This window comes from Diplocloster modestus (assembly GCF_019042245.1).
GTDB lineage: Bacteria > Bacillota > Clostridia > Lachnospirales > Lachnospiraceae > Diplocloster > Diplocloster modestus.
The window spans coordinates 1-57,671 of record NZ_JAHQCX010000002.1; the positions used below are offsets into that span (position 1 = coordinate 1).

Here is a 57,671-nt window from a genome sequence, read left to right on the forward strand (position 1 = left end):
CTATGGCTTCCCGTCTCAAACAAAGTGGGATATTTATTCTATTATCCCATATGTTTATCCTTAACTAACTGACATTGGCCGTGAATAGTAACATAAATAGAAGAATGGCACAGGAACGGATTGCAGAAGAAATGCCCAAAAGTAACGTTCTCCTAATCACTTAAAGCACGTTACTTTTGGGCCGTCTCCCAGCAGTCCGCCCTTGCGCCGTTCCTCTCCTGCCCTCGAATATCCTAATCAATAGGAATAAGCCCAAAGATTTTTAATCTGAGATTTAATATCCGCATATTTCCACGTTTTTTGGCTCCGGCTCGGACTGTTTGGATCATTCACTGTGATTTCGCCGTTCTTGAAACCGGTTAACACGATAAAGTGTCCGGAGGTTGTAAAATCACCGGGGCGCATGCTGCAAATCACTGCCTGCCCTTTTCCAAGCACATTTCGCAAAACATCCTCATCCAGCGGAATCTCACGAGCCCGAATCCCAAGCTTCTGTGCTCCTGTTGTCATCAGCTCCCAGGTGGTGCCGTATTGGGGATCGATATATCCCTGGGACTGGCTGAATTCCGCTACTTTTTGAGGGTTCATATCCGTTTGTCCCGTCAGGCCCACGACCACCATGGACAGACAGGTGGGCCCGCACCCGTCCATTCCGATCATTCCGTCGTCTCCATATGCATGATATCCCCAGCGCTCATCCCACTGTAAAAATAAGGGAATCTTACCCTGCTCATAATCCTTCGATATGTCTATGCGGCTGCTGTCCAAAATCTGGTCCTTTTTTTCCGGATAATCCAGAACAAAATCGATCGTTTCCGGATATTTTAGTACAAGCTCCAGCATCTCCTGCGGATACAGACCTGGGTCCAGAAGAATGTCTTTTATCTTTGGCTCTTCATCCAGCAAATCTTCCAGCTGCCCAACCAGTTCCGGATCCACCGTCACCCTGGGCTGCGTGACATTCTCGGAATTCGTCTGGACCGCCACCGGCTCAAACGCTTCTGCCTGCACATGACTGCTTTCCTGCGTCTCCTGGGCCTCCAGCTGATTCGTCCACTTGTGAATTACGGTTATAATCAAGAACATCGCAACACAGGCCAGTCCTAATTTTCTCAATATCAGAATACGTCTGCGGCGGCGTCTCCTCTTTTTTTTCTCAATCAGCATTTTCTTTCTCCTGATTGCTTCTCTGTTATCTCCCATCCCTGTACCTCTCTGATTCATTCGACAATCTTTTCCATGTCGGTTGCGCCCGAGACAAAAAACGTGCAATTATTTTTATTATATCCCTTTTCCGACATTTTTTCCGAAAGATTTTCTTAACTTTTCTTTTCTAACGGTATTTTAGCATGGCAATGTATCAGGTTTGTATCAAATTGACTGAAAATTAATATTTTTGGCATAAAATAAGCCTGCATTCCTAGCAGGCAGTTTCTGTTCGCTTTTTTGAGAATGTTGGAGGAAGCATTTACATATACAATTTTATAATATCATTTATCTTTTCTTCTGTCATTTCATGCACCGGCCGTATCGGTTCCGGATTTGAGCTGTAAGGAGCGATCGCTTTTTCAAACCATGTTACGTCATACCATTTCCCACATTTATACCCTGTATGGTGGTAAGTCCCAAGCGGCTTGAAGCCCAGGCTCAAATGCAGCCGCTCACTTTTCACATTCGGTACGGTGACCCCTCCATATACTGTCCTTATCCCCTGCAATCTTAATATCTCCATTAGAATCAAATACAGCTTCTTTCCCAAGCCCTTTGAAGTATAAGCACTGTCAATATAAACCGACAATTCCGCGTTCCACTGATAAGCTTCCCGCTCCATCTGCCTATGCGCATAGGCATACCCGATTATTTTCCCGCCTTCTTCACATACCAGGTAAGGATAATCACGGGTTATACCTGCTATACGGACTGCAAATTCACTGGCCGCAGGAAGAACACACTCAAAAGTAATCGGTGTATCTATATACTGCGCATAGATCTTCAGCAGCGCCTGGTTGTCCGATACCGTCGCTAACCGGATTTTCATCTTTTGTCTCCCCCTTCCCGGATCCTATTCATATTTTCACTGAAGCTGCCGCCGTTTATCCATCTGACCAAAAAATCCACTGCTTTGTCTGGTTGTAAATCTGGATATACCCAGGCGGATCCTGTTATTACTCATATTCCGTATATTTCAGATTCTTCCCCCTAGCCAGTTCAGCCGGATATTTTTTCCTGTTCTTTTCGATCTTGCGGACCAGGGCCTGTTCCAGATCAATCCCGTTTTTTTGCGCGAAGCGAAGCAGAAAAAAGAAGACATCCGCGGTCTCATCCTCGATGCGTTCCCGCATCTTCGGCGACCCGAACATATCCTGCATCTGTTCCTCAGTTTGAAATCGGAACAGCTCCAACAGCTCATTTGCCTCTGTCGATAATCCGATCGCCAGTTCCTTAGGATTGTGAAATTGATCCCAGTCACGCTCCTCACAGAAATTTTTCACCAGTTCTTTCAGTCGTTCTATTTCTTTCATTTTCGCCGCCTCCTATTGTTTCTATAGAATAAAAAAGAAGGGCTCCAAAAACCGAATATCAGCTTTTGGAACTCCCTTTCTTACAGCAGATTCACTCCGCGTGATTTCGCATATTCCCAGATATCATCCGGCCAGATCGAGGACTGTACTTCTCCGATATGTGCCTTGCGCAGGTAAAACATGCAGATTCTGGACTGTCCGATCCCCCCGCCTACCGTATAAGGCAGTTCGTGGTTCAGCAATGCTTTCTGGAATGGGAGCCCGGCCCGGTCCATGCAGTCTGCCTCTTCAAGCTGGGAGAGCAAGGTTTCCTCATCCACACGGATTCCCATGGAAGACAATTCCAGCGCGATATCCAGTACCGGGTAATACACAATAATATCCCCGTTTAACTTCCAGTCATCATAGTCGGGCGCTCTTCCGTCGTGCTTCTCCCCAGACTTCAGCTGTCCGCCGATCTGCATGATGAATACTGCACCGAACTCCTTCGCTACATTATATTCTCTCTCTTTTCCCGTGCAGTCAGGATACCGGTCCTCCAACTCCTGGGAGGTAACGAACGTGATCTCCTCCGGCAGGAAACATTCCACATAGCTGTAACGGTTGGCAATATATTTTTCCGTGACGCGCAGCGCTTCGTACACCGACTTTACCACATTCTGAAGTGTTTCCGTCGTGCGGTCGCTTTTATCAATAATCTTTTCCCAATCCCACTGGTCCACGAAAATCGAATGAATATTGTCTGTCTCCTCGTCCCGGCGGATGGCATTCATATCCGTATAAAGTCCCTCACCCATCTGGAAACCGTAGCGTTTCAGCGCCAGCCGTTTCCACTTGGCCAGAGAATGTACAATCTCTGCCTCAGCGTCCCCCCGCTCCTTGATCCCAAACTTCACGGGGCGCTCCACTCCGTTTAAATTATCATTCAGTCCGGATTCCGGCAGCACGAACAGCGGTGCAGATACCCGGCGCAGATTCAGCTGTGTCGCCAGCTCCCGCTGAAAGAAATCCTTCACCCTCTTAATCGCGATCTCTGTCGCCTTAATATCTAAAAGCGGCTGGTACCCCTCCGGTATTACTATCTTACTCATCCTCAAAAATCCTCTCTATTTATAGTTCGCAGTTATTTACGGTTCTGGGGAACGGGATTACGTCCCGGATATTACCCATACCGGTGATATACATCACACATCTCTCGAATCCCAATCCAAAGCCGGCATGTCTGGCTGATCCATATTTGCGCAGATCCAGGTAGAAATCATAATCCTCTTTATTCAGGCCCAATTCCTCCATTCTGCCCACCAGCTTGTCGTAGTCATCCTCTCTCTGGCTTCCGCCGATGATCTCCCCGATCCCCGGTACCAGGCAGTCCATAGCGGCCACTGTCTTCTGGTCGTCATTCAGTTTCATATAGAAAGCCTTAATCTCCTTCGGATAATCCGTGACGAATACCGGACGGCCGAACTCTTTCTCCGTCAGGAAGCGCTCATGCTCGGTCTGCAGGTCGCAGCCCCAGGATACCTTATATTCGAACTCTTCATTATGCTTTTCCAATATTTCCACAGCCTGTGTATAGGTCACATGGGCGAAATCCGAGGATGCCACATGCTGAAGGCGTTCCAACAGCCCTTTGTCCACGAACTGGTTGAAAAAAGCCATCTCCTCCGGCGCATGTTCCAGCACATAATTGATCACATACTTCAGCATACTTTCCGCCAGAATCATATCATCCTGGAGATCGGCAAAAGCCATCTCCGGCTCGATCATCCAGAACTCCGCCGCATGTCTCGTCGTATTGGAGTTCTCCGCCCGGAACGTAGGCCCGAAAGTATAAATGTTCTTAAAAGCCATCGCATAGGTCTCCCCGTTCAGCTGTCCGCTGACCGTCAGATTCGTGGGCTTTCCAAAGAAGTCATCTTTAAAATCAATGCTCCCGTCTTCCGCATGAGGCACATGATCCAGATCCAGTGTGGTGACCTGGAACATCTCTCCTGCTCCCTCACAGTCACTGCCGGTAATCAGGGGCGTATGCACATAGACAAAATCCCGTTCCTGGAAAAATTTATGAATCGCATAAGCAATCAAAGACCTGACCCGAAATACCGCCTGGAATGTATTCGTCCGGGGTCGCAAATGCGAGATAGTCCTCAGATATTCAAAAGAATGGCGCTTCTTCTGAAGCGGATAATCCGGAGCGGAATTACCCTCCACACAGACAACGCTTGCCTGTATCTCAAACGGCTGCTTCGCCTGGGGCGTGGCCGTAAGAATTCCCTTTACAATGACAGCAGCCCCCACATTAAGCCTGGAGATCTCCCCAAAATTGTCAAGCGCATCCCCATACACGATCTGCAGCGGTTCAAAAAAGGTACCGTCATTTATCACCAGGAACCCAAAAGTCTTGGAATCTCTTTTGCTTCTGAGCCATCCCCCAACTGTTACTTCTTTCCCAATATATTCAGATTCATTCCTGTATAGTTCTTTAATATTCACTAATTCCATTACGAAACTCCTTTTCCCTATATTTTCCACCATAAATTGAATTATATAATAGACCCTGCAATAATTCAAGGTGGAAGTTGTAGAAAAAGGGGAAGAGGGCCGCCGCTTTCACCTTGCCCCATGCACATCATAGTAAAAAGCATATTGTTGAAGAACGCCCGCGAACCCCCGATAGCGGTTCAATGGAAATCCGGAAGGGTAGTGGGTCAGAACAACCTTGCGGATATGGGTATCCACGGGAAAGGCATCGATGTGATGCAGGGCAAACAGGCAGACGCACTCCGCCACTTTGACACCAACCCCGTAACACTTCATAAGTTCGTCTTTGGCTTCCTCATATTTTAGATTCTGTATAGCGTACAGGTCTATGGCCCCTTCTTCTACCATTCCGGCAGTCTTGAGGATGTATTTACTCCGGTATCCCAGGTTACAGCTGTCAAGAGCCTCATCCCGCAGACCTCCGAGAACGGAAGGGGTTGGAAAAGTCCAGTAGGATTCACCGCGGAAATTTTCTTTGCATTCCCCGAATTGGATACACAGGGATTCCACACACTTTTTGATTCTGGGGATATTGTTTTGCTGGGAAATGATAAATGTAATCAGGGTCTCCCAGAGCTCCTGGCGCAGGATGCGGATTCCGCCTCCGAAATCTATAGCCGTGCGCATATAGTCATCTGCTGGATCGACGCTTGCTTTCATCCCTGCATAATCGGTGTCCAGATCAAAATAGCGGCGCCATATACTTTCAAATTCCTGCGCGGTGCAGGAAAAAGTGATGTCACTGCCCTGCTGGCTTATTTCAAGATAACGGCCCCCTGCGATTAACGAGAAGGAGCCGTCTTGTCTTTCGTTTAAACGGAAACACTGTCCGGATTCTGCTGTCTGCCGGATATCGAAATCCGGTATGCTTTTTGTAATCATTTTTTCTTTCATTTCTTTTTTTATTTGGTCTGTCTTTTTATTTCGTCTTATTTTTTATAGCTATGAGCACTTAGCGCCGTATTTTGGCGCTTACGTGCGATGCATGAAAAATAGTCAGCGAGGCTTTTTCGAGCGCTACTATTTTTTATAGCTATTTGCCATACCTAAAATTTCTTAGTTGTCTTTACTTCCTGGAGAGCTGCCAGAATGCTGTCCAGATCCATACCGGAGGCCGCACAGATCGTGGCCTGTACCGCGCCTTCTACCAGCGGGCAGTCGGCCATCCGGATCTTCCTGCCTTCCATGGCTTCTATAACCATCTCCGTGGTCATAACTGCGCTGCCCAGATCCATCAGGATAAGGACACCATCATTCGAATACACGGACTCGACTGCTGCATGTATTTTTTCAAAACTGGTCCCAAAGGACCCATCCCCGAGGCCGCCGGCGCACGCTACTTTGGCGTCCGGCGCCATTACTGCGGTGAATTCGGCGATGCTGTCGGCCAGATGGAGACTGTGGGATACGATTACTACTCCAACCATGTTCTTTCTCCTCTACAAACTTCCTCTAAAACATCGATGCAATGGTTTCCAGCATATAAGCGAAGGAAGTAGCTCCGGGATCCTGATGGCCCACGCTTCGCTCACCCAGATAACTGGCTCTGCCCTTGGTAGCTATCATATCTTTCGTTCCTTCTACGCCATCCCATGCCGCTATTACGCCTGCTTTCAGAACGGCCTGGATCTGCGCGTTTCCCGCTGCTTCCGCCTCCATGGCGTCCATGGCCGGCAGCATCGAATCCAGCATAGTCTTTTCCCCTGCACCGGCTCTGCCGCGCATCTGGACTGCTTCCACTCCCGTCCGCATGGCTTCCAGAAAATCAGACAGATCCATGTCCTCCTTTCCCGTCATCGCCGCGCCGGCTTTCATGAATGCGGAACCGTATAAGGGGCCTGAGGCACCTCCCACTGTGGAGACCAGCGTCATTCCCACTGTCTTTAATATGCTTCCGATATCTTTATCGGCCAGGGCCGGCAGCTTCTTCTCCACTGCTTCGAATCCCCGGGCCATGTTTATCCCGTGATCACTGTCACCGATCGCGGCGTCCAGCCGGGTAAGATACTCTTTCTCTTCTGTCATCTTATATCCGATCTGCAAAAGAACAGCAGTCAGTTTTTTCCCATCAACCATGTATCTTGCCTCCGATCTCCTTCCAGGCAGGCGTATCCGCCTTAGAATCCAAAAGTTCTTTCAGTTGGTCATCCAATTTCAACAGGGAAATAGAAAAGCCCTGCATTTCAATGGATGTCATGTACTCTCCTACATAGGTACGGTACACGCGGATCCCCTTATCCTTCAGGACATCCGCTACATGGTTATGTATAATATACAGTTCCATCAAGGGAGTCGCGCCGGCGCCGTTAATCATCACAGCCACTTCGGAGCCTGTGTAGTCAATGTCGGCCAGGATCTGATCCAGCAGCAGGTCCGCGGTATCATCTGCAGTCCTTATCTCATCCCTGTGGGTCCCGGGCTCTCCATGGATCCCGATACCGACTTCCATCTCATTTTCTGAGAGTGTAAATCCCGGATTACCGGCCGCAGGTACCGTACAGGGCGCGATCGCCGCCCCCATGGTCCTGACATTGTCTATCACTTTTAAAGCTGCTGCTTTTACCTCCGGCAGAGCGGCTCCCTGTTCCGCCAAAGCCCCTGCGATCTTATGTACGAATACAGTTCCGGCTACCCCCCGGCGGCCCACCGTATATAGGCTGTCCTTTACCGCCACGTCATCATTGGTGATCACATGTTCCACCTGGATTCCTTCCATCTGGGCCATCTCCTCGCCCATCTCAAAGTTCATGACATCCCCGGTATAGTTTTTGACGATCAGCAGGACGCCCGCTTCTGTAGCCACTTCCTTTATCGCCTCATAGATCTGGTCCGGTGTCGGCGATGTAAACACTGTTCCCGCCACCGCGGCATCCAGCATGCCCTCTCCCACATAACCTCCGTGTGCCGGCTCGTGCCCGCTGCCGCCGCCGCTGACCAATGCGACTTTTCCCTCTTTTTTTGCCGCGCGGACCACCACATTACCGCAGTCCAGTTTTTTCAGATACTGTGGATAAGCTTTCACCATCCCCTGAATCATCTGCTCTTCCACAAGATCTACGTCATTGATAAATTTCTTCATGATTTTGATCCCTCCATAATACATTCTTGCGCCGGATTATCTCAAATGGGCATAGCCTGCTGCATCAGTACCTGTTCCGCCTCCTCGCACCACAACATATCATTTGCTTTTACGATTTCATCCAACCGCCGGAACATAGGGTCTGACTTTCCTAACACTCCAAAATCTGTAAGGGCGGTCAGGGGCAGGCGGATCTGGGTATAGATCAGTTTCTTCCCGCCGGGTATCGAAGGCAGATTCAGGGTGGTATCCGCCACAGCATCAAGGCCTCCGATATGGGTAATCATCACTTCCGGGTGCAGCTGTCCAGCACTCATCATTTCCACGCAGTGCTTCATGGAGTGGAGGGTTCCGCCCGTAACCCCTATGGTATGGGTCCCCGCATAGTGGACATTATACAGATTGATCTTCGCTTTCAGATTCTGGTCCGTAGGACCCGCGAAGAACATGTGGCATCCGTCATTGGCCAGAATCTGATCCGCCAGTTCCGCTACCGAAGCTGCCGGGGTCATGTTAAAGACGTCCTGATATCCTTCCGGCGATAATCGTACCAGCTCTGCATAAATATCCGATTGTGCGGAATTCAAAAATTCCAGCAGGACTCCCTGCTTAGCTGCCTTTTCTTTCGTAAATATGCTCTTAGCCCGGGCGATCCTCTCTTCATTGACATCCGTCACGACTACAAGACGCGGATGGTTTTCACAGTGCAGTGCATAATCGATACAGCCAAGCCCCATAGGGCCGCAGCCCCCCAGAATCGCCATAGTCCCGCCCGGACTGGTCCCCATCCGATGCTCCCTGGTCTCCGGATCCACATGATAACAGCCGTCGAAACCGGCTCCGATGCAGCTCATGGGTTCCGCCATGCATCCCCTGAAGTAGGAAGAACCTTCGTATTTTATAATACAGTCCCGCTCCATCACAATATTCGGTATCACGATATGAGTGGCATCGCCTCCCACATAGGGGAACGAAAATCCCGGCGCGGCCAGGGAGCCTTTCACATTAAGTGAAGTCTGCATAACAAACCGCTGGCCAATCTGGTATTTATCCTTCCATTTTTCTCCGATACCGGTAATAACGCCGCAGAATTCGTGGCCGATCAGAATCGGATTCCGGTCGATATCATCCGGTACCCGTTTGTTTTCCTTTCCCATAACCGCCACTTTATAAGTGGACATACAGATACTGTCCGTATAGATCGTGGCCGTCATCTCATCCTCCCCCATCGGGGGCAATTCAAATTCCTCCAGCCTCAAATCTTTCACTCCATAGATTCTGACACCTTTGGTCCGCATGCGATTTCCTCCTTTCGATTCCTCCCGCTCAGTCCATTTCCTACGGTTCAAACGGCATTTTCGCATGCCGTCTTACATAGACCTCATCAATAACCGAATGATTCCTGTGCGCGAGAATAAACACAATAATCTCCGCGATCTCCTCCGGCTTACAGTAAGCGTCACCATTCAAATCGGGCCGGGTGATCCGGATCATACCGGTATCCACACCTGTAGGAGCAATCGTATGGACCCGGATTCCCGTCTCATACAGTTCCATCGTCAGAATCTCCATCAGCGCCCGCTGCGCGTGTTTGGAAGCAGAGTAACAGGCCTGACCCACATAAGGATACATACCAGAGGAGGAACAGATCGTAATGATGTCGCCTGCCCCGGAATCCTTCAGCATTGGTACTGCCGCCTGGGCCATGGCCAGCGGCGCGTAAGCGTTGATCTCAAAATGTTTCATCAGTTCTGCCTTTGTCACATCCAGAATAGGCTTCCTGGAAGCGATTCCCGCGTTATTAATCAAGATATCCAGCCGTCCGAACCGCCCGGCACAATATGCGGTAATATCCGCGGGAGCACCTTCCTGCAGCAGATCTGCCGCAAAATAGGCACAATTCCCTCCCAGCTCATCCGCCATACCGGCCAAAACCTCTTCTTCCAACCCGGTAATTAAAAGCCTGGCCCCTTCCTCGATCAGCATCCTGGCAACAGGAATACCGATACCGCCGGTTGCACCGGTCAATAAGATGACTTTGTTCTCCAGTTGTTTCATACGTCTCCTCCTTTCATGGAGTCCTGCCGTTGTCTTCTGCATCCTCCGATGAATTCCACTATCAATATATCACATGGAAGCCCTTCCGGAGCAGAGAAATCTCCTGAAAGACCAGACACTATTTTGGGAATTTTCCCACTGGGATTTTACGAACGCTATGGTCCTTCCTTGCCAAATCCCCCGCCATCCTATATCATAGAAGAAAGGAATCTGAAAACACAGGAGGGCCGCATGCTTCCCGACAATATTGATCTGATTACCAGGGTTTTGACGGAATATTATGAACTGGGGTTTACTCAGTCTGAAATTAGTTATAAGGAACATTTATCCAAGTCCTCAGTCAGCCGGATTATTCAGAAGGCGAAGGAGGATCATTATGTTACTTTTCAGTTACATCTGCCTTGTGAATCCCTTTATGAACTGGAAGAGGAATTTAAGGAGTGTTTTTCTCTTCCCAGTGTCCATATTATCCCCAGCGCGGTGGATGACCTGAATCTGCGGTTTCAGAATACAACGAAGGCATTGTGCAGCTATCTGAATGAGCTGATCGTTGATGACGATATCATCGGCGTTTCCTGGGGCAGCACCATGGAGCAGCTGTCAAGGAATCTCATTCCCTGTAAGCCGCCCAGGCATAATCTGCAGGTAGTGCAGCTGTGCGGCTCACTGGCGAAGAATTTCCGGTCCTCCAAATCTTATACGATCGTCGAAAACTTTGCCAATAATTATCTGTGTACCTCTTATATGCTGCCGGCGCCTGCCATCGTGGATACGGTTTCTATCGCCCAGGCTCTTTGCTCCGATTCACAGATACGGGAAGTGCTGGACGCCTCCGTGAAGGCCAGGATCGCCGTGTTCGGGATCGGTGCTCTCTCCACACGTTCTGTGATCCTGGAGAGCGGGACACTTTCTCCGGCACAGTATGAATATCTCTCCCGCCACAGTGCAGTATGTGATGTCCTGTTCCATTTCCTTGATATAGAAGGAAATATCGTGAGCCGGGAACTGGATCAGCGTACCATCGGAATCCGTCTGGATGACTTGCGCAGGAAAGAACACCGTATCGCGATCGCGGTGGGGGAATGGAAGGCGAAAGCCATCATATCCGCTCTGCATGCAGGAATCATCACTATATTATTTGTCGATGAGCCTACTGCCAGGAAAACACTGGAAGAATATCACCGGTGCTTTTCTTAACGGCGTATATTGCGGCTCTTATATTTCTATGGTAAATCCGTTTTTACCTCTTTTTTTCGTGCTATAAAGGGCTTTGTCAGCCTTTTTATACAGAGTTTCAAAATCATTTCCGGTATCAGGTGACACAGTGGCTCCGATACTGGCCGATATCTCACATTCTCCCGCATCTGTCATAATATTCTGATGCAGGGTATCTGTCAGATCCCTTAGCTTCTTCTCCAGGATCTCCTTGTTGGGTATCTTCAGGAATACAACAAACTCGTCCCCGCCGATCCTTCCCATTACATCGCCGTCTCTGAACTGCTCTCTGAGCGTTTGGGAGAACTCTACCAGGACCTTGTCGCCAGCCGCGTGGCCAAAACGGTCATTGACGCTCTTGAAATTATCAATATCCAGGATGATAAAAGCGAATAAGGATTCCGGTTCTTTTTGCAGTATGGACCGCACATGCTGCTGCGTGGCGGCCTTATTAAACAGCCCTGTCAGAGAGTCTTTTTGCATCTCATCTAACATAAATATCTCTCTGCGCTTCTCATCATCAATATTTTGTCTGTAAATCAGCATCCGCACCGAGTTGTCCTCCTCCCAGCAAAAGATATGGGCGTTGATTCGGATCCAGTAATAGGTATACCCGTCATTTGTTAACATAAAATCGTTCCGGAGGTTCTCAATGCCTTCCTCATATGCCTTCTGTATTTTATCAGGAGAATATGTATCCAGATAGCTCTGCCGGAACTCTTCTTTGATCTGCTTTTGGGCAACCATTTGTAATGCCTCGTCAAAAGGAGTACCCTTTGGTGCGCCAAGGCTTTCAAAGTATTGTTCCGTTGCTTCACTGGCCGGCCGGTTATGGGTCACGTCAATCTCATATATATTTTCATAAAACTGTTCCGCTGCCGTCTGGAAAATGGTCTTATGTTCCTTTTCTTTTTCCACCGTCAACTGAATAATTTTCCTATTATATTTCCGGATTATATTTGTAATGGTAAAAAGTACAAACCCGATCACTATGAGGACTACAAAGACAGAGCTGGCGAACTGACGGTTCAGCTGCTGGTTCAACGCCGAAGTATTGTGGTCAATCACCAGGAACCAGTTCAGGCTTTCAATATACTGGGTGACCAGATAGCCCCCGCCTCCCGGCGCGGTATACCAGAAATCCTGTACATCTTCCCGGTTCGAGAGTATTTGATCCTTAAGCTGCGCAAAGTCACATTGTTCAAACAAATTTTCCGCCTGGTATCCGGTTTTGTCATCCGCGATCTCGATGATTCCGTCCGGATCCACCAGATAAGCCCGCACATCAAATTTTTCCCCATATTTGCGCAGCAGCTCCTGCAGGGAATCTACCCGGAATCCCACTCCCACGACGCCCATCAATCCGTCATCCGGGTCCTCGATCTTACAGTTGATAAATACGGTAACTTCATTATCCGCCGCCTCATCATTGTCGATGTTCAGGGAATACTCCTCGTCCGAATCCATAAAATTATAGTACCATACATTTTCATCCGTGTCCGGATTCAGTATACGGTCCAGACCGTTAAAGTGATAATAACGGTTGGTTCGGGCCGATACCAGGAATACAGAGTCGTAGTCGTATTTTTCCCGATAGGTCTCCAGATAATTACGCATAGTCTGGATAAACGCCTCGTCCTCCAGATGCGCTCCCTCCTCGGCCAAAAATTCCTTGAGCAGGCTGTCGTTGGCCATTGTCAGAGAAATATTCACAGGCTTTGTAAATATTGTATCGATTTGGTGTGTGATACCCTCCGCGGTCAAGGTAGAAACCTTCTCCACATCTTTTTCAAACGCTCCCCGGTTGGAATGATAGCTGATAAAGGCCGTGATCACAAATCCCACCAATATTATGATACAGACTAAAAGGTTCGTTCTCATTAAAACATTCTTTTTCATATCGGATGCGGTCCTCCCTGCTCTCCCATCAAGCCCTCTTGTGTATCGCTCTCTAGTACAATGCTCTCTTGTGCACTGCTCATCTCTTATACTCTAAATACAAACGCCGGGACTGTCAAGTTGTCTGTGGTGTAAAAAATTACCTTTTTATTTCATAGGAGCACTTTCTATGGAATAAAAAAATCAGGAACACAGACTCGCAGGTTCCTGTAAAAGAATAATACAAGATCATCTGACCCTGTATTGATCGTATGGTACCTCAATCTGTGTCACCACCCGATTTTCCAAAAAACGTTATTTATCTAAATGAAATCTGCCCCGGCCGTTATGGGCGAAAGTCTGTTTTTCAACAGACTTTCAGTGGCTTCTGAGCTGCGAATGCATCAGCATTCACAGAGAATAAGCCACGCACCCATAACAACCGGGGCAGATTTTATTTGGATTTGAGCCCATCCCTTTCTAGAACTTCTGATACCTCCGGATCATGGAAACGCATTTCTTAGTCTCCTTAAGGCTGTCTCTCTCCGGATGAATATCCGGAATCCATCCCTCATACTCCACACACAGGTAATGATCGATCGCGCTTTGATTAATGGCATCCATCATCTCCGGTATCGGGAAATGCGGTTCCTCCCCGTGTTCATCCAGGGATAACAATTTAAAATGGATATAGGGTGAATACGGCATACATTCCCGGAACAGATCCATAGACGCAGGCGTAGGAATCCCCGCGCTGGGATCTTCACAGTGAGGCCCCAGCGGCAGATCCGGGGTATCGAATCTCCATGCCTCCAGATCCGGGCACACGGTATAGTATCTGCTGTTAAAATATTTCGCCATCTCCAGGCAAAGTTCCGGAGTCCTCTCACGGGCACATTCGTGTGCAATGGGCATATTATATTTTTCCGCGAACGGCAGCAGCTGTTCAAAATAGTGGATCAATTCCTCTTTGGTCTGCTCATAAGTCTTTTCACTTGTATTCAAAAGCATCGGGATGCAGATGAATTTCGATCCCATTTCCGCCGCGATGATGATATTTTTCTTATATACATCCAGCACATGAGCCTCATTGCTGGCTTTGATAGCGTTGCCCACTTCCGTGCAGAACCAGGTGGCGCCCAGTTCCAGATGTTTGGATTCCGCGAACCTGCGCAGCTCTCTTAATTTTGCCAGATCCGGCTGCGGATGGCAGGGGATATATTCTTCACAGATGTCGATTCCCTCCGCGCCCATATCCGCAACCATGCAGATGATGTCCTCTATAGTGGCGCCCTGTGTAAAGGAAAGCTGCTGCAGGCTCCAGGAACTTATTCCGATTGTGCTTTTCATTGTGCATCCTCCTCACTTACTTCCAGGCAGCCATCCACGAATTCCACACGGAACGGCCACTGGCATTTTAGATCCAGAACCTGAGTGTCTTCCAGCATACTCATGGTAAATGTGCATTTGACCTGATGCTTCCCGCCGCTTATTTCTTTTCCGGGGTCAAAATACACCTGGGCCTCTTCACACAGGTTCCAGAACACCTCACTGATGGTGTACATTTTGGAAGCGGCAAACCACTGTCCCCTCAGGACAAAATAGATATTTTTCTCTTCCACGGCTTCGCCGTCCAGCTCGATTTCCAGTTTTTTGATCCAGCCGATGGGATGGACCGCGTGCAGGAATTGATTCTTAATTCCAATGCGGTAATAGGTTTCTTTTGTCTGCGTATTCGTACATTTTACAATCTTCTCGGACAGCATGCCGTCCTTGAATGTGTATGATGTTCCAGCGGGCATATTTACATCTCCTCTTTTTCGATATTATTTTTTATAGCTATGAGCACTTAGCGGCTGTTCTTTAGCCGCTTACGTGCGATGCATGAAAAATAGTCAGCGAGGTTTTTTCGAGCGCTACTATTTTTTATCGTATTTCTGCTATTATGGGAAGGGACTGGCACCTTTCGGCAGTAAAGCCGGGCTTTCCGGCAACTGCGTAGAGAAAGGGGCCTGTCCCCTCCCATCCGGCGGCGGCTCCTTTAAGCCCACCACATAGCGCCGGCCTGCTCCCGGATCAGGATATTCTGAAGGAAAGATACCGCTTTCTCCACACCCTCCTGAATCGACATCAGCGCATCCTCATGTTCAATGCTGATCACATCATCATATCCGATGGTTTTCAGCGCGGATATAATATCTCTCCACACAGTTTCATCATGCCCATAGCCAACCGTACGGAATACCCAGGACCGGTGCTCGATATCCCCGTAGTGTTTGGTATCCAGGATACCGAATTTGTCCACATTCCTGGGATCGATCCGGCAGTCTTTGGCATGGACATAATAGATCGCGTCCTTCAGCTCATAGATCGCCGATATGGCATCCGTCCCCTGCCAGAACAGGTGGCTTGGATCAAAGTTGGCGCCGACGGCAGGCCCTGCCGCGTCCCGAAGCCGCAGCATGGTTTCCGCGTTATAGACACAGAAGCCCGGATGCATCTCGATCGCCACACGGACACCCGCATCCTCCGCCTGCTTTGCGGCTTTTTCCCAATAGGGGATCAGACAGTCATTCCACTGATAATCCAGAATTTCCCCATAGACAGGCGGCCAGGAGCAGGTCACCCAGTTGGGCTTGCCCGCGCCCGGGTCGCTGCCGGGACACCCGGAGAAGGTCACTAATGTATTTACCCCCAGAAGTTCCGCGGCTTTCAGCGTATCCAGATAATTCTCATGATCATGCCTGGCCACTTCCGGGTCCGGATGCACCGGATTCCCGTGACAGCTGAGAGCGGATATCGACATCCCGTAGGATTCGACCAGCGCTTTTAAATCCTTTGCCTTTTGCGGATTTTCGATTAATTCTTTCACCTTACAGTGAGAATCGTCCGTAAAGCAGCCCGCTCCCAGTTCGATGGCCTGTATACCCAGTGTTTTCAGATATTTCAACGTTTCCTCCAGGGACATTCCTGAAAAAGGAACGGTCAATATTCCAAGTTTCATGTTCTCATCTCCTAACACTTCCAATTATTGCGGAGCCATCGTCTTACGCCGACGGTTCCATTGCCGGTCCGCTGCAGGCAAAGAGTCTCGAAAATACAGCTCTTTTCTACAGACTGATCCAACAATCTTCTTTATTACTTTTTAAACAGGCCTCCACGATTCTCATCACATATGCGGCGTCTTCAAATGTGGCATACTCCTGATCCGGCTCCTCGCAGGTACCGTTTCTTACCGCCTGGTAAAACAGCCTCATGCTGTTATGCAGCGCGTCCGACCAGCCTACCGGATGTCCCCCGGGAAGTGTCGCGTAAAAGTTCGCATCTGCCGTCATTTCCCCGGAGGCCGCATAGGACTTCGTTTCTCCATGCTCCCGGTCTCCGACGATCAGATGATCCGGTTCTTCCTGCTCCCAGCGTACCGAACACTTCGCACAGTCCACACTGATCTTCAGTGCGTTCTTGTATCCGCCGCTCACCTGCGATAACACCAGGTTTCCGTATGTACCGTCCTCAAACTGCACAAGAATCATACCGGCGTCCTCTGTATCCACCGGAACCGGTTCAAAAGCTCCCTGTTCATCCGCTTTCGCGAATGTCCCGATTTCCCCGGCAGACTTTAACCGGACGGGGTAGACGGTCAGAAGCTTTGCGTACACCGCCTTGATTTTCTGATCCAGGATCACCTGGGCGGTATCGAACCAGTGGGAACCGATATCAGCTACTGTCCTGGAAGCGCCGCCCTTGGCGGAGTCCAGCCGCCAGTTATAATCATTCTCATACATCAGCCAGTCCTGTAAATAGGTTCCGTGTACCAGCAGGGGCTTACCCGTCCTGCCTTCCCGGATCCTGGCCCGCATTTCCCGTACAATGGCGTTGCTGCGGTAGTTAAAGTTGACTGCATTGGGGACATGACGCTTTTCCAAAAGCCTGCACAGCTCCTGCGCTTCCTGTAAGGAGGCCGCCAGCGGTTTTTCGGAATAGATACCGATTCCGTGCTCAATCGCGTAGCTGTTCACAGCAAAATGTTCATGATTCGGTGTACAGTTATGTAAAATATCCGGTTTCAGAGTCTCGCACATTTCACGGTAATCAGAAAAAGCATTTGGGATTCCCAGGCTTTCCGCTTTCCGTGACAGGTCTTTCGCATAGGGATCCGCGATACCGATCACTTCAATGCCCGGAATTCTGTGCAGCGCATCGGCATGTTTTTGCCCCATCATGCCTGAGGCCACTATGCCAACCTTTACTCTATTCATTCTTATCCCCTTCTTCAGCGGTATTTTTACTGGCCTCTTCCGCCTCTTTCAAAGACTTCTTCTGAACAAATTTCGCATAAACGCCGTTACTCATACGGTCAATAACCAGAGCCAGCAGAATCAACGCTCCTTTTGCCACTACCTGATAATTGGAATTGATTCCCATCAGGTTCATACCGTTTGTAATCATTCCCACGATGATACAGCCGAACACCGTACCGATAATGTTCATATTACCGCCGCTCATAGCGGTCCCGCCGATAACCACAGCGGCTATAACATCCATTTCCATATCTTTTCCGGCCGCGATCTGTGCGGAAGCGGAACGCGCGGTGGTGACCACGGCGGCTATGGAAGAACAGATTCCGGTTACAATATATACGCCCATACGCACCAGTTTAATGTTGACGCCGCAGGCTCTGGTGGCAGAAGCGTTCCCGCCCATAGCGATTACATGACGGCCGAACGTGGAGTAGTTGGCTATTATATAGGAAATGATAATGACAACAACCATAATGATAACCGGAATCGGCACCGGCCCCAGATACCCCTGTCCGATATTCACGAAAGATGCCGGCAGTGAGGAGATCGGAACCATACCGGTAATGATATAGACCATTCCACGGAACAGCGACTGGGTCGCCAGAGTCACGATAAAGGGCGGTATATCTAACGCAGAGATAATACAGGCATTGGCAATACCAAACGCAGCGCCTGCAGCCAGCGCGATCAGGATCGCCAGCCAGACCGGCCAGTTGGCTTCCATCATCAGTTTCGCCATAATCACGCCGTTCAGTCCCAGAATCGCGCCCACCGACAGGTCGATCTCGCCCAGGCCCAGGACAAAGGTAAAGCCCATGGCCAGAATCGTGCTGGCGCATACCTGGCGCAGCACATTGAACAGGTTATCCGTGGTGAAGAAAATCGGCTGGATCAGGCCGATCACGCATGCCATTAATACCATAATTAAGGCGGCTTTATTCCTTAGTAAAACCTTGTTGATCACAAACTCTAATTTACTTGAATTTTTCATAGTCAGTCCCCTTTTCAATCATTCTGAACGCCAAACGCGTAAGAAATCAGTTCTTCCTGTGTTGCATCCTGATGATCACAGCTGTAGACGATTCGCCCTTCCCGTACCACATGGATCCGGTCACTTAAGGCCAGCAGCTCCGGCATCTCTGAAGATACCAGTAAGATCGCCATGCCCTGCTGCGCCAGTTTCGAGATCAGGCGGTAGATTTCGGCTTTGGAACCCACATCGATTCCTCTGGTCGGCTCATCCAGGATTAAAACCTCCGGCTGCGTCGACAGCCATCTGGCGAAGATTACTTTCTGCTGATTTCCTCCGCTCAACTGTCCGATTAATTCATTCGAGGAGCTATATTTCACTTCAAAATCCGTCGCTGATTTTTCAAAGAAGTCCTGTTCTTTTTTATGGGAATATAAACTTAATTTATTGGCCAGTTCCTTCATGGCCACAATTGTCGTATTCTGCATCACTGACAGCGTATAGATAGACCCTGTACGCAGCCGGTCCTCGGTTACCATGCCGATCTTATTTGCCACCGCATCAGCAGGATTCTTATTTTCGATCTTATTGCCTTTGAAGAGGATTTCACCGGAACCAGGCCTTGTGATGCCGAAGATCGCTTCCATGATTTCCGTGCGTCCCGCGCCCATAAGACCGGAAAATCCCAGCACTTCCCCTTTGTGTACCTCAAAATTAATATGTTCGAATACCCCTTCTTTACAGAGGTCCTTTACTTCCAGAATCACTTCATCTGTCGAATAATTCGCTTTTTCAAATACCCGGTTCTGCTTTCTGCCGACGATCATGGAAATCAGCCGATCCATAGGCAGATCTTCTGAATTTTCCGTAGCGACGAACGTACCATCCCTCAGAATAGTCACTCTCTGGCAAATCTCATAAATCTCCTCAAGCTTGTGTGAAATAAAGATAATGGCCGTCCCCTCTTTGGCAAGCTTACGCACAATACGGTACAGAAGTAAGATCTCCTTGTTCGTCAGCGCCGAGGTCGGCTCGTCCATGATGATGATATCTGAGTGATAAGATACCGCCCTGGCCAGTTCCACCAGCTGCATGTTCGCCACACTCAGTTCATTGATTTTTTTCGTCGGATCGATATGGATATCCAGGCTCTCCAGAAGTTTCCTTGTCTCATCCACCCGCTTCTTTTTATTTAGAAGGCCGCAGCTTTTGAAGAGTTTTTCCCTCCCAAGCCAGATATTTTCAGACACATCCATCTCCGGCACCAGGCTGATCTCCTGGTGGATCATGGAGATTCCGCTTTTCAACGCCTCCGCCGGACTTTTGAAATGTACTTTCTCACCCCGCAGCATTATTTCACCGGCATCCGCTGAATACAATCCAAGCAGAATCTTCATCAGCGTGGATTTACCCGCGCCGTTTTCCCCGATCAGCGCGTGAATCTCGCCTCTTTTCAGTTCGAACTGTACACCGCTTAACGCGCGGACTCCCGCAAATACCTTTACAATCCCATTCATCCTTAAAATTGTTTCGTCCATATAAGTCTCCTTTATGGTAGGCCCTCCGTCAACTGCCGACGACGGCCGTAATAACCGGAAGCCCGGAATCTCGCTATGTCCGGGCTTCCGTTATAATTTTTATTCAACAGGACAGTACGATCGTTGAATCCTGTTATTTCTCGATCGCAAAGGAGCAGGCTGCATAATCGCCGGCCAGGTATGCATCGATGTTGGAAGCGTCCACTCTCATAACCGCATCCAGGGTATATGTATTGCCGCCGTCCCAGGTGTCAGTTGCCAGTTTTACTGCGATATCCATGATCTGATCGTTATCCGTGATGGAAGCACCTACATCCAGATCCTGTTTTCCTGCTTTGATCAGTTCCGGGCCGCTGTCCAGGTCGATTCCGGTCAGAACGACTTTGTCCTTGATGCCGGCGGATACCAGCGCGTTGGAAGCGCCAAGAGCCATAATATCATTGGCCGCGCATACGAAGTTGATTTCCGGATAAGCCTGGATCCAGTCTTCCATGATGCCCATGGCTTTCTGGGTATCCCAGTCTCCATAACCTTCGGCTACGATCTCGATGCGCTCCGGCATTTCTTCTGCAAGTTCTTTCATCAGATCACAGCGGATCAGCTGCAGCGTCTGGGAAGCTTTTCCGTAGATCAATCCGCATTTCAGATTCACATCCGGGTTCTCATCCAGATAATTTCTGATCCAGTCCTGAACTGCCGCTTTATATGTTTCCTCGTCAGATCCGTAGAATACCACGTCTACCAGGTCTGAGCCCATATCACGAATATCAATAATAGAAGCGCCGGTGTCTTTCATGGTCTGTAAACAGGGAAGGCTTCCTTCTGAGTCCACACAGGAGAATACGAATACATCCGGTTTGGTAAGAGCAGCTGTTTCTACATTAGAAATCTGCTGGTCAACGCTGGCCTGTGCGTCGTAATAATTCAATACTACTTCGATGTCATCCCGCTCTGCGTTGATTTCCTCCACTCTTTTCTTACAGGCCTCCAGCATCAGAGACCGGGTGGCATCCAGTGTATCGTCGCACCACGCAATATTAATCGTCTGTTTTCCGGAGGCTTCCCCGGATTCCTCTTTGGCCGGTGTAGCTTCTCCTGCGTCACCGCCGGTTTCTGTTTTTGTGTCACCCGTTGAATCGGTGGTTTTCGGAGTGGAAGAATCGCCGCATCCGACAAGGCTGAGGGCCATAACGCCCACGAGAAGTAGTGCCGTAAGTTTTTTCATTTGATTACCTTCTTTCCCATTTTTTGAAACTTTTTCACTCATTTTCATGAAATAATTTTTAGTTTCTGAAATATTTATACCATTCATTTCATGTAAAGTCAACAGTATTTCCAGCGTTTTTTGTGAAAACAACGCATTTTTGTCATTTTATCCAATTATTTTTTGTCATTTTATGCACTTTTACAATGTAACACATTTTAATTTTTTCATTTTTTTCAAAATGAGTCTATACTTTTCCTAATTCATGTGTTACAATTATTTCATGAAAATATTATGTAAATACATAATTCAAGCGGGGAGAGGTTAAATGGAAAAACAAAAAATGAAAATAACTGTTCGTGAGGTTGCCGCCCGTGCCGGGGTTTCCACAGCAACCGTCTCACGTGCCTTTAATCATAAGGGTATCGTCAATCCAAAAACGTACCAGAGCATCATGGAAGCTGCCACCGCTCTGGATTACAAGCAGGAAGCCGCCGAGGACATCTCTCCTGCCCGGGTGCCGGTTGTCTCCTATACTAATAGGAACATCCGCAAAAAGGCTGTGGAAAAGCGTCTGCTCATCATTAACATTCCTTCCATATCCAATCCATTTTATACGGAAATCATCAATGGAATTCAGTCTTCAGCTTTGAATCACCAATTTGATTTCCTGCTCTACTCCGGGCATATCAAGGAATCCAGCATAGACACATTTTTGGAATTAGTGGATTATGTAAAAGCCCAGGGCGTCATCCTCTTAAACCTGATCTCAGAAGAACTCTTAGCCCGTATTACCGAACAAATCCCGGTGGTGCAGTGCTGTGAGTACACGCAGAACGAATTCGCCTCCTCGGTTGGGATCAACGATTTCACCTCCACCCAGCGCGCGATGGATTATTTCCTGTCCACAGGTAGAAAGAGGATCGGGTTTATCAACGGGCCTCTCAGCTACAAATTCTCCCAGAACAGGCTTCAGGCTTACTATAAAGCCATGGAAACCGCCGGCATTGAAGTTCAGCCACAGTGGGTCATCCAACTGCCAGATCTGAGTCCGGATATGGCGTTCTCCTCGGTCGTAAAGCTTCTGTCCATGCCGGATGCGCCGGACTGCTTCTTCGCGGTGTCCGACGTGCTGGCCGCAGCAGCTATTCGGGCCGCTCATTATTGCAGGCTTAAGGTTCCGGAGGATATTCTGGTCATCGGCTTCGATAACACGGACATCTCTCATCTTACCACACCGTCCATCACTACGGTGAACCAGCCCAAATTCCAGCTGGGCTTCCTGGCCTGCGAACTGCTCTGCGAGAAAATCCGGAATCCGGAATCCGAGGTAAAGCATATGCTGCTCAATACGGAACTGATCCTCAGGGAGTCCACGGCCGTCGGGGCTTTTACGGCCGGGGGATGATGATGTTTCAGGAGGAAAATGTGTTAAATTTTGCCCAATGCGCGCGATTTCATTGGGATAGAAACCATTACAAATGAAGAGGCAATGGTGTAAAAGGCAATAAAGAAAAAGATAATTACGAAAAGAAAAGTAACTTAAAAGACTTACTGCAACAGCAGTCGGGCCTATGCAGCCCGGCTGCTGTTGTGTTCTTTCATGCGCCGCCGTTTTACTGGTTTTTGGGAGGGAGCGTCAAGGGAGTGAGCGTTAAGGTCGCAAAAAGTAGAATTTTGTACTATACTATCAGTATAGAAAATTGAAATGAAGAAGCCGGCTGCGGGTTCGCACAAGTGTCGTAAAAGCGGAAAGCTTTTGGCTTGCAATGGATTGGACAGCTCACTTAGCTATAATAAAATACAAATCATGCGGCAAGATATCGTTTTTCAGAGCCGCAAAGGAGGTACAAAACATGAAACTCTTATCTTTCGGCCTTCCGATATTGGTTCTTCTTGTCGGATGTACCATATTAACCGGATGCATGAGCACTCATAACCCGAAGCCAGAAGCCTCTTCACCAATCGAAACAAAAGTTCCTGAAACAGACTCTCCTGAGACAGATGTTCCAGAATCGGACTCTACAAACAAAAGCCAACTGGAAAATATGGTCCATGACATGTCAATCGAGGAGAAGGTCGGGCAGATGTTTCTGGTCCGCTGCCCGGAAAAAGACCAGCTTGACAGCATTACTGACTATCATTTAGGTGGGTATCTTTTATTTTCCCGCGATTTTAAAGGAAAAAACCGCCAGCAGCTGATGGAAACCGTAGAAAGTTACCAGGATCTTTCCGATATTCATCTTTTCATTGCCGTGGATGAGGAAGGCGGATCAGTGAACCGTCTGAGCAGTAACTCAGCGTTCAGGGAGGAACCGTTCCTATCCCCGCAGGAACTATATAAAAGCGGAGGGTTCGACCAGATTATCCGGGACACCCGCGAGAAGTCCGGTCTGTTAAAATCACTTGGTATCAATGTAAATATGGCGCCTGTATGCGATATCTCCACGAACCCGAAAGATTTCATATATGGCAGAACCTTTGGGAAAGAAGCAGAGGAAACGTCTGAATATGTACAGGATGTCGTGAAAACCATGGCCGAAGAACAGATCGGTTCTGTTTTGAAGCACTTTCCCGGATACGGGGATAACGCAGACACCCACACTGGGATCGCGCATGACAAACGCAGTTATGATACGTTTGCCGACAGTGACTGGAAGCCGTTCGAAGCAGGCATCGGGGCAGGAGCCAACGCTGTTTTGGTTTCCCACAATATCGTGGAAGCGATCGATTCTGAGTATCCGGCTTCCCTGTCTTTGAAAATGCACCAAATCCTGCGTGATGAACTGAATTTTGACGGCGTAATCATGACCGATGATCTGTATATGGACGCAATCAAGGACTATACCGGCGATGATGAGGCGGCTGTGACAGCCGTGTTAGCCGGGAACGACATCCTGTGCTGCACTGATTTTCAGCAGCAGATCCCTGCGGTAGTCCGTGCAGTCGAAGAAGGCGTGATTCCGGAGGCCCAGATAGATGCGTCCGTGCTGCGTATATTGAAATGGAAACAGGCGATTGGTCTTATTCAGGGGTAGTACCTCTGTTCTGCCAAGCCTTGATACTATACACAGCCAACGAGAGGGGACTGGCACCTTTCGGCAGTAAAGCTAAAACTTCGAGCAGCTGCGTAGAGAAAGGGGCCTGTCCCCTCCCATCTGGCATTAGTAACCAATGTTTATATTTTCTGTTTTCTCATGGTATCCACGTAAACAGCAGCGATGATGATAATCCCCTTAACCACCAGTTGTACAAAGGAATCCACTCCCACCAGATTTAAAAGGTTGCTGATCGTTCCCATGATCATACAGCCGACCAGTGTCCCGAACAGGGTTCCGGAACCTCCGGTTACACTGATTCCGCCGACGATGCACGAGGCGATCGCATCCAGTTCCGCTCCCTGCCCGATAATCGGTTGTCCGGAATTCAGACGCGAGCTCAGGATTATACCAGCGAACGCGGACAGCAGTCCGGACAGGATATACACACAGAATATCGTCCGGTCCGTATTTATCCCAGAGTATTCTGCCGCCGTCAGATTATCACCTGTCGCATAAACATGGCGGCCAAATTTCGTTTTGTTTAACAATACCCACATGATCAAAAACGCAATGATCATATATACCGCCGATATGGGGATCTTGCCGATAAAGCCACCCCCGATTTTCTGGAACAGTTCATCCGAAATCAAAACCGGCCGTCCTCCGGTAATGATGTACGAAATACCGCGGATAATATTCATTGTAGCCAATGTAACGATAAACGGCGGCATTTTCATCTTCGTAATGATAAATCCATTCATCGCTCCAAACAGGGTTCCGGCGGAAAGGGACAACAGCACCGCTAAGACAGCCAGGACTTGGAACCAGGCTACCAGCACAGTTGTCAGGCAACCGGCCAATGACATAAAGGACCCTACCGACAGGTCAATTCCTCCGGTTAGAATCACAAAAGTCATACCAAATGCACACAGCGCATTGGTGGTAATCGTCCTCAAAACATTCATCTGATTATCAAAGCTTAAAAATTTGGTAGATAACACGCAAGCTAGTACAAAGAGGCAGACAAACGCCAGCAGGATGCCCGCATTTATCTTCAACGCGCTCATAACATTGATTTTATATCTGTAAAAGCGATTATTTTTATTCTTCATCCTTTTTCACCCCCAATGCGCAGCGCAGTAATTCTTCCTGATCCAGTTCCTTTTGTTCCATGCATGCCACAATTCTCCCCGCTCTCATCACGTAAACCCGATCGCACATATTTATAACCTCCGGCATTTCTGATGATACCATGATGATACTGACTCCATTTTTTACGAGCTGATCCATAAGGGCGTAGATCTCAGCCTTAGCTCCCACATCGATTCCCCGGGTAGGTTCATCCAGAATCAGGATACTCGGAGATATCGCCAGCCATTTGGACAAAACCACTTTTTGCTGGTTGCCACCGGACAAATTGATCACATGCTGCTTCCCGGAATCGGCCTTGATATCCAATGTGTGTATGTATTTTTCTGCAAGTTCCTGTTCCAGTTCCAGATTCACAAACGGAAAATGAATAAATTTTCTCAATATCCCCAAAGTGATGTTAAACGAAACGGAGTGGCGCAAAATCAGCCCCTGTAACTTTCTATCCTCTGGCACCAGTCCAATTCCAGACGCCATGGCATCTTTCGGAGCAGAAATTCTGATCTGTCTCCCGTCAATTTCTATCTTCCCCTCTCCAAACGGTGCGATTCCGAACAGGACCTGCATCAACTCCGTTCTCCCCGCCCCGACAATGCCAGAGAAACCCAGGATTTCCCCTTTTTTCAAATAAAAGCTCACATCTTCAACACGGCGGTCTTTTCTGGTCAAATGTTCGACCTTCAACACGATATCCCCTTGTGGATGCTCCGTTTTTACATAGTAGTCGATCAGCTTATGCCCGACCATTTTCTGGATCAGTCTGTCCTGATCAATGGCCACAGCGTTCATCGTATCCACGTTTTTCCCATCACGCAGGACCGTAATCCGGTCACAGATCTCGGAAATCTCCTCCATCCGGTGAGATATATAGATGACTGCGATCCTCTGCCTCTTCAGATTCCGAATCAATCGGAACAGACTCTCGACTTCCCTTTGTGATAAAGCTGCCGTCGGTTCATCCATGACGATAATATTGGAATGGATTCGCAACGCCTTGGCAATTTCCACCAGCTGTTTCTGTGCCGTTCCCAGCTCGCGTGCTTTTACATAGGTACTGAATCCTGCGTCTACCTGTTTCAACAGCTTGTCTGCCATCTCATGCATTTTTCTGCTGTCCAGAAGTCCGGTTTTTTTGACCGGCTCACATCCCATAAATATATTTTCAGCCACAGTAAGCTGCTCCGCCAGCGCCAACTCCTGATGGATAAAGCTGATCCCCAGGCGGATCGAATCCTGCACGCTATGTATTTTAATTTCCTGGTCTTCAAATACAATTTTTCCGCTATCTACCGTATAAATACCCGCCAGGCACTTCATTAATGTGGATTTCCCCGCGCCGTTTTCTCCCAGCAACGCATGGACTTCTCCGGGATATAACTCGAAATCCACACCTTCCAGTGCCGGTACTCCGCCAAAGGACTTATGAATCCCTGTCATCTTTAAAAATACGCTGCTCATATGTTGTCCCCCTATTGCCCTGTTTCATCGGGAAACGTCCTGCCGTTTTTGATTTCTCTGCGGCAGGACGTTTCACTGGTCTTTTCGAATCGTCACACGAATGTGTATTCTATTCGCCCAGGAACTCTTTTGCGTTTGTCTCATCGATAAAGATGATCGGCACCTTGGTCAGCCAGCCACCGTCTATCTCTTCCCCATTTAATACGCGGTACATATTTTTTGTGGATAGTATGGCCAACTGATCCGGCTGTTGTTTGGCAGTCGCAGTCATTTTCCCCTCACTGATCGCCTGGATCGCGTCGATATTTCCGTCCACACCGTAGACAAGCGTACCCTGAAGCTTACCGGCCGCTTCCAGCGCCTGCACACATGCCATTGCCGCCGGGTCATGATAGGCAAACACACAGTCTATCTTATCGTATTTTTGAATCCAGGTGTCCATCAGCGCCAGCTTGGCTTCCAGGGTTTCGGGATTCGGCTGATTCACTTCCAGCAGATGCAGGTTAGACTGATCCGCGATCGCATCCTGGAAACCCTGCACCCGTTCAACAGCAGCCGTATTGGTCTCAAAATCCATGATTAAATAATTCTTCTCCTCGCCATTGGCGCGTTTGGCAAAATCAAGCCCGCACTGATAACCGCCGTCATAATTATCCGATACCGTCTGGGATACCAGAATGTTCTCTTCCTCTCCCACATCCAGAAGCATATCCGCGGCCGCCACTACTATGCCTTTATCCGCCGCTTCTTTTATGGACTGGATAGGCGCCTGATTATCGCAGGATTCCACCACGATCCCGTCTACATTCTGTGCTATCAGATCGCTTAAACAGGACATCAGTTTTCCCGGATCATAATCCGCGTCCAGTACCACCGCTTCATCTCCATTCTCCTCGACTACGGAACGGAAACCTTCTTCAAAGATCTGGCAGTGCGGATTCGTTCCGGAAATAATCACACAGCCTATGGTGCGTTTTTCTTTGGTATCCGAAGCCACATCCTTTGATTTCTCCCCATCCGATGTTGAATCCCCTGCAGGCTCTTGTTGTGTCGTCGCAGGTGCAGAATCTTTGGAGGCATCCGTTCCGTTCGACCCGGACGTTTCCGACGAACATCCCGCCAATAATGTTCCCGACAAACATACAGCCATAAAAGTAAGCCAAAACTTTTTCATTTAAAATCCCCCTTTGAAACGAACTTGATATGTACCATTTTAAGAATAGTTCCGTCTGTGAAACTCTTAGCCTTAACTATTTCATCACTTCGATATCGCCTTACGTGCCGCTTCTTCCGCTAATCCTTCTTTTCTAATCGCTATTACCCTGACCGGACTCGCTTCGATGCCTTCGATCGGCAGCGGAAGCACAAATACGATATACTGATTACTTTCCACTTTCTCCAGATTTGTCAGGGATTCCACCAGTGGGATATTGGCCCGGAATAATGTACAGTGCCCCGGCTGGTTCTTCGCACCGATATCCTCGATCCCAGCCGCGTCAGTACCGATGCAGATGACCCCTTTTTGGATGATCCAGTTAATTACATCAATGGACAGATACTGATAATCGCACCAATGTTCCGGATCCCGAAACAGTTGATCCCTGCCGGTTTTGAAAAATATGATATCACCTGCTTCAATCTGCTCATCATATTTCATCATCTCGTCCAGGGTTACTTCTGTAAAAGGTTCTTTATCGGAAATATCTATCAAAACCATATTCCCGCACATCTGGTTTACCGGGAACTGCGCCACATCCAATCCATCCTTCAGATGATGATAGGGAACCTCCACATGTGTCCCATTATGTGTGCACATATCAAGACGGCTGATAATATACCACACATCATCATCATGCTGTAATTGCGGCATAAACTCTGTCGCGTCGCTGGATCTTGCCTGGAATTCAAAATTCGCCTCCCTCCCCGGCAGCAGACGCTGTGTCAAATCCACAAAATACTCTTTCCTCATAATTCCCTCCTGTTCGTTTTTCTTTTTAATTTTTAGTTTTTTTTCTGTTTACTTTTTTATACTATCATAATTTTATTTTTTATTCAATATTTTTATTTTAATTTATTATTATTTGTGGATATTTCATTTTTATTTTTCCTTTTCGCCACATTCCCCCCATATATGTCAGCACTCATTCATATTTCCTTCTGGCCTTTTGTGCATTTTATAGAAAGGGCCATGTTCTATTCCCATTTTGGGCACTAAAAAAGAAGCCTGATTAAAGCTTCTTTTCCATAACTTATTCCAAAAACGGAAGCCGGCACATGAACCGCAGCTGTCCCCGCACTTTCTTAAAAACAGGCTTTGCCATCACTGCCGCTTGCATACATAAGTATCTTTAAACTTGTCGCTTCCTCTCCATTTAGCTCTGCCTGAATCTTCCCATCATAGATCACATAGATCCGATCACACATTCCGATCAATTCCCGCAGATCCGACGATATAAACAATATCCCATGTCCCTGCAACGCAAACGCATTCATCATATTATACAACTCGACTTTAGACGCGATATCCAATCCTACTGACGGATCATCCAAAATCAACATCTGTTTCCTAGAAAAATGCAGTTTGGAAAAGGCAATTTTCTGCTTTGAACCCCCGCTTAAGTATTTAACCGGTATATTGGGATCCACATTCTGAATGTGCATCCGGTTGATATATTGATATGTGTTTCTCACAATTTTATCCTTATGCAGAAAACGTGTTCTGGATTGTACTCGTTTCAGATTCATTATCGTAACATTAAAAAAAGTATTTAATTCCTGAAAGAGATTCTCATCCGAAATCCCGCTCATAAATATGACACCTTTTTTTACAGCGTCACTGGGCCGCTTACATACAACCGGCTGCTCTTCCAGATACACCTTCCCGCTTTTAACCGCGTCCGAACCGTTCAGAAGACGGGCCAGACTGGTTTTTCCAGCTCCCTGAAGCCCTGCGAGCCCGACAATTTCTCCGGACCTTACGGAAAGGCTGACGTCCTTTACTGTATTATGTTCATTACTTATCCCTTCTGCCCGAAGCAATATGCGGCCGGGGCAGGAACCTCTGGCCTTCGGATAACGGTTCCGGTAGTCGATCCCTGCCATTTCCTTAATCACTTGCGGAATATTTTCTCCTTCCAGTCCATGGTACTGAGCTCTTAATTTACCGTCTCTTAATATTAAAACTCTCTCCGAAATCTCCCTGACCTCGTCAAGCTTATGGGAGATAAATACGGTTGTAATACCCATTTGTTTGAGTTTTCGAATAATTGAAAATATTTTTTGGACATCAGCGGAGGAAAACGATGCTGTGATCTCATCCATAATAATCATTTGGGATTCAAAAACAATCGCCCTGGCCAACTCTATCATCCGTTTTTGAAGCAGCGTAAGAGTATCTACACGGACAGACAGATCCAAATGAACCTCCAGCATCTGAAAGACGTCCTCGATTTTTTCCTGCTGCACATAACGGTTGACGAAAGGTGTATGTCCGTGACAAAGCTCATTTCCCAAAAATATATTATGCTCAACACTTAAAGACGGAGCCAGCGCTGGCTCCTGCATGATCATACTGATTCCAAGTTTCATCGCGCTGCGGGGTGTTTCTATTTTTTTCTCTTCCCCATGGATAAAAATCCGACCTTCGTCCGGCTGATAAATTCCGGCCAATATTTTCATAAGCGTGGACTTTCCCGAGCCATTTTCACCTAAAATAGAGCAGATCTCCCCATGATAAAAACTAGCATGAATATGGTCGAGAACCAGATTTTTATGGAAAGATTTGCAAATGTTCTCAATACAGATCCATTCTTTTTCCATACCCAACCCCACTCTTTTAATCACCGTACGCGGTTAACAGCTTAATATCCTTTTTAAAAAAATAGTCTTTATATTCTTGAGGAATCCCTTCATTAGTGACCACCGCGGTAAGACCATCCAACGGTGCGATCTGGTGCAGCGCCTGATGGTCGAATTTTGTTTTATCTGCCAAAAGGATTACATTCCTGGATATCTCCATGATCTTTCTGGTGATTTCATGAACATACAGATTATTGGTGGTAATTCCCGCCCGGATATCCACACAGTCCACACTGATAAAGGCCTGGTTAATGAACATATTCTCCAGATCCGCACAGGTCTTGGGCCCTGTCGAGAAGGCTGTTCCATTGGTTTCCTGTACGTCTCCTCCCAGTATCTGTACCGAATTCACTTTATTCATCAAGATAGTCACTGCATCTATATTATTTGTTACTACCGTCATATTCTTATGCCTGCTGATATCTGAGGCGAAGATTTTACAGGTTGTCCCCTGCCCGAGAAACAGACTCGTGGAATCCTGCAGCAAATTGGCGGCCAGGCCGGCTATATTCTTTTTTTCTGCATAGGAGCTTACGTTACTGACAAATTCAACCGGGTTCTGATGCTCCTCTTCGGTTAGAATTGCCCCGCCGTGCACTTTTTTCAAAAAGCCTTCTTTTTCTAATACATCCAGGTCTTTTCTAACCGTTACATCACTCACATTTAACCTTAATGCCAGGCTCGTAATATTTACCTGTTTCTCGTCCAGCAGTATCTGTTTGATCAAATTAATACGTTGACTGGCAAACAAACGCTTCACCTCCTTTATTCAGCCACTTATTCTTACGGACATCGGTGCTTCGGACAAATGCCGCATCTTCGTATATTATACTATCATAAATTTCGCATCGCAAGTACAAGTACATCCTGACATCTTCTATGAACATACTTCACAGCAGCCATTCCGCCAGGGTCTCGCACAAACGAGAGAAGTCAATCGGTTTCGACACGTGTCCATTCATCCCCGCGGCCAGTGCCCGGTTAATATCCTCCGTAAAAGCATCCGCCGTCAGGGCAATAATAGGGATGGCCGCAGCCTGGGGATGTGTGCCGGCGCGGATGATCTGCGCGGCGGCATAACCGTTTAACACCGGCATCTGGATATCCATCAGAATAGCCTGATAGGTCCCTTCTTCCGACGATTCAAACCGTTCTACCACTTCCTGGCCATTCACGGCACCGTCAATCTCAAGTCCATACCCGGTCAGTATCTCTCTGGCGATCTCCATGTTCAGTTCATTATCCTCCGCCAGCAGGATCCTTCGGCCTTTGAGTCCGTAGTCCGTTTTCTCTTCCACTTTCGTTCGTTCCAGCGTATAGCGCCGGCATACATTGGAGAGCACATCAAACAGAGAAGACTGGAACACCGGCTTTAGTATCGTGTCATCGATCAGCCCTGCAGCCTCCTGCGCCCCGCAGCCCACATAGGCGACTGCGATCAGCGCGGGTTTCCCTGGAGCTGCTGCTTCCAGTATCTGTTCAGCCGCTTTCTGCCCCTGAATCTTAGGGTTATCCCAATCAATAAGGCACAGATCGTAACATCCGCCCTTCTCTTGGTTACAAGCGATCTTTTTCAACGCGTCTTCTGTTTTCAGAGCCATATCATACGAAATATCGAGCCTGTCAAGCAGTGTCTCCAGGTACTGGTAATCACCGTTCTCATCAAACAGGACCAAAACATGAAGACATGAAAAATCATAGACCTTCTCTATATTCTGCCGAATTCCAGGAATGCCAAAAGAAAGATTCACCGTAAACAGGGACCCCTGCCCTTCCTCCGATTTTACATCGACAGTTCCATTCATCATGGAGATCAGATTTTTTGTAATGGACAATCCCAGACCGGTACCTCCGAATTTCTGCGCCGTAGAGGCATTCTGTTGTTCAAACGGTTTAAACAGCCATGACTCATACCCTTTCGGCATACCGATCCCGCTATCCTTTATCCGGAACTGAAGATACACCTTTTGGTCATCCGCCGATTGCTGTAGAATGGAAAGCGTCACCTGACCTCCCTCAGGGGTGAACTTCACCGCGTTTGACAGAATATTCATGAGAATCTGGTTTAATCGAAATTGGTCTCCCACCAGCTCTTCCTCCGTCAAATCACTGAGACGCACCCGGAAATTTACCCCTTTTTTGGAAGCCTGCGTATGAAAAATTGAAGTGATTCCCGACAAAAGTTCCCGTATATTAAATACTTCGCTGGCAATTTTCATTTTACCGCTCTCAATAGCCGAGATATCCAGCACATCGTTGACGATATTCAGAAGCTGCCGGGCCGCAAATTCAGATTTGTCCAAGCAATCCTTCGTTTTATCCGGATTCTGCAGATTGGATACAGCAATCGTCAAGTATCCCAGGATGGCGTTGAGCGGTGTCCGAATCTCATGGGACATACGCGACATAAAAGTTCCCCGGGCTTCGCTGCCCTGCTGAGCAGCCGCCAGGGCATCCTTAAGAGCCTGACGTTTCTCCTGTTCTTCCCTCTTTGCCCGGTCAATGTTTTTAATAAAAACCATCAAGCTTGCGCAAGTCTGTTCATCCTGCGGTACCCCCTGAAGCGTGTAGGAAAACCACTGGTATGGTGCATTCGGATTCTGCCTGACCCGGCACTCAAAATAGACCTCTTCCCCATTTTCTGCCAGGCGTCCCATAGTCTCCTTTTGAACCAATTTATCCACGCTTTCCTGCTCCTCCGGATGCAGGCCATATATCTCCAGGCTTCCTTCCTCCAGAATCTTCTCCCGGCATATGACTCTTCCATCGTCCACCTGATAGTACCAGCATCTCTTCCCGTTGGATTCGATCTCGATCACTTTGTCGTTCGCCCTGCAGACATAGGAAATAAACCGTTCCAGCTCCCGCGCTTTTTCCCGCTCCAGTTTAAGATTCTTCTGCCTGTATATATAAAGGATCAAAATGATGGCAAAGCAGGCCGCGGTACCCAGCAGCACAATAAAGAGGACCGGGTGCGCATACAGGAAGCCCATCAACGACATATCGGTGGTAAATTCCGATGTCTGTTCCAATACAATCCGGTTAATCTCATCCGCGCTCATGCTGAGTACGGCTTTATCCATGACAGAAAAGAGCAAGGCGTTATCCTTGCTGACGGAAACCGCAAAACTAAGCCCATACCCCGGCACCAGCTGTTCCTTGAACCGGCTTTGGATATCAGCATTCACAAGCCGCTGGGCTATATAGGTCTGAAAAAAGGCCGCATCCTGCCTGCCGCTCAATACTGCATTCAGACAATCCTGGGTCGTTTCGTAGCGGGCAATCGCGGAATCACCGAACAGCTGCGCCGCATATTCTTCCACCACGTCGGAATTGCGCATTACAGCCACAGACTTCGGATGTCCGGCAAAATTTTTTAATGTAACAATAGAAAGCGGAAGTTCCAGATACGGATCCGTCACACGCAGCCCCCGGCTCTCCGCATCATTAAAGTCGGACGTCCCATCAAACCGGACATCCGCTTCTCCCCGGGCCAGCAGTTCCCTTGCATCTACTGTGGGAGGCGTCTCCACGAATTCATAGGGAAGCCCGGTCCTGCTCATTACTTCTCTTGCGATCTCCGGAAGAATCCCCCTGGCCTCCCCGTCAACAAAATAAGAAACCGGCTCCCTCCCCGAATTGATCGTTACTTTTACTTTCCGGCCGCTCTCCTGCACAGACTTAATATAGCTGCGTTCTTCCGCTGTGAACGAGATCTCATCTCCGCTGTCTACCGTGTAATACCGGTCATTCAGGATCGATTCCAGATCCTGATGTTCTGCTTTGAGTTTCCCGATGGCGTAGTTCACCTGATCCAGCAATTTTTGATTACCCTTCTGGACCATAATATAATACGGTGTGTCATCAAACGTGGCAATGACCCATTCATTCTCGATCTTTCTCAGGTTACTGGTCAACGCGACATCGATCTCATACCCCTGTTGAAGTGCATCTGCGAGCATCCCGCTGTTTTTATAATAGACAGGCACATAGGTGAAATCATTCTCCTGCGCGAATTGACGCAGGTTCTCATTCCTGCTGTTCCCTTCCATCAGGCCGACACGTATCCCATCCAGCTGCGAATAATCGTCCACCATATAACGATTATTCCCCGCTTTCACAGTCAGGATAGCCGCGCTGCTCCCGATCGGCTGGTCGGAAAAATCAAACCGCTCGAGACGTTCCGGGGTCTTCCTGGCAGAAGTCAGCAGATCGATCTCACCAGCCTCCAGCATATCCTGCATTTCATTCCAGCCCTTGTCATAACCAACATATTCATAGGAAAAATCCGTATAGCGGGCCAGATATTGGAGGTAGTCATATCCATAACCGCTGCGTTTCCCCTGGCCGTCAATCATATGGTAACCCTCAAACGCAAAAAAACCAACCCGCACCGGTTCAGACTTTTGCGCTGCTTCCGAATAGGCCGCCCCGGCGGCCTGTTCCTGCTGGCCGGCCCTGGCCGTCATTTTGTCATTCGTATAGCACAGCGCCAGTATGACTAAAGCAGCCAACAGCCACCGCCCCTTATATAAAGACTTTCTCACTGTCGCTTTTCCCCTTCCCCGAACCAAATGAAACTCCTGATTATTTATTCTCAGCATACGCCTTTCCGCTTCTCTTATCAATACTTTTTTCCGGGCTGATTCAGGGTTATTATGGGGGATTTTGAAGTATGGGCGTCACATCTTAAAACTCGCAATACAGGAGCGGCCGGCACAAAGTTCCTCACTTTGTACCGGCCGGCTTCAGTTTTCATGATTAACACAGATTTAGAATCTTTTCCAGTCTTCTCTTACATTCCAGCATGGCCCTTCCGGTATGGTAGATTCCTTTCCAGGCGTTGCCGATGCAGCCCACCAGCACCTCACCGTTTCGGGATACCAGCTGATACCACTCGCCGGCCTGATGGTTGATGAAATAACGGCTGCAGAACCCCCAGGTCTTTAAAAAGGCATCCAGATATTTCTCTTCCTTCAGATGTTCGTAACCATCCAGATATCCGACCAGGGCTTCGCAGTTTTCCCACCATTCCTTCTCAAGCTTGGTCGCCTCTCCCACATAAGGTCCCGCGTAATATACGCCGCCGTATTCATAATCGAAACCATACTTCAAAGAATGCTCTAACAGTAATTTGCCGACGTAATCATATGTGTGATAGGGGTTGCCAAGTACGTCATTTGCCCGGTTTAAGAGCCATACCAGTTCGATATTATGCCCATAGAAGGTGGTGTCCACCGCATCCGCGATCTCGGAATCCGCTTCCCGGTCCTGGGTCCAGGTCCTGGGGATACTGACCGCCGGACGTCTAACCAGCTCGGGCCCGAACTGGTCAAAACCGCAGCCGATGTTTAGATCAACCATCTTCTGTAAGACCAGGTCGATCACCTCCTGCAGTTTTCGTCTGTGAATTTCCAGACCGCTGCATTCATAGAGTGTCGTATAGGCTTCCAGCATATGCATATGGATGTTCAGGGACTTGATGTCACCCGCTCCGGCACCGTAAGGCGCCTTGCTCCAGTCCGGTTCCAGGTTTTCATAATAACCGCCGTTCAGGGTATCGGCCGCATATTTCTGAAGCAGGTCAAATGTTTTGGACGCATAGTCCAATGCCTCTTCCTGTTCTTCTTTCGGAGCACTCAGCTCCCGGAGCGCCAGCGCGTATTCGCTAAGTGTGTAGATGGCAAAGGTCTGTCCATAGATCACTTTGCCTCCGTCGATCTTTGTTCCGTCTAGTTCAGTGGTCCAGTACCAGCCGCCGTAAGTCTGATCCCAGAAGTGTTGAATCAGGAATTTCACCCCCTGGGCAGCGCAGGCAAGGTATTCCTTACTCTGATATTCCCTGGCCAGGATGGAAAATCCCCAGATCATCCTGGTCTGTGTAACCAGCATTTTTTCCCTGTCTCCCAGGGGATTCCCGTCCTGGTCAAAATCCAGCAGATAGCCGCCGTATTGATGATCGATGCCGTTTTTGATCCAGAACGGCAGAATTCCTTGCTCCAGGTTTTCTTTTATACCCTGATACGACGCTTTCAGTGCTTCGCTTCTTTTGGCGTCCACTTCATTTATTTGTGTATCTGTTTCCATATCTTTTCTCTCCTTCATGCCCTGTGTTTTAATTTCCCGACGTTTTTATCGAAGCCCACAGCCAGCAGCAGCACGCAGCATTTTACCACCATCTGATAATACTCGCTGATTCCCATGATCAGCAGGCCGTTAGACAGGATACCCATAATCAGCACACCGCAGACCACTCCCTTTAGCTTACCTTCTCCTCCGCTGACGCTGACTCCGCCCAGGACTACAGAGGTGATAACATCCATCTCATACCCGTCGCCCAGCGCGGCCGGTCCGGTATTGATCCGGGATAACAGGACAATGCCCGCAAAACCGGCAAAGATCCCATTTAATATATAGGTCAGGATCAGAGTCTTATTCACATTAATTCCACACAGCCTGGCTGCCTCCGCGTTTCCGCCGATACTGTAAAGGTAAGTACCGTAAGGCCGTTTGGTTAGCAGGCACCAGCCCAGCAGCAGAACTGCCAGCATACACAGCACCGGTATCGGGATGATCCACAGATACCCCTGTCCCAGCAGGGAGAAGGATTTCGGGAATCCATAAATAGAAATACCGCCTGTGATAATATAGCAGATCCCTCTGCCTCCGGTCATGGTCGCCAGTGTGGTGATTAACGGCGGGATCGACAGCTTGGTAACACATAATCCATTGATCGCGCCGATGAGTACCGCCGCCAGCAGGCCTACTGCTACGGCTGCGTACATATTCATGTCCATTTTCACCATCAGGTAGGCCACCAGGGTCCCGGTCACTCCAATCACGGAACCGACAGACAAGTCGATCCCACCTGTTAAAATAACCAGCATCATTCCCACTGAACATATTCCGATGATGGATACTTGTCTTAGTACATTCATGACATTGCTCATCGAGAGAAATCCAGTTGCAAATATTGAAAAGAAAATTACGGTTATAACCAGAAAAATTACGGTTGCATATTCTTTATAAATAGCTGCTCTTGTCTTCTTCATGCTTTCCTCCAGTGGCGCATTTATTGCGCCCTTCGTTCAGGGATGGGTGAACTTCTCGTTCGCCTCTTTTTCGTTCTTTCCGGCTCATACAGCCACGCCCGACGCTCTTTTCAGAATAATCTCCTGGTCAAATTCATCCGGATTTTCCAGCTTTCCGGTGATCCTGCCTTCAGACATTACGAGGATGCGGTCCGACATTCCCATAAGTTCCGGCATATCAGAAGAGACCATAATAATGGATTTTCCCAGGGTTTTAAGTTCGTTCATAAGCGAATAGATTTCATACTTGGCACCTACATCGATTCCCCGGGTAGGTTCGTCAAACAAAATGATATCCGCCTGCGCCAGCAGCCATCTGGATATAATCACCTTCTGCTGATTGCCCCCGCTTAAGTACGCAACCAACTGACCGGAGGATGGCGTCTTGATTTTCAGCCGTTCAATATTTTCGTCCACCTGCTTACCGATATTTTTTCTTCTCAGGAACAGCCCTTTACAGTACTGGGAAAGTATCGGCAGTATCATATTGTCGCTGACTGACAGATTCATCAGCAGGCCCTGCCCTTTCCGGTCCTCCGTTACCAGCACAATTCCATGACTGATCGCATCCTTCGGGGACCGCACCGTAATCTTCTTTCCGTTTTTCTGTATCTCTCCTCTGCAGGGATCACAACCGAAGATCGCCCGCAGGGTCTCCGTCCTGCCTGCGCCGACCAGGCCCCCCAGCCCAAGGATCTCTCCCGATCGGACGACGAATGAGACATCGCTTATCTTGTCGGTTGTGATGCCGCTGACCTTCAGCAGCTCAGCAGCTTGTGGATCCGGGGTTACACGGGGCGGATACTGGTTGTCAATGCTGCGTCCGACCATCAGCTTAATCAGTTCATCCACATTCGTAGCCTGTACCCGCATAGTCCGGATAAACCGCCCGTCCCGGAATACTGTACAGCGGTCACAGACCTCGAAGATTTCTTCCATTCGGTGGGAGATGTATATGATGGAGACCTGCTGTTCCTTCAGAACCCGGATGGTCCGGAACAGGATCTTTACTTCTTCACTGGTCAGAGGCGCTGTCGGCTCATCCATAATCAGGATCTTCGGAGTATCCAGCAGAGCTCTGGCGATCTCCACCATCTGCCGGTAGGCCATCGTTAAGTTTTCTACCTTTTCCCGGACATCCATCTCGATTCCCAGGGACCGGATCATGTTCTCTGCCCGACGGCACATTTCCTGTTTATCTGTTTTCCCTTTGCTTATGATCTCTTTCCCCAGAAAAATATTTTCATAAACCTTAAGCTTCGGTATCAGGTTCAGTTCCTGATAGATCATATTGATCCCCAGCTTTTTCGACTGCTCGATATCAAAGTGGTCATACTCCTGCCCATCAAACCGGATTTTCCCCGAGTTTGGTCTGTTTACTCCTGTCAGCACTTTCATTAATGTAGATTTGCCTGCGCCGTTCTCGCCGACCAGGGCATGGATTTCACCGCGTTCCAGTTCGAATCCCACATCGTCAAGCGCCAGCACCCCGGGAAATTTCTGGGTAATATGTTCCATTTTCAGCATACAATCCGCCATAGTTTTCTCCCACTTCCTGTAGAATCTTCTTCTCTATTTATTTAAAATACTCATCAATATTGTCAACCGTCACGGCTTTGGCTTCGATGAGAACCTGATCCGGAAACTCTTTTCCGTCAAACAGCTGCTGCATGATCTCCACATCGGTTACACCATGAAGACGGGGAGTGATATCTACGGTTACCCGGTATGCGCCTTCACCGGCATCTTTTTCTTCTTTGATGGTATTTAATGCTTGTTCAACGGCGTTGACTCCTCCAAATGCCATATTGTCCAGATCCATACCTGCGGATTTGGCAGCCTCATAAGCCCCCAGGATGGAATCGTCGTTGGAACCCATGATCAGGTTGATATCCGGGTTGGATTGCATAATGCCTTCCATATTAGCCATTCCTTCTTCCGCCGTAACCCCTCCGAGGGTTCCCGCTTCATTGATAAAGGTAATGCTCCCTTTACTGTATGCTTCCTCTGCGCCTTCCCGCATTCCCTGTTCACGGATCATGACATTCTGGTCATTGATGGTTCCAAAGGTTACACCCTTTAAGTCTCCGGAGAGATTAGCTTCACTCCACTCCCCGATCGCTTTGCCAAGCGCGTATCCCATCTCATATTCTCCGGCGGAAACAAAGGCCTGGATGTTCTCGATGTCAGTGGAGGAGCCGATCACCTTGATGCCGGCATCGGTCGCTTCTTTGATAATGTCCGGCAGTGCGGCCGCGTCCACCGCTGAGATAATAATACCGTCATATTTCTGGTCTATGTATGTCTCAATAGCGGCCAGTTGGGAAGCTACATCCATCTTAGGATCCTGTACCGTACATTCCCATCCCAGTTCCTGGCATTTTTCCTTTATGCCTTCGGAGACTTCCACAAAATAAGGGGATTCCAGCGTCATCGTGGTATAAGCAATCTTTTTACCGCCATTTCCATCGTTCTGGGCTGAGCTGTCTGTCTTACCGCATCCCGCAGCAGCCAAAAGAACCATAACCAAACTTAAAACCAGGCATAAACATTTTTTCATCATATTTGTTCTCCTTTTTCTTTTTCTAAAACGTTTTAGATTATGTATTTAACCTACCACACCTGTTTTACATTGTCAACATTATCGTTATATTTTGTCATATTGCATATAATTCAATTCATATTTTTGTATATTTTGAATTATGAATCTGCATTTTTTAAGATCTATACGCAAAAAAAGAACATGATTTTTTTCATGTTCTTCATCCTTTCCTTTCTAACACGTTTTAGATTATTTTGTAGAATCCCGGGTAATCAACTCCCCCGGCAGCAGTTTTTGTAAGACCTCTTCCGTGTCGCCTTGTACACGTCTTTCCAAAAGTGTTACCGCTTCCTGGCACATTTCCTCAATGGGCTGCTTCACTACAGTCAGAGGGGTGTACAGGATCGAGGCATATTCCAGGTCATCGAAACAGGATACGGCAATCTGTTCCGGGATCGAAATTCCATTATCCCGCAGCTCCTTCATAATTCCCATAGCGGTAAATGCGTTGATGGCGATGATCGCATCGGGATTTTTCTGCAGAATTTTATTTCGGGTAACGAGAACACCATTCTCGATATCAGGATCAATCTCAATAATGCAGTCCTCCGAAAGATTCAGGCCATGGTCGCGGAACGCGCTGCAAAAGCCCGACACCCGGCGTTCCACATGTAGAAGCGACCGGTTTTCCACCACAAAGATTATATTGCGCTCGCCGCTTTGGATGAGATAATCGGTCAGCTCATAGGTCGCCCGCTCCAGATCCGTCATCACCGTATCGGCTTTGATACCCTGGTAGCGGCTGGTAATGAAAACGAACGGAATCTTCAATTCCTGTAGTTCGTACAGGTGGCGCAGATCCCCTTCCCCGTCCCGGGCCGGCACCAGGATAATGCCGTCAACCCCCCGTTTGATCATGGAGTCTACGATCCGCTTTTCGTTGGCTACTTTGTTATTGGAAATTCCCAGGGTCAGATTCATGCCCCGCCGGTCCATCTCCTTTTGCATATTATAGGCCAGTTCGCCGTAGAAGGGATTAAGGATGTCAGAGACGATCAGTCCTATGGCATTGGCTTTCTGATTAATCAGGCTGCGGGCGATCTGGTTGGGACGGTAATTCAGTTTCGAAACGGCATCCAGAACTCTTTTTTTTGTATTCTCATTGACACCCGGCCTGTCGTTCAGGACCAAGGATACGGTGGCAGTGGATGTGTTGGCTAATTTTGCCACATCTTTTATGGTACATCTCATAAAGCGGCAACCTCCATTTTAAAACGTTTTATATATAAAAATATATTAATTGGTTTTTATGGGTTTGTCAATAGATATGATCAGGGTTTCCCGAAAAAACTGAGTGTTGGCTGTCAGAGGAGTGGAGGGATTTTAAGCATTTTGCATAATTGTTTTGTCTGATTTGGTATGATAATATGGATAAGTACAGGAATATCCGTGATGAGATTATATTGGTGCGGCTGTAGTAACAATACTATTATAAATCTTAAAAGGAGGTGAGAAAATGACAGAAGAAACAAGGTTGATTCTTGATAAAATTGGACAGTTGGATCTACGCCTTAACGTGATGGATTGTAAGTTCGATAAGATCGATCAGCGCTTTATAGCGATAGATCATAGATTCGATAAGATCGATCAGCGCCTTGATGAGATGGATTGCAAATTCGATAAAATCGATCAGCGCTTTACAGCAATGGATCATAAAATCGATAAGGTAGATCAGCGCCTTGATGAGATGGATTGCAAATTCGATAAAATCGATCAGCGCTTTACTGAGATGGATTGCAAATTCGATAAAATCGATCAACGCTTTACAGTGGTAGATCATAAGTTCGATAAGATGGATCAGCGCCTTAATGGGATGGATCTGAGATTTGATAAGGTTGATAACCAAATCAATCATATTGGTCAAAAATTAACGGAAGTTCAATTAACTTTAGAGAATGATGTAAACAAAAAAATCAGTATTATCGCAGAAGGGCATCTTGATTTAAGCCGAAAACTGGACGACGCTTTGACGTTTGGCAAAGAAAATGAGATTATGCTCTTAAGGGTCACCACCTTGGAGAATGACATGCGGCGGGTAAAAGCAAAAACAGGATAAGTATTAAATGTTTGACTTTTGAATCCAAATAACTGTTCATCAAACTTAGAATACGCATTCAATAAAGGATCAAAAAGTACAGAACTCATGTTAGCCCTGCACTTTTTGTGTCATGTATTTTCATTATTATCTTTCCAGTTCCACCATTTCAGCTTTTCAGGCTCAGGGTTCTTCTCTGATGCATAATAAACAGCACAGCGGTATACGTAGAGCTGACACCGGTCTATCTTACAGCCCTTCATCAGGCATTCGCGTTCGTACATTTCTTCCGGATCCGCATTTTTAAGCGACGCTACCGTAGTATAACCCAGCATCAACAGATCTTTTTCCGTCTCTTTTCCCACACCGGGGATTTTTCTTAACTCACTCATCCAATGCTTCCCTGCCTTTCTCCGTTCCTATGCCTTCTGTTACCTATGATCTACGTACTCTTTTTTCTAACTTTCACTCGGGTCTGAATCAGTTCTTTTACATCCATCAGAATCTGTTCATCGGTCACATCGATCATCAGCCATCTGCCGCCATTGAACACATCAGCTCTGGCATATAAGTTCTGCACATAAGCGGTACAGGTATTCAGCAGCAGTTCTGTCTCTGACGCTTCCTTTCTTCCGATCGAGACCATGCAGGTAAAGAAACCATCATCCGGGTATAAGGTACACAAGGCCCTGCTGCTCTTTCTATATTTTACATTCCAACCGGGCTTTCCGGAGCAGCGGCTGTATTCGATCTTTGGCGACACCTGGTAGGTGTCTTCCAGATATTTCCTTAAACGGTTCCAACAGTCACTGTGGACGAATGCGTCGATTTGCTCCAAGTCCGGCTGATGATTCATGTCATACAAATTGCTCCATTCCATATACCGACCTCCTATTTATCATGATATTAATTTTATCATATCAAACATGACAACAGTGCGTCATATTCCTTTCTATCCACATTTCATTACTTGGAATTTCACCTAATTACTTTCATACTCATATGCTTCTCTTTCGTACTCAATTACTTTTCTTTCTCAATACCGTGACTGCTACGTAATGCAATATCTGAAACTTTTCCGGTGCAATATCTGCCAGCCGCTGTTGATGTTCCTGTTCAAAGGCAGTTACCTCCTGTTCAGACAATGACGCTCCGATTCCCCGGCAGGCTTTCATTCTTCCATTCCAGGAATCACGCGTAAATGGCACGGCTACATCAAAGATGTCTCTTTGTTCCATTTCAAAATAAGTCTGATAAACATTCGGAATATCAATGTAATGGCGTTTTTCCCCGCATCCGGTCCAGTTCGGATTATATTTTAACACCAACTCTTCGCTTTGTCCCGCAATCGGATCCTCATAAGGGAGCCAGGCCATATAGAGCACTGCAAATCTTCCCTGTTCAGAGCCAGTCCTATCTCCACAGGCTTCCACATTCCTTCGCGCTCATTTTCTCTCTGTGTATACTGGAATGCCAAAGTAAGATTCTACGATCTGATCCAACTGTTCGACAATCCCTGAGAAGGGGGTATTCAAATCCAGCGTCTTTACACTGATTTTATTTCTCCCTATGGTAAAGGCGCAATCCGGAGTTATCGTCTCCTGTGTTTTCGCATAAAGCAGCATACCCGCCACATTTCCGGTGTTGCTGCTATCCTGATTTTTTACATAGGCGAAGATCTGATACAGATTTTCCGAATGAAACTTCCGGCTGTCATACTGACTTCTGTACTGCATCGTATGTGTATAATACTTGGTATCAAGGATCAGTATTTTCTTCTGATGGCGCAGGGTAATATCGGTCTGCATGATAGGGAGGAATTCGCTCACATCCTCATCCACATTCCAGGATATCCGGGAAGCGGCGGCTCCGAGATTAGGATAGTGATACCGATAATACTCCAGCACAAATTTTTCATACAACCGCGACATCCGCTGTTCATCCAAAAAGGCCGCCATCCGGAACCGACCTTTGTCCGTGGTTAACAAAAGTCCCGCAAGCACAAAATAACAGATATTTAACAGCATCCGGTAGTTCAGATTATTTTTATGAAAACTTATCCTGCTCCACTGAATTCCGGAGGGAGGAAGTGTATCGACGCCGTACAGATACAGCAGGACTTTTTTTAAAGCCTTTTTATGGTCCGGACTCACGGTAGGCTGCTGTAACAAAAAGACAGCGGTTGTTTTCAAAATCTGATTATAGATATTATTTTCGGTCAGCTCATCGTATTCACAGGTAAGTCTTTGCCTTCGCTGTAATCTGTTTCGAATCGTTCCCTGAAGGTCCAGTTTTCCGCGCAGCGTGGTAAGCTCCTCGCATTTGCCGCTATACTCCCGGTACAGTCCCTGCTTCAACTGCTGCGCCATCCCCTTGGCCAGTATCGCTGCGAACAGATCCTGTATATTCTCAAATTCCTCCGACGCCACTTCCTCGTAGTTGGACTGCCGCAAGACCTGAAACGCATAGGTTAACATGTAATATATATTTTTGATGAGTATTCCCTTATCTTCAGTCATGGAAGACACCACGCAGTATGTTTGACCAATGCTGCAGCTTGGAGGGTTCATCGAACCAATACTCACTCAGCATCGGGAGGATGTCATATTCAACAACTTCCATCATCCATCCATCGCTGCACTTGGTCTGCCCGCAAAAATAGCTGTGACCGATACAGAATCCCCGTCCCAGTGAACGGTCCGCAGCGATCTCTTTATTGAGCTCACTGATTCTCTCAATGAGAGTATCGAATGTACTGTTATCCATTGTCTGCTGATAAGCCCGGAACCCCTCGGAATGAAACCCCGGTTCCATTTCAAAGAAACTGAATCGGCGGCGCAGCGCGTAATCTATCATGGCCAGGCTGCGGTCCGCGGTGTTCATCATTCCTATAATAAATAGATTCTCCGGAACTGAGAATGGCATGCCGTTATAGGCCAGCGTAGTTTTCTTGCCGCGATAATCTTTTTCAATTAACATAAGAAGTTCGCCGAATATTTTACTCATATTTCCCCGATTTATCTCATCGATGATAAAGAAAAACGGCTGATCAGGCTTATTCGCCGCCTTCTGGCAAAAGCGGCAGAAGATACCGTTCTGCAATTCGAAACCATCTCCCCGGGGCCGGTACCCCATCACGAAATCTTCATAGGAATAATTCTGATGGAACTGTATAAATTCAATACGGCTGTCGTCTCTTTTCTGCATCATCACATAGGCAAGCCTTCTGGCCGCGTAGGTTTTCCCTACGCCTGGGGCTCCCTGCAGGATCAGATTCTGTTTGTTTTTCAGCAGGGAGAGAAGGGTATCCAACTGTTCCCTTTTCATATAGACTTCCTGAAGGAACTTTTCTTTTGAATAGGGCTGGACCTCCTCTCTCTCCGTAATTGGATTCTCCTCACGGATCAAGTCCATGATAAAATCATACTCCCCTTTGGTCAGCTTAAAAAGGCTGCCCTGCGGGTTTATGAAATATTCCATCCTCTCCAATTCGGCACAGCTTTTGAGCGCGGCATAGCTGATGGGTGTTGGAAGCCCTTCTGTTTTCTTAAAATAAAGATTTTCACCGTCACTTTCCCTCACAATTTTCGCAATCGCCACTACCTGTTTTACCGGATAAGACTCGTAGCCAATGACATAATCACCGGCCCGAGCGTCCAGGAAATTCTGAAAAATGCGGCGCTTATTTCCATTATCATTATAAAGGGTGTAGCTCTGCGTCTCCCCAACGCCGATAGCTGAAAAACTCCAGATTTTTGGATTTGCGTTCAGCCACCAGTATCTGCGGACAGCCGCCTGATTACTCATGAAAGCCTCCAATGTTATATCAAAGTATGGTTTCAGGATCAGTTTTTCAAACAGGGACTCCTCTGGTTTCCCTATCCTAATGCAGGTGGAATTATCATTCGGCGTCCACCACTTTTTCGTGTTTTTATATGGAGAAAGGTCTTTTGATTTGGCAATAACGGAATATGGCCGTTGGTACCAGCCCTCTTTCTTCTCAGGATTCAACACCGCATCGTCACTTGTGATCCGGCCCAGCAGGCGGATGCTGTTACCGCAGCACAGATAGAAGTAATCGCCCTTCTTCATGGACAGCATAAAATTTTCGCCCTGGCTGATTTTTGAAATGGCCTTGGCTTTCGTATCTTTCTGAACGACAACCACTTGCTTGTCTTCAAAGATTTTCGCTTCGGCCGCAGAGATAAAATCGGGGCCGTGGCTGATTTTCCAGAAAGCCGGTGAATCGTCCGCATATAACGGGACACCAGAAAGATCAAATTTTTCCAGCGCTTCCTTCAGCTCGTTGCGCAGTTTCCAGATGAAACCGCCTTCGGTGTCTTTGTCGGCCTCTTTCCCCAGATACAGGATCGGCCACCATTTAACATTGTCATCCTCCGTTTTCATGACCGGACAGCCGGTCCGGTTCGCCACGCGCCTGGCCAGGGATGAGGATCCCGCATTATAAAAATTCCTGGTTCCTCCATATTTTATAGAAAGCTGTGTGCATGTGGCCATGCCGCCGTAGTCTTTGATGCGTTTTACGATCTGAAGGCTGTTGGCTGTAAACACGGTTTCATCAGACAGAAGATTAAACCATGTGTCGATTGTAATATGAGGATCATAGTCCATCGGATACCAGGTTGAATGTACCATTTTATTACACCTCCTTAGCAGTTTCCGGTATATACATATTTAAATTTTTTCTTCACATATCCGGCTATCTGGCAGACTTTTTCTATCGGAGTCGGCTCCTGGACTTCCCCATCCCCGTATAATGTAAAATACCATTTTTCCATTCATCACGATATAGCCCCTTTGTATGATCAGATACAATTACCAGCGAACCTGTCTTCTTCGACCGGCGCATACCTCCCATATTTCCACATTGGAATAATACACGTAATTCTTTATTCGTTAGTTCATCGCCTATTGTTATCTTTGGATTGAACATCTTTCTCTCACTACACCTCCTGTTCTTCTGCATACACCTTCATAGCCGCCTCTTCTTCAAACTGCCTGGAATACAGATCATAATAATATCCCTTTTTATCCAACAATTCCAGATGGGTGCCCCGCTCAATGATTTTTCCATCCTTTACAACCAATATCAGATCTGCCTGGCGAATCGTCGACAAACGGTGTGCAATCACAAAAGAAGTATGTCCTTTCAACAGATGATTCGTGGCATCCTGGATCAGCTTTTCCGTCTGTGTATCGATCGAGGATGTCGCCTCATCCAGAACAAAGATAGCAGGATTGGCCAACACGGCCCGTGCAAATGAAATCAGCTGTTTCTCACCTGTGGACAGCAGGCCTCCGCTCTCGCCCACATCGCTGTCGTACCCCTTCTCCATTTTTCCAACCACCTTGTCCGCGGACACACTCTTCGCCGCCTCTATAATCTCCTCATCCGACGCTTCCAAACGGCCATATCTGATATTCTCCCACACAGTTCCGGAAAACAGATGCGGATTCTGCAGCACATAACCAATCTGGCTGTGAAGCCACAGCTGCGACCGTTCCCGATAATCCACACCATCGATCAATATTCTTCCCATCGTCGGTTCAAAGAACCTGCCTACCAAATTTACAAGGGTAGACTTCCCGGCCCCCGTCTCACCGACAATCGCCACATTCATCCCGGAGGGCACATGAAGGTTAAAATGTTCCAATACATATTCCTTACCGTCCGGATACATGAAGGAAACATCCTCAAACACGATATCCCCCCGGATCTTTTCCCAATTGTCCCGATTCGGCGCAAAGGTATCTCCATACTTCAAAAGCACATCGGGCCGGTCCACTACATTCGGCTCCTGTTCCAGCAGATCCGCCACCCGCTCAATATTCGCCTGACAGGATATCAGATCTGCCAGTAGTCTGGCCAGCTGCTGGATCGGTTCAAATATAACAACCGCATAAGAGATAAATACAGATAAAGTTCCAAGTTTAATGAGATTATCACGCACCATATAACCGCCCTTTGCCAGCACCACCGCCGAAGCCACAGAACTAAAAAATAAAATGGCCGGAATATAGACCGCGTTCAGCTTCGCTGAACGAATTGATGCATGGCGCATATCCGATGTCTTTTCAACAAAGCGTTTCTCATTGTCCTTTTCTATAACCATACTCTTTGACGTCTTCACTCCGGTAATACCCTCATTGTAAGCGCTGGTAATCTGGGAATTAATCCGTCTTACTTTCCTGTTCCATTTTAGAATCCGATTCTGGAAATACACCGTCAGCAGGGCGATACACGGAACAATCATGATAATAATAAGCGCTAGTCTCGCATTCAGAATAAACATAATTCCAAACACGCTGACAACATAGATCAGAGCCCAGAACATATCCACAAGCCCCCATGCGATCATTCCCGCGATCCTCAGAGTGTCACTCATCACACGGGCATGTATATATCCCACCGGTGTTGTATTATAATAGGAAAATGATAACGTCTGTAAATGCTGGAACTGTGCCCTCTTCAAATCTTTTCCCACATTCATCTCTATGATCGTCGCCGCACGCACAGACACATACACACAGATCGTCTGCGCTGCGATAACCAAAATGTAAACCAGCGCAAATATTCCAAGCCCATCCATACGATCCGGTATAATGAAATGATCAATGGCAAAGCTTTGGAACAGCGGCACAAGGATATCCACTCCCGCAAGCAGAATATTCAGTCCCAGTGTAATAGCAAAAAACCGTTTATATGGTTTAAAAAACGGAGACAATTTCATCCAGATCCGGAAGCTGAAAGGATTGTTATATTCTTGTTCTTCATATGCTGCCATCTGTCATCCCTCCATCTTCTTTCTGTCATCGCGGCTCATCTGTATTTCATAAATTTTTCGGTAGATTCCATTCCTTTGTATCAGCTCCCCATGGGTCCCGCATTCTTCTATTTTCCCCTGATGCAGCACCATGATCTCATCTGCCCCCATCAAAGATGTCACTCTGTGGGATATCAGGATAACCGTTGCCTCCTTCATATTTTCTTTCAGTGCCCGGCGGATGTTATAATCCGTCTGGGAATCTACTGCCGATAAAGAATCGTCAAATACCATAATCGGCGCTTTCTGAAGCAGCATTCTGGCAATGGCAATCCGCTGCTTCTGCCCTCCTGATAAAGTAACTCCCCGTTCCCCCACAAGTGTCTCATAGCCGTCCGGAAAACTCATAATGGCCTCGTCAATACACGCAATCTGTGCCGCATACCGGATCTCATCCATCGATGCATCCGGTACGGAAGCCGCTATATTTTCCCTGATCGTCCTGGAGTACAAAAACGGCTCCTGTAATACCATACCAATATTTCTCCTAAGCTCCTCAATCGGAATATCTTTGATTTCTCTTCCGCCAATAGAAATACTGCCCTTGTTATCCTTAAGCTCATACAGCCTGGAGAGGAGCTGGATTACCGTAGACTTTCCGCTTCCCGTTCCGCCTAAAATTCCAAATGTCCTGCCTTCGGGAACCGTGAATGAGATATCCTGGAGTACATCCTTTCCCTCCTCATATGCAAAGGATACATGATGAAAGGAAATATCATACGCAGGTACCTCATATGTCGATGCGTCAAATGCCTCATTATTTTTTACACTTTCTTTCCCATACTCTTCTTCCTGAGAGCGAATGATGTAATCCACACGCTCAAAAGAGACGCCCGCTTTGCTCATATCCGAAAGGATACGCCCAAGGCCTCGGATCGGCCACACAAGCGTAGAATTGTAAGCGGCAAATGCGATAAATTCACCAACGGATATAAACCCGTTTACCGCCTCCACCACTCCGAAAATAATAACCGCGACCACTTGCAATCCCGTGATCAGGTCCCCAATCCCCCAATAAACTCCAGATAACGTTCCAAGGCGGATCCATAGCTTTGCGAAGGCATTATTCTTCTCGTCAAACCGCTCCATTTCAAACTGCTCCCTGCCGAACGCCCGCACTACACGCACCCCTGTGGCATTCTCCTGCACAACCGTGGATAGTTCTCCCTCCGCTTCATCAGCAGTAGTGAAGCGTTTTGCGATCAATTTATAGAATACGGTCGAATATACGATTACAATCGGTACAAACAGCAGAACGACGCAAGATAGTTTTACATTCATGGAAAACATCATGACAAAAGATGTGATCACAAGGAATGCGGTACGGAACACCTCCAGAAGCTGTGTGACTACAAAGCCACGGATCACTTCCACATCGGAAGTACAGCGCTGAATAATATCTCCGGTCTGGTTCCTGTCATGCCACTTCATCGGAAGTTTTTGTGCATGAGTAAATAATGTATCTCTTAGATTTTTAGCAAAATTCTCCCCTGCGATTGCTGTATTGGTACGGCTGACATAGGTGAATATGCCGGAAGCTACCGCTACTGTCACAATCGTCATTGCCAATATCCAGAGGTTATCTGACAAATAGCTTCCCTCGTTACCACTTAACACTTCATCAATACTGAAGCGGAAAATCTGCGGTGTCAGTGCATTTAATACGGTTGATATCAGCGATGCGGCTACAGCCACTGCAAAATAGGCTTTCGAGCCGTGTAGGAATCTTAATATTAAGTGTAGTTTTCTATATTTTGTCGTCGTTATTATCTTCATACTTTTAGTCTCTAGCCGGTGCAAACCGATCCGCTTACATTCTCCTTTTTTGTTGATTATCTCTTTCGGTTTATATATCCGTTTTATTTGTAAGCTCTTTTCGTTTGTATACCCATCTTATTTGTTCTTTCTTGTGCCCGCATGCCCTTGTACAGCGTTACAACCTATAGCTTATCCATCTCAACTTCCTTAAAAATACAGTTCCATATCACGCAAAATCCAAAATCCGGCTTACCCCATTACGTAAATCAAGTACAACTAATGCTTACCTATTTCTTTCGATATATCCTTTAATATTACACTTAATAGAGCCATCATTTTTGATGATATTGAGACAAAAGAACCATGTACTGAACAATTTTTAATAATACGATGCCTTAAATTCATCTGTTTATCATAATCAATACTAGAAAAATAATCTATTACTATTTGAATATCTATGTTTTTCATTTTACACGCACGTTCAAGTTCTTTATACATTATTGTTATATAATTTTCATTTTTTCTTTTATAATAAACCCATGCAAAAAAATCAGTAATTTCTCTTGTATCTGGAGACTCAGCATGACAAGTAGGACATAACAAAAACAGGTTATTAACTGTTTCAGGGCCGCCTAATGATTTTGCAAGTATATGAGCTTTTTGTAAAGATTTCTCATTATTCCAATCCTTTTCTAAGTCATCAAGCTCACTAATTTTCTCATCACTAATTATCCATGATGGCAAACCACAGGCCCAGCAACAGATATCATCTGAAAATTCTATTACCGGAAAAGCTTCCTCTTTCTCTTTACAATCAGCATAATTCTTAACTTCAAATATATTAGTAATAGCCTTGTCTTTCCAAAAGCTATATATATCAAATTTATTAATCGCCATATTATCATCCTCTCATATTGTTAATCTTAAATAATATAGAAACCACTTTCCCCCTCTTATAAATGTTTGAACTTCTTTAATAAACTATCAGTAAATTATGGAAGTATATTAAATAAATTATCACTATCAAAAAAGACTTTCTGATGTTCCAAATATTCATACATATAGTCCGCTTTCATCAAATATTTAATTATCGCTCTTTCGTTTTCTGATATCTTTTTACCCAACCTCTTTCTTAATAAAATATAATCATAAATTATATTTGCAGTGTATATTACAGATGTTTCAACAGCAATAATAGCCAACATTACAAAATCTATATAACTCGAAAATATGTCCGATTTGTTTAAGGAGTTATTGCTTAGTCCTATATAAAAACTATGTATACTATTTGATAATAAATTATAGATCCCAGATTCTATACTACTATCTAAAATTTTCATTTCAGGCTTTTTAATAAACTGCTTGCCAGATAGCATTAAACTTCTTTCATCATTATTTGCATTTAAATATAAATTGCTACTTTTTATTTCATTTCTTATATTCTCAACATCAATTAGACGCCTTCTAAAACTCGTTAACGAAAAATTTAATTTACCAAATATGTTTTTAATATTCTTATCATAATTAAGAAATTGTAAATTGTATCGAAATTTCACTTCTTCCTCAGAAATTCCCCTCTCTGAAACATAAAAATATATGTTTGCAGAATCTATTATATTTCTAGCCGCTGATGCAACTAATGCAATGTCTAAGTCTGCATAATTTCCTTTATCTAAACTAAGTAATTTTAAAATACTACCACAGTGAAGAAGCACTTTTTCAACTACTTTCTCTGCTTGCGCTGCTCTTATAGTTGTTGCCCTTTCATTTCCATCAATAAGACTAATCTTCTTCCCAATATCATACAACTCCTGCAACGTTCCTAATCGTATCTTATACTTATTGTCCGCCAAAATTCCCCTCCACATTCAATAATAAAATTCTCTATCTGATTAGTAATTATTATTTTGCCAAAATGTTCATTTCCTTTACCCCACCCCAGTAACCGGAAACATATCTCACACCCATCACCCACAAAAGCACACCTACATATCCACCTGAAATCCCCGGAACCCTTTGATTTACTGCCCTTTCCACTTCAGCAATACAACCGTCTCAACATGCACCGTCCCAGGAAACATATCCACCCCTCCAGCCTTCACCACCCGATATCCTCTCTCCTGCAGCACCACCAAATCCCTCACTAAACTACTAGGCTTACAAGAAATATACACCAGCCTCTCCACCCCAAAATCAATAATCTTCTCCAACGCCTTCGGATGAATCCCCTCTCTGGGCGGATCCAGCACAATCAGATCCGGCCTCTCCGCGATCTCATCCACGACCTTCAGCACATCCCCAGCAATAAATTCACAATTCTCAAGCCCATTCAGCCTGGCATTCACCTTAGCCGCCTCAACAGCCTCCTCAACGATCTCCACGCCAATCACCTTCTTCGCCACCGGCGCCATCATCTGAGCGATCGTCCCCGTGCCGCTATACAGATCAAAGATCACTTTATCCTTCGTCTCCCCAACATACTCTCTGGCTTTCTCATACAGCACCTCAGCCCCCAGCGAGTTTGTCTGGAAAAACGAAAACGGTGATATCTTAAACTTCATCCCCAGCAGCTCTTCATAAAAATAATCCTTACCATAGAGTACTTGCGTCCCATCATCCCGGATCACATCCGCCACACTCTCATTCACCGTATGCAGTATCCCGGCGATCCTGCCCTTCAGCTCCCCACCCCGTTCGATCTTCAGCAATCCTTCCTTCCACTTCCCGATCCCAGCCACATCCCCCGCAGCCGTAACCAGATCTATCAGAATCTCTCCGGTTTTAACCCCTTTTCTCACCAGCAGATGCCGCAAGCATCCACTGTGACTCATTTTATGATAAAACTGTGTACCTTCCTCCCGGAACACCTCCAGACTCCACCTTAAGATCTTCCGGAAATCCTCATCCACAATCCGGCATCCATCCACCGTCACGATATCATAGAAACTCCCCCTTCTATGCATCCCCAGTGCCAGCGGGCCATCCTTCACCTCATCGCCAAATGAGAACTCCATCTTATTCCGATAACCGAACTGCTTCGGGCTTCCTAAAATCCCCTCAAACTCATAATCCTCGCAGACCCCATCCAGAAGTTCCTTCACTTGTCCCTCTTTTATCTTCAGCTGCTCCTCATAGGGAAGCGTCTGATAATTACATCCACCGCACACCCCATAATGCCCGCATGCCGCATCTGTCTCCATCGGGGAACGCTTCAGCACTTCCAGAAGCCTCCCCTCACATTTCCCTTTTCTGATTTTATTCACAGAGAACCGAACGGTTTGACCGGAAATCGCATTTTTCACAACAGCCCATTCCCCATCCGATATTACAATCCCTTTATTCGGAAACATTATTTTTTCTACTACGCCTTCACAAATCTGTCCCTTTTTCATTCAGACCTCCAACAGTGCTTTTATCATACCCTTTTAATTTATAGATTCTCTATTTTATAATTCAAAGATTTCTCCATTTTAAATTGCGATATTTCCCTACTTTATATTTCGCTGCTATCCTATGTAACTCTCGCGCTCATTCTCATCTCCGACAAACAAAAAGGCTGCTTTTAAAGGCAGCCTTTCAAACTCGCTTCTGTACTTTATTCCCCTGCCGGCTCGTCATCTTCGTCATCGAAGAAATCGTCATCCAGGTCATCATCGAAATCATCTTCAAAGTCTTCCAGATAATCGGGAGTGAAGAAACGGTAAACTGCGTATGCGATCGCCGCAACTGCTGCTATCGCTCCGATAATCGCCAGTACCCAAAGCACCGTATTTTTGCTCTTATCTTCTTCCTTCTTGTGTAACAGCTCGTTTAATTTCGTTGTAGCTAATAAGTCTTCCATTTTGTTTTTTCCGCACATGCCTACACACGTCCTTTCCTTTTTATTGTTCCTTTTTGGAACATAATAGATCCGTTTGGAAACAAAATTTCCGAAAAGTCTGCTTCCTTCCGGTATCCTTATACGGCAATATCCATCTACTCATCGGGTTTATTATACCACGAGTTTTCCGTTTTTACTATAGTTTTATACCTTTATTTAACATTACTGTAAACCTTTGCTTAATCCAAGCTAGCCTGTGAACAGAAATGTCCTTACCACAAACCCTATCACTGAGTATATATATCGTGATAACAGCATAGAATACCTTTTCATGCAATAACAGTTACACACCCGTTCTTAAGGTCCTGAAATAGTATACCCAATTAAACCTTCTTTAATTTAGCAAACGAAGCAAACATCTTTTTCCGCCCCGCGCTTTCAAAGTCCACGGTAACCTCATAATCCTTGCCGCCCTCGACGATAGCCGCCACCACCCCGCATCCAAACTTGATATGCTGCACCGTATCACCAATGCTATAATCCAGCCCCTCCGATTTTTTAACCGTGAACTGCCGGGGTTCGAATGCCTTAGATTTGAACGCCGTTTTCGCCGCGGCATAAGCCGCATTCTTCTGCGCCTCCTTGACCTTATCCGCTTTATATCCGGCCGTTTCCATCAGTAACGACGGCACTTCCTTAATAAACCTGGAAACCGGATTATACTGTACCTCGCCCCGCACCATTCTCTGCCTGGCACACGTCAGATACAGCGTCTTCATAGCCCGGGTCATTCCCACATAGCAGAGCCTGCGCTCCTCCTCGATCTCCTTCTCCGGATCATCCGAATGAAGGGACATATAACTGGGGAACAGCCCTTCCTCCATGCCGGTCAGATACACATTGGGAAATTCAAGCCCCTTCGCGCTATGTAAAGTCATCAGCACCACATAATTGCTGCCTTCCTCCAGACTGTCAATATCCGCCACCAGCGCCACTTCCTCCAGAAATCCGCTGAGCGTAGGTGACTCCGCACTTTCCTCATAGGAAACCACCTTATTGACCAGCTCCTCGATATTCTCGATCCGCCCCTGGGCCTCTTCCGTATCCTCCGCTACCAGATCCCGGACATAACCGGTCTCATCGATAATCTCCTTCAACAATTCCGCCACGGACAAAAACGGCACTTTACTGCGAAGCGTCTGAATAAATAATACAAACGGCTTCACCTTCAAAGCGCTTCGGCTGAGCGCCGGAATCTCCTCCGCCTGCCTGAGCGCATCGTAAAAACTCAATTCATGTTCATCCGCGTAATCCTGGATACGCCCCAGCGTAGTCGCGCCGATCCCACGCTTCGGGACATTGATAATCCGCCGCACCGCCAGATCATCCAGCGCATTATCGATCGTCTTCAGATAAGCCAGCAGATCCTTGATTTCCTTTCTGGCATAGAAGTTCACGCCGCCCACCAGCTTATAGGGAATCCCGGCAAATACCAGCTTCTCCTCAAACACACGGGACTGGGCGTTCGTCCGGTACAGCACAGCACAGTCACTGTACTCTCCTTCACCCTCCCGCACCTTGGAAGCGATATCACCCACCACGAACTCCGCTTCCTCGAAGCTGGTCTGGAACTGATGAAAGAGAATAGGCGTGCCTTCCTCATTTTCTGTCCATAGGGTTTTCGCTTTTCGGCTCGCATTATTCCGGATCACTTCATTGGCCGCGTTTAATATATTCTGCGTGGAGCGGTAATTCTGCTCCAGCTTGATCACCTTCGTATCGGCGAACGCTTTTTCAAAATTCAGAATATTTTCTATATTCGCGCCCCGGAATTTATAGATGGACTGATCGTCATCACCGACTACACACAGATTGTGATACTTCCGGGCCAGCAGATGGATCAGTTGGAACTGTGCCCCGTTGGTATCCTGATATTCATCCACCATCAGATACCGGAACCGCTCATGATAGTAGTCCAGCACATCCGGACAAGTCTGAAACAACTCTACCGTCTTCATAATCAGGTCGTCAAAATCCAGCGCATTGTTGCTTTGAAGCTGTCTCTGGTATTCTTTATAAGCCTCCGCGATCTTCTTCTTTCCAAAATCACCCAGCACATTCAGCTCGAATTCCATCGGATTGATCAGCTCATTTTTCGCTGACGAAATAGCGGCCAGCAGGGAACGTTCTTTGTAAATCTTCGTATCAATATTTAACTTCCTGCATACTTCCTTCATCAGACTCTTCTGGTCATCAGAATCATAGATGGTAAAACTGGTACCGTATCCGATCCGGTCTATATAACGGCGCAGGATACGCACACACAGGGAATGGAAGGTGCTCACCCAGACACTGTCCGCGCCGAATCCTACCAGATTATCCACCCGCTCCCTCATCTCGCCTGCAGCCTTATTGGTAAAAGTAATCGCCAGGATATTCCAGGGATTGACGTGCTGTTCCTCGATCAGATATGCGATCCGATGGGTTAGAACCCTCGTCTTCCCCGAACCCGCTCCGGCCAGGATAAGAAGCGGCCCTTCCGTATGGAATACCGCTTCCCTTTGCTGCTCATTTAATGTATCATAAATACTCATATCGTACCGCCTGTCGTTTTCATTTTTTCTTATGGTTAGCCCACCCATGTGATCATGCCACCCATGGCTTCATTTATTATCCTATGTCCAAAATCTATTGGATTTTTTTTAATC

At 47.0% G+C, this 57,671-nt stretch carries 47 protein-coding genes; 4 read left to right on the top strand and 43 right to left on the bottom strand.

The genetic code is table 11. From position 1 onward, the window contains the following. Nucleotides 1-237: 237 nt before the first annotated feature. From KTH90_RS02855 to KTH90_RS02905, 11 genes are all read right to left on the bottom strand, one after another. Nucleotides 238-1,203, bottom strand: coding sequence for a C39 family peptidase (locus KTH90_RS02855; protein WP_238726221.1), 966 nt, complete (start codon nucleotides 1,201-1,203; stop codon nucleotides 238-240). Nucleotides 1,204-1,468: 265 nt separating this feature from the next. Beyond that, the gene (locus KTH90_RS02860; RefSeq protein ID WP_158355459.1) at nucleotides 1,469-2,038 is read right to left on the bottom strand and encodes a GNAT family N-acetyltransferase; all 570 of its coding nucleotides are present in this window, start codon (nucleotides 2,036-2,038) and stop codon (nucleotides 1,469-1,471) included. 127 nt (nucleotides 2,039-2,165) lie between these two features. Next, nucleotides 2,166-2,522, bottom strand: coding sequence for a nucleotide pyrophosphohydrolase (locus tag KTH90_RS02865; RefSeq protein WP_158355461.1), 357 nt, complete (start codon nucleotides 2,520-2,522; stop codon nucleotides 2,166-2,168). Between the two features lie 80 nt (nucleotides 2,523-2,602). Then, entirely contained in the window at nucleotides 2,603-3,613 is a 1,011-nt protein-coding gene (gene asnA, locus KTH90_RS02870) for an aspartate--ammonia ligase (RefSeq protein WP_158355463.1), read from the bottom strand. A gap of 19 nt (nucleotides 3,614-3,632) precedes the next feature. Further along, the gene (asnS, locus tag KTH90_RS02875; RefSeq protein WP_158355465.1) at nucleotides 3,633-5,024 is read right to left on the bottom strand and encodes an asparagine--tRNA ligase; all 1,392 of its coding nucleotides are present in this window, start codon (nucleotides 5,022-5,024) and stop codon (nucleotides 3,633-3,635) included. 108 nt (nucleotides 5,025-5,132) lie between these two features. Then, nucleotides 5,133-5,945, bottom strand: a complete 813-nt coding sequence (locus KTH90_RS02880) for a DNA-3-methyladenine glycosylase family protein (protein ID WP_158355467.1) — start codon at nucleotides 5,943-5,945, stop codon at nucleotides 5,133-5,135. Between the two features lie 164 nt (nucleotides 5,946-6,109). Then, nucleotides 6,110-6,490: a dihydroxyacetone kinase phosphoryl donor subunit DhaM gene (gene dhaM / locus KTH90_RS02885; protein WP_158355468.1), complete on the bottom strand. Its 381-nt coding sequence runs from the start codon at nucleotides 6,488-6,490 to the stop codon at nucleotides 6,110-6,112. Between the two features lie 25 nt (nucleotides 6,491-6,515). Next, complete coding sequence (gene dhaL, locus KTH90_RS02890) at nucleotides 6,516-7,139, bottom strand: dihydroxyacetone kinase subunit DhaL (RefSeq protein WP_158355469.1); 624 nt, start codon at nucleotides 7,137-7,139, stop codon at nucleotides 6,516-6,518. Beyond that, nucleotides 7,132-8,142 carry a dihydroxyacetone kinase subunit DhaK gene (dhaK, locus tag KTH90_RS02895; protein WP_158355470.1) on the bottom strand — a complete coding sequence of 337 codons (1,011 nt, stop codon included), beginning with the start codon at nucleotides 8,140-8,142 and terminating at the stop codon, nucleotides 7,132-7,134. Before dhaK ends, dhaL begins: the two co-directional genes overlap by 8 nt. A 41-nt stretch (nucleotides 8,143-8,183) precedes the next feature. Then, nucleotides 8,184-9,440 (bottom strand): zinc-binding dehydrogenase, encoded by a 1,257-nt coding sequence (locus KTH90_RS02900; RefSeq protein WP_158355471.1) that lies wholly within the window; start codon nucleotides 9,438-9,440, stop codon nucleotides 8,184-8,186. A 40-nt stretch (nucleotides 9,441-9,480) separates the two neighbouring features. Continuing rightward, entirely contained in the window at nucleotides 9,481-10,200 is a 720-nt protein-coding gene (locus tag KTH90_RS02905) for an SDR family oxidoreductase (protein WP_238726222.1), read from the bottom strand. Between the two features lie 231 nt (nucleotides 10,201-10,431). Between KTH90_RS02905 and KTH90_RS02910 the strand changes: the two genes are divergently transcribed. After that, nucleotides 10,432-11,397 (top strand): sugar-binding transcriptional regulator, encoded by a 966-nt coding sequence (locus KTH90_RS02910; protein ID WP_238726223.1) that lies wholly within the window; start codon nucleotides 10,432-10,434, stop codon nucleotides 11,395-11,397. A gap of 18 nt (nucleotides 11,398-11,415) precedes the next feature. Here the strand turns inward: KTH90_RS02910 and KTH90_RS02915 are convergent, their stop codons facing one another. The 8 genes from KTH90_RS02915 to KTH90_RS02950 all read right to left on the bottom strand — a co-directional run bounded on the left by KTH90_RS02915 (nucleotide 11,416) and on the right by KTH90_RS02950 (nucleotide 21,327). After that, entirely contained in the window at nucleotides 11,416-13,314 is a 1,899-nt protein-coding gene (locus KTH90_RS02915) for a sensor domain-containing diguanylate cyclase (RefSeq protein ID WP_158355474.1), read from the bottom strand. A 459-nt stretch (nucleotides 13,315-13,773) separates the two neighbouring features. Continuing rightward, on the bottom strand, nucleotides 13,774-14,643 hold the full coding sequence (locus KTH90_RS02920) for a sugar phosphate isomerase/epimerase family protein (protein WP_158355475.1): 870 nt from the start codon (nucleotides 14,641-14,643) through the stop codon (nucleotides 13,774-13,776). Next, on the bottom strand, nucleotides 14,640-15,095 hold the full coding sequence (locus KTH90_RS02925; protein ID WP_158355476.1) for a C-glycoside deglycosidase beta subunit domain-containing protein: 456 nt from the start codon (nucleotides 15,093-15,095) through the stop codon (nucleotides 14,640-14,642). The genes KTH90_RS02920 and KTH90_RS02925 overlap by 4 nt, the downstream gene beginning before the upstream one ends. Before the next feature lie 239 nt (nucleotides 15,096-15,334). After that, nucleotides 15,335-16,297, bottom strand: coding sequence for a sugar phosphate isomerase/epimerase family protein (locus KTH90_RS02930; RefSeq protein WP_158355477.1), 963 nt, complete (start codon nucleotides 16,295-16,297; stop codon nucleotides 15,335-15,337). A gap of 106 nt (nucleotides 16,298-16,403) precedes the next feature. Further along, nucleotides 16,404-17,552, bottom strand: coding sequence for a Gfo/Idh/MocA family protein (locus KTH90_RS02935; protein WP_158355478.1), 1,149 nt, complete (start codon nucleotides 17,550-17,552; stop codon nucleotides 16,404-16,406). After that, complete coding sequence (locus KTH90_RS02940; RefSeq protein ID WP_158355479.1) at nucleotides 17,545-18,585, bottom strand: ABC transporter permease; 1,041 nt, start codon at nucleotides 18,583-18,585, stop codon at nucleotides 17,545-17,547. The genes KTH90_RS02935 and KTH90_RS02940 overlap by 8 nt, the downstream gene beginning before the upstream one ends. Nucleotides 18,586-18,599: 14 nt before the next feature. Then, entirely contained in the window at nucleotides 18,600-20,102 is a 1,503-nt protein-coding gene (locus tag KTH90_RS02945; protein ID WP_158355480.1) for a sugar ABC transporter ATP-binding protein, read from the bottom strand. Nucleotides 20,103-20,235: 133 nt separating this feature from the next. After that, a complete protein-coding gene (locus KTH90_RS02950) occupies nucleotides 20,236-21,327 on the bottom strand; it encodes a sugar ABC transporter substrate-binding protein (RefSeq protein ID WP_238726224.1) in 1,092 nt (363 codons plus the stop codon). Between the two features lie 307 nt (nucleotides 21,328-21,634). Here KTH90_RS02950 and KTH90_RS02955 point away from each other — a divergent pair, with 307 nt between their 5' ends. After that, nucleotides 21,635-22,714, top strand: a complete 1,080-nt coding sequence (locus KTH90_RS02955; RefSeq protein ID WP_158355482.1) for a LacI family DNA-binding transcriptional regulator — start codon at nucleotides 21,635-21,637, stop codon at nucleotides 22,712-22,714. A gap of 448 nt (nucleotides 22,715-23,162) precedes the next feature. Continuing rightward, entirely contained in the window at nucleotides 23,163-24,344 is a 1,182-nt protein-coding gene (locus tag KTH90_RS02960; RefSeq protein WP_238726225.1) for a glycoside hydrolase family 3 protein, read from the top strand. 140 nt (nucleotides 24,345-24,484) lie between these two features. Here KTH90_RS02960 and KTH90_RS02965 read toward each other — a convergent pair whose 3' ends face one another. The 12 genes from KTH90_RS02965 to KTH90_RS03020 form a co-directional block, all read right to left on the bottom strand. Continuing rightward, entirely contained in the window at nucleotides 24,485-25,459 is a 975-nt protein-coding gene (locus KTH90_RS02965; protein ID WP_238726226.1) for an ABC transporter permease, read from the bottom strand. Next, nucleotides 25,449-26,954: a sugar ABC transporter ATP-binding protein gene (locus KTH90_RS02970; RefSeq protein WP_158355485.1), complete on the bottom strand. Its 1,506-nt coding sequence runs from the start codon at nucleotides 26,952-26,954 to the stop codon at nucleotides 25,449-25,451. The genes KTH90_RS02965 and KTH90_RS02970 overlap by 11 nt, the downstream gene beginning before the upstream one ends. Nucleotides 26,955-27,063: 109 nt before the next feature. Further along, nucleotides 27,064-28,128: a sugar ABC transporter substrate-binding protein gene (locus KTH90_RS02975; protein ID WP_158355486.1), complete on the bottom strand. Its 1,065-nt coding sequence runs from the start codon at nucleotides 28,126-28,128 to the stop codon at nucleotides 27,064-27,066. An 84-nt stretch (nucleotides 28,129-28,212) separates the two neighbouring features. Beyond that, nucleotides 28,213-28,923 (bottom strand): cyclase family protein, encoded by a 711-nt coding sequence (locus tag KTH90_RS02980; RefSeq protein WP_158355487.1) that lies wholly within the window; start codon nucleotides 28,921-28,923, stop codon nucleotides 28,213-28,215. A gap of 332 nt (nucleotides 28,924-29,255) precedes the next feature. Next, nucleotides 29,256-30,773: a sugar ABC transporter ATP-binding protein gene (locus KTH90_RS02985; protein WP_238726227.1), complete on the bottom strand. Its 1,518-nt coding sequence runs from the start codon at nucleotides 30,771-30,773 to the stop codon at nucleotides 29,256-29,258. Nucleotides 30,774-30,789: 16 nt separating this feature from the next. After that, nucleotides 30,790-31,563 carry a DeoR/GlpR family DNA-binding transcription regulator gene (locus KTH90_RS02990; protein WP_158355490.1) on the bottom strand — a complete coding sequence of 258 codons (774 nt, stop codon included), beginning with the start codon at nucleotides 31,561-31,563 and terminating at the stop codon, nucleotides 30,790-30,792. Between the two features lie 139 nt (nucleotides 31,564-31,702). Further along, nucleotides 31,703-35,359 carry a transporter substrate-binding domain-containing protein gene (locus KTH90_RS02995; protein WP_238726228.1) on the bottom strand — a complete coding sequence of 1,219 codons (3,657 nt, stop codon included), beginning with the start codon at nucleotides 35,357-35,359 and terminating at the stop codon, nucleotides 31,703-31,705. 214 nt (nucleotides 35,360-35,573) lie between these two features. Further along, nucleotides 35,574-36,899, bottom strand: coding sequence for an AGE family epimerase/isomerase (locus tag KTH90_RS03000; protein ID WP_158355492.1), 1,326 nt, complete (start codon nucleotides 36,897-36,899; stop codon nucleotides 35,574-35,576). Between the two features lie 14 nt (nucleotides 36,900-36,913). Beyond that, nucleotides 36,914-37,864: an ABC transporter permease gene (locus tag KTH90_RS03005; protein WP_158355493.1), complete on the bottom strand. Its 951-nt coding sequence runs from the start codon at nucleotides 37,862-37,864 to the stop codon at nucleotides 36,914-36,916. Nucleotides 37,865-37,948: 84 nt separating this feature from the next. Further along, nucleotides 37,949-39,442, bottom strand: coding sequence for a sugar ABC transporter ATP-binding protein (locus KTH90_RS03010; protein WP_158355494.1), 1,494 nt, complete (start codon nucleotides 39,440-39,442; stop codon nucleotides 37,949-37,951). Nucleotides 39,443-39,479: 37 nt separating this feature from the next. After that, the gene (locus KTH90_RS03015; RefSeq protein WP_158355495.1) at nucleotides 39,480-40,466 is read right to left on the bottom strand and encodes a sugar ABC transporter substrate-binding protein; all 987 of its coding nucleotides are present in this window, start codon (nucleotides 40,464-40,466) and stop codon (nucleotides 39,480-39,482) included. 228 nt (nucleotides 40,467-40,694) lie between these two features. Then, nucleotides 40,695-41,696, bottom strand: coding sequence for a LacI family DNA-binding transcriptional regulator (locus KTH90_RS03020; protein WP_158355496.1), 1,002 nt, complete (start codon nucleotides 41,694-41,696; stop codon nucleotides 40,695-40,697). 265 nt (nucleotides 41,697-41,961) lie between these two features. Here KTH90_RS03020 and KTH90_RS03025 point away from each other — a divergent pair, with 265 nt between their 5' ends. Then, complete coding sequence (locus KTH90_RS03025; RefSeq protein WP_158355497.1) at nucleotides 41,962-42,561, top strand: hypothetical protein; 600 nt, start codon at nucleotides 41,962-41,964, stop codon at nucleotides 42,559-42,561. A gap of 110 nt (nucleotides 42,562-42,671) precedes the next feature. On the opposite strand, the gene KTH90_RS03030 is transcribed toward KTH90_RS03025, so the two are convergent. The 12 genes from KTH90_RS03030 to pcrA all read right to left on the bottom strand — a co-directional run bounded on the left by KTH90_RS03030 (nucleotide 42,672) and on the right by pcrA (nucleotide 57,557). After that, on the bottom strand, nucleotides 42,672-42,932 hold the full coding sequence (locus KTH90_RS03030; protein WP_158355498.1) for a helix-hairpin-helix domain-containing protein: 261 nt from the start codon (nucleotides 42,930-42,932) through the stop codon (nucleotides 42,672-42,674). Nucleotides 42,933-42,982: 50 nt separating this feature from the next. After that, nucleotides 42,983-43,420 carry a DUF3788 domain-containing protein gene (locus tag KTH90_RS03035; protein ID WP_158355499.1) on the bottom strand — a complete coding sequence of 146 codons (438 nt, stop codon included), beginning with the start codon at nucleotides 43,418-43,420 and terminating at the stop codon, nucleotides 42,983-42,985. A 139-nt stretch (nucleotides 43,421-43,559) separates the two neighbouring features. Next, nucleotides 43,560-43,925, bottom strand: a complete 366-nt coding sequence (locus KTH90_RS03040) for a hypothetical protein (RefSeq protein WP_158355500.1) — start codon at nucleotides 43,923-43,925, stop codon at nucleotides 43,560-43,562. 60 nt (nucleotides 43,926-43,985) lie between these two features. After that, the gene (mcrC, locus tag KTH90_RS03045) at nucleotides 43,986-45,059 is read right to left on the bottom strand and encodes a 5-methylcytosine-specific restriction endonuclease system specificity protein McrC (protein WP_158355501.1); all 1,074 of its coding nucleotides are present in this window, start codon (nucleotides 45,057-45,059) and stop codon (nucleotides 43,986-43,988) included. Next, nucleotides 45,052-47,196, bottom strand: coding sequence for an AAA family ATPase (locus tag KTH90_RS03050; protein WP_158355502.1), 2,145 nt, complete (start codon nucleotides 47,194-47,196; stop codon nucleotides 45,052-45,054). The genes mcrC and KTH90_RS03050 overlap by 8 nt, the downstream gene beginning before the upstream one ends. 308 nt (nucleotides 47,197-47,504) lie before the next feature. Then, complete coding sequence (locus KTH90_RS03055) at nucleotides 47,505-49,346, bottom strand: ABC transporter ATP-binding protein (RefSeq protein WP_158355503.1); 1,842 nt, start codon at nucleotides 49,344-49,346, stop codon at nucleotides 47,505-47,507. A 3-nt stretch (nucleotides 49,347-49,349) separates the two neighbouring features. After that, on the bottom strand, nucleotides 49,350-51,161 hold the full coding sequence (locus KTH90_RS03060) for an ABC transporter ATP-binding protein (RefSeq protein WP_158355504.1): 1,812 nt from the start codon (nucleotides 51,159-51,161) through the stop codon (nucleotides 49,350-49,352). Between the two features lie 258 nt (nucleotides 51,162-51,419). Then, a complete protein-coding gene (locus KTH90_RS03065) occupies nucleotides 51,420-52,040 on the bottom strand; it encodes an HNH endonuclease (RefSeq protein WP_158355505.1) in 621 nt (206 codons plus the stop codon). A gap of 95 nt (nucleotides 52,041-52,135) precedes the next feature. Next, on the bottom strand, nucleotides 52,136-52,996 hold the full coding sequence (locus KTH90_RS03070) for a hypothetical protein (RefSeq protein ID WP_158355506.1): 861 nt from the start codon (nucleotides 52,994-52,996) through the stop codon (nucleotides 52,136-52,138). Nucleotides 52,997-53,164: 168 nt separating this feature from the next. Further along, nucleotides 53,165-54,535, bottom strand: coding sequence for a 23S rRNA (uracil(1939)-C(5))-methyltransferase RlmD (gene rlmD / locus KTH90_RS03075; RefSeq protein WP_158355507.1), 1,371 nt, complete (start codon nucleotides 54,533-54,535; stop codon nucleotides 53,165-53,167). 203 nt (nucleotides 54,536-54,738) lie between these two features. Next, a complete protein-coding gene (locus tag KTH90_RS03080) occupies nucleotides 54,739-54,984 on the bottom strand; it encodes a hypothetical protein (protein ID WP_330655818.1) in 246 nt (81 codons plus the stop codon). Nucleotides 54,985-55,346: 362 nt separating this feature from the next. Next, nucleotides 55,347-57,557, bottom strand: coding sequence for a DNA helicase PcrA (pcrA, locus tag KTH90_RS03085; RefSeq protein ID WP_238726229.1), 2,211 nt, complete (start codon nucleotides 57,555-57,557; stop codon nucleotides 55,347-55,349). Nucleotides 57,558-57,671: the final 114 nt, after the last annotated feature.

What these genes read in the sequence shown, in the direction of transcription:
- KTH90_RS02855 (WP_238726221.1), bottom strand. Translation starts at nt 1,203, where the DNA reads ATGGGAGATAACAGAGAAGCAATCAGGAGAAAGAAAATGCTGATTGAG.
- KTH90_RS02860 (WP_158355459.1), bottom strand. Translation starts at nt 2,038, where the DNA reads ATGAAAATCCGGTTAGCGACGGTATCGGACAACCAGGCGCTGCTGAAG.
- KTH90_RS02865 (WP_158355461.1), bottom strand. Translation starts at nt 2,522, where the DNA reads ATGAAAGAAATAGAACGACTGAAAGAACTGGTGAAAAATTTCTGTGAG.
- asnA (WP_158355463.1), bottom strand. Translation starts at nt 3,613, where the DNA reads ATGAGTAAGATAGTAATACCGGAGGGGTACCAGCCGCTTTTAGATATT.
- asnS (WP_158355465.1), bottom strand. Translation starts at nt 5,024, where the DNA reads ATGGAATTAGTGAATATTAAAGAACTATACAGGAATGAATCTGAATAT.
- KTH90_RS02880 (WP_158355467.1), bottom strand. Translation starts at nt 5,945, where the DNA reads ATGATTACAAAAAGCATACCGGATTTCGATATCCGGCAGACAGCAGAA.
- dhaM (WP_158355468.1), bottom strand. Translation starts at nt 6,490, where the DNA reads ATGGTTGGAGTAGTAATCGTATCCCACAGTCTCCATCTGGCCGACAGC.
- dhaL (WP_158355469.1), bottom strand. Translation starts at nt 7,139, where the DNA reads ATGGTTGATGGGAAAAAACTGACTGCTGTTCTTTTGCAGATCGGATAT.
- dhaK (WP_158355470.1), bottom strand. Translation starts at nt 8,142, where the DNA reads ATGAAGAAATTTATCAATGACGTAGATCTTGTGGAAGAGCAGATGATT.
- KTH90_RS02900 (WP_158355471.1), bottom strand. Translation starts at nt 9,440, where the DNA reads ATGCGGACCAAAGGTGTCAGAATCTATGGAGTGAAAGATTTGAGGCTG.
- KTH90_RS02905 (WP_238726222.1), bottom strand. Translation starts at nt 10,200, where the DNA reads ATGAAACAACTGGAGAACAAAGTCATCTTATTGACCGGTGCAACCGGC.
- KTH90_RS02910 (WP_238726223.1), top strand. Translation starts at nt 10,432, where the DNA reads ATGCTTCCCGACAATATTGATCTGATTACCAGGGTTTTGACGGAATAT.
- KTH90_RS02915 (WP_158355474.1), bottom strand. Translation starts at nt 13,314, where the DNA reads ATGAAAAAGAATGTTTTAATGAGAACGAACCTTTTAGTCTGTATCATA.
- KTH90_RS02920 (WP_158355475.1), bottom strand. Translation starts at nt 14,643, where the DNA reads ATGAAAAGCACAATCGGAATAAGTTCCTGGAGCCTGCAGCAGCTTTCC.
- KTH90_RS02925 (WP_158355476.1), bottom strand. Translation starts at nt 15,095, where the DNA reads ATGCCCGCTGGAACATCATACACATTCAAGGACGGCATGCTGTCCGAG.
- KTH90_RS02930 (WP_158355477.1), bottom strand. Translation starts at nt 16,297, where the DNA reads ATGAAACTTGGAATATTGACCGTTCCTTTTTCAGGAATGTCCCTGGAG.
- KTH90_RS02935 (WP_158355478.1), bottom strand. Translation starts at nt 17,552, where the DNA reads ATGAATAGAGTAAAGGTTGGCATAGTGGCCTCAGGCATGATGGGGCAA.
- KTH90_RS02940 (WP_158355479.1), bottom strand. Translation starts at nt 18,585, where the DNA reads ATGAAAAATTCAAGTAAATTAGAGTTTGTGATCAACAAGGTTTTACTA.
- KTH90_RS02945 (WP_158355480.1), bottom strand. Translation starts at nt 20,102, where the DNA reads ATGGACGAAACAATTTTAAGGATGAATGGGATTGTAAAGGTATTTGCG.
- KTH90_RS02950 (WP_238726224.1), bottom strand. Translation starts at nt 21,327, where the DNA reads ATGAAAAAACTTACGGCACTACTTCTCGTGGGCGTTATGGCCCTCAGC.
- KTH90_RS02955 (WP_158355482.1), top strand. Translation starts at nt 21,635, where the DNA reads ATGGAAAAACAAAAAATGAAAATAACTGTTCGTGAGGTTGCCGCCCGT.
- KTH90_RS02960 (WP_238726225.1), top strand. Translation starts at nt 23,163, where the DNA reads ATGAAACTCTTATCTTTCGGCCTTCCGATATTGGTTCTTCTTGTCGGA.
- KTH90_RS02965 (WP_238726226.1), bottom strand. Translation starts at nt 25,459, where the DNA reads ATGAAGAATAAAAATAATCGCTTTTACAGATATAAAATCAATGTTATG.
- KTH90_RS02970 (WP_158355485.1), bottom strand. Translation starts at nt 26,954, where the DNA reads ATGAGCAGCGTATTTTTAAAGATGACAGGGATTCATAAGTCCTTTGGC.
- KTH90_RS02975 (WP_158355486.1), bottom strand. Translation starts at nt 28,128, where the DNA reads ATGAAAAAGTTTTGGCTTACTTTTATGGCTGTATGTTTGTCGGGAACA.
- KTH90_RS02980 (WP_158355487.1), bottom strand. Translation starts at nt 28,923, where the DNA reads ATGAGGAAAGAGTATTTTGTGGATTTGACACAGCGTCTGCTGCCGGGG.
- KTH90_RS02985 (WP_238726227.1), bottom strand. Translation starts at nt 30,773, where the DNA reads ATGGAAAAAGAATGGATCTGTATTGAGAACATTTGCAAATCTTTCCAT.
- KTH90_RS03000 (WP_158355492.1), bottom strand. Translation starts at nt 36,899, where the DNA reads ATGGAAACAGATACACAAATAAATGAAGTGGACGCCAAAAGAAGCGAA.
- KTH90_RS03005 (WP_158355493.1), bottom strand. Translation starts at nt 37,864, where the DNA reads ATGAAGAAGACAAGAGCAGCTATTTATAAAGAATATGCAACCGTAATT.
- KTH90_RS03010 (WP_158355494.1), bottom strand. Translation starts at nt 39,442, where the DNA reads ATGGCGGATTGTATGCTGAAAATGGAACATATTACCCAGAAATTTCCC.
- KTH90_RS03015 (WP_158355495.1), bottom strand. Translation starts at nt 40,466, where the DNA reads ATGATGAAAAAATGTTTATGCCTGGTTTTAAGTTTGGTTATGGTTCTT.
- KTH90_RS03020 (WP_158355496.1), bottom strand. Translation starts at nt 41,696, where the DNA reads ATGAGATGTACCATAAAAGATGTGGCAAAATTAGCCAACACATCCACT.
- KTH90_RS03025 (WP_158355497.1), top strand. Translation starts at nt 41,962, where the DNA reads ATGACAGAAGAAACAAGGTTGATTCTTGATAAAATTGGACAGTTGGAT.
- KTH90_RS03030 (WP_158355498.1), bottom strand. Translation starts at nt 42,932, where the DNA reads ATGAGTGAGTTAAGAAAAATCCCCGGTGTGGGAAAAGAGACGGAAAAA.
- KTH90_RS03035 (WP_158355499.1), bottom strand. Translation starts at nt 43,420, where the DNA reads ATGGAATGGAGCAATTTGTATGACATGAATCATCAGCCGGACTTGGAG.
- mcrC (WP_158355501.1), bottom strand. Translation starts at nt 45,059, where the DNA reads ATGACTGAAGATAAGGGAATACTCATCAAAAATATATATTACATGTTA.
- KTH90_RS03050 (WP_158355502.1), bottom strand. Translation starts at nt 47,196, where the DNA reads ATGGTACATTCAACCTGGTATCCGATGGACTATGATCCTCATATTACA.
- KTH90_RS03055 (WP_158355503.1), bottom strand. Translation starts at nt 49,346, where the DNA reads ATGGCAGCATATGAAGAACAAGAATATAACAATCCTTTCAGCTTCCGG.
- KTH90_RS03060 (WP_158355504.1), bottom strand. Translation starts at nt 51,161, where the DNA reads ATGAAGATAATAACGACGACAAAATATAGAAAACTACACTTAATATTA.
- KTH90_RS03065 (WP_158355505.1), bottom strand. Translation starts at nt 52,040, where the DNA reads ATGGCGATTAATAAATTTGATATATATAGCTTTTGGAAAGACAAGGCT.
- rlmD (WP_158355507.1), bottom strand. Translation starts at nt 54,535, where the DNA reads ATGAAAAAGGGACAGATTTGTGAAGGCGTAGTAGAAAAAATAATGTTT.
- KTH90_RS03080 (WP_330655818.1), bottom strand. Translation starts at nt 54,984, where the DNA reads ATGGAAGACTTATTAGCTACAACGAAATTAAACGAGCTGTTACACAAG.
- pcrA (WP_238726229.1), bottom strand. Translation starts at nt 57,557, where the DNA reads ATGAGTATTTATGATACATTAAATGAGCAGCAAAGGGAAGCGGTATTC.